Raw genomic sequence first — 57,671 nt, 5'->3', positions numbered from 1 at the left:
AGCCGAAACATTCACCGCAGAAGTGACTAATGTGGTTGAGTCTGAAAATGGCGATAAGAGCATATTTGGCAAAATAGTGGGTGTTGATGGCCGCATGCATAATACCGTTTTAACGGTAGGTAAAGATGCCGTGTATGGTCAATTTACTGCGCCTTCTGGCAATTATGTATTCGAAAGTAAAGGTAAGTACGGATGGATTGCAGCAAAACGCGATTTATATAAAAGCCACATAGAGCATGATGTAACCGCACCAAAACCCAAATCAGATAAAAGCATCGATATATTTGCACCAAAAATTGATGGCTAACCAATAATCAAAATATAAAAAACAACTAAAGCCGCACTATAGGGCAGCTTTAGTGTGTCTGCTTTTTATGAGCTCAACCAAGTTAAAAACAAGTTCCAACCACAACAAGAGTAAGGAAATACAATAATGAAAAAAGTAATCACAACAACCGCACTGGCTGCGGCATTATGTGCAGCAAGTGTTGCACAAGCAGAAACAATCGATATCGGTATTTTATATACCGACCAATCAGCTGCTGCAACTAGCAATATTGACACTAAAATAAATCAACTAATTGCTTTTAGTAATCAGGTATATAGCCAAAATGGCGTTGATATAACACTACGCTTAGCTGGCAAACAAAACTTAGGTGACTACGCAGTAACGCCGTCCGAGGATTGGTTAGATTCGGTTACAAATAGCAGCTACGTAGATGGTTTACGCAGCGATTGGAAAGCCGACATGATTGCCGTATTAGGTACTGGCCAAAGTGCTGGCAATGGGCTTATTTCATGTGGTTTAGCATGGGTTGGCCAAGGCACTAATGGAAATCTATACAGCTCAATGAGCAGCCGTATGTACTCAATCACTGCAATTGATTGTGGTGCAACTACATTTGTACACGAACTTGGTCATAACCAAGGTTTAGCGCACTCACGCAAACAAGGTGACACATCTGGCGGTGTATATGTAGATGGCATGGGTCATGGCGTACAAAACGAGTTTGCAAGTATAATGGCTTACCCGCACGTTTACGGTAGCGCAACTCAGTACGATTACTTCTCTAACCCTGGCTGGAGCGTAAATGGTATTGCATTTGGTATTACAAACCAAGCGTATGCAATTCGCACAGTTACTGCTACAAAAACAAGTATTGCTAACTTCAAATAAGCTGCCCAATAAAAAAGTGGACTAAATAGCCCACTTTAAAGTTTTAACATGTTCTTCCCTTAAGAGCGCCTCGGCGCTCTTTTTTGTAACATTAACAAAAATTAATGTTCTGTCCACCTTATTGATATACATGGTTAAGTACACTTACTCCATCAGCAATAGTTATTATCTAGGAGTTCCCCATGACCAACCAATCAATTAAAAATACAGTAAAACTAATCTCATTAAGTGCTATTACACTTGCGTTAAGCGCATGTGGCAGTAGTTCGTCAAATAACGATAACAATAAGCAAATAACTTCAGCTAACTTACCGAGTGTGATCATTGGACAAGTAACAGGTGTAACGTCGGATTCAATTACTGTAAACGATCACACTATTGCGGCAAGTTCGGCTGAGATAGAAATAGATGGCAATAACGCAACTCTTGCTAACATTAAACAAGGCATGATGGTAGAAGTAGAAACAAATGGTACAAGCGCGACCGAAATAGATTATGACCCTGTATTTAAGGGCCCTATTAATATACAAAATGACCAGGTGAGTATTGCAGGTGTGACGCTTAGTAACTTAAACAGCAGCGACTTTAGTCAAGGGCAATTATTTGAAATAAGTGGCTACAGTCATTCGTTAAACTCACTAACGGTTACCTACCAAGCTCCTATTACTAACAGCCAATCAGAGCTTGAAGTGCAAGGCAGTATTACCAATTTAAACCAGCAGTTGCGCACATTTAATTTAGGTGATTTAGTTATTAACTACCAACAAGCTGATATAGACGGCACACTAAGTAATGGTCAGCTTGTTGAGGTTGAAGGTTTTTATAATAATGCAATATTTACCGCAATCGAGGTTGATGCAGAGCAAAGCCTTAGTTTTATCGATAATATAGACACCGAGCTTGAAGGCGTAATCACCTTTGTAAATAACAATATGAGCTTAATAACATTAAACTCGCAGTGGCAAGTTAGCATTAATGATCAAACTCAATTTGAAGATGGCACCACCGCTAATCTTGTTGTTGGTCAAGTTATTGAGGTAGATGGTGTATGGCAGCAAGCCGATAATAAATTACTTGCTCAAGAAATAGAATTTGAATCAATAAACATCAAACCAAATACAACCAACCAGCAGTTTTCGGTAGCCGGCGTTGTTAGTTACGAGCAAAATATGGCGACAATAAATGGCATTGAATTTACATTTAATAGCCAAACTGTATTTGAGGATGGATTATCGGTTAATACTCTAGATGGGCAGTGGGTTGAGCTTGAAGGCAGTTATAACAATGAGCAAAACACCGTAAGCGAAGTTGAACTAGAGGACGATACAAGTGAGATTAACTTAACCGGTTTAGTGTCGGCAAATCAAAATCAGCAAGCAACGCTTTGGGGCTATATAAGTGAAGATAACTCATTAACGCAATATTTAAATCAAACTGTAGAATTAGAATGCCAATGGGTTGCAAGCAACCAAGTAAGAGCATGCGTTTTAGATGACTAGTAGTAATATAAAGCGCTGATATAAAGAATAAATCATACGACTAAATAAATGTGTTTAGCTCTCTTATTTGGTAGGCTAAACACATTAAAACAAGAGCATACTTACATGAAACATATTTTTTTGAGCGCCTTATTTTTTTGCAGCGGGTTGTGCCATGCAAGCAGTTCTGCAATTTTTGACAAACTTAATAATGCAAACGAGCCATCACCACAAAGTATTTTAAAAAATATAGAAGCCGAATACCTAAATACAGCCGTTATTGTAGAGTTTGAGCTAGAGTTCGAAAAAGGACAAACCACCTACGAGGTAACACTTTTTGAGCAAAAAAATAATCGCTTTATTGAATTGCTAGTTGATGTAAAAGGTAAACTAATTGAGCTTGAATATGCCCCGCCAGAACTTGATGAAGACGACGAAGTTGCAGCCGCTAAATTAATGCGTAAAAAAAATTACCGCATGTATCAACTTGTCCAGTCGTTAGATTCAACACAAACACAATACTTAATAGAAGCTCAGCTTGAGCAAGATATGGGCGTAACTTACATGGTTGCCACGTTTGTATCGTTAAAAGGGCGTCATAAAAAAGCCATTGACCTCGCAACAGGTAAAAACCTACCACTACTGCGTTGGGGCAATTAATGAAATTACTTTTGGTTGAAGACGACAAACAAAACCGCGAGTTTTTATACAAAGCCTTTAGCGAGCTAGGCTACACCGTAGATACCGCACAAGACGGTCAACAAGCATTATTAATTGCCACATGCGAAGAACACGACGCAATTGTGCTAGACCGAATGCTACCAAAGTTAGATGGTTTGCAAGTACTTGCTGCACTTAGAGCAACAGGTAAGACAACACCTGTGCTAATACTCTCGGCGTTAGATAAAGTAGACGACCGAGTTGCAGGCTTGAAAGCAGGTGGCGATGACTACCTTATAAAGCCCTTTGCGTTTTCGGAACTGGCTATTCGTGTAGAGAACATAATTAAGCGCCCTTTTCATAACCAACCACCGCAAACCGCATTAAGTTTAGCAAACCTAAACCTCGATTTTCGTCATCATAAAGCAGACGTAGCTGGGCAAACACTTAACTTACAACCTAAAGAATTTAAACTTTTACATTTTTTACTCGATCATAAAAATAAACTTGTTACGCGCACTTTGTTGTTTGAGTCGGTATGGGAATATAATTTTGATCCTGGCACAAATGTAATAGATGTACACATAGCAAGGTTACGTAAAAAGCTATCATTGCTTGGTGCAAAAGTACAAATAGAAACAATACGAGGCGTTGGCTACCGATTACAAGTAGAGCAAAATAATGATTGTTAACTCCAACCTTTGGCAACAATTTAACCCGCGTTTTAGTTCTGTATGGCGACTTACACTCGCGTTTGCCACCATTACATCGGTTGTTTTAGTGCTATGCGTTGTGCTTATATATCAGCTGTTATTGGGCGAGCAAACACGCCAAGTAGAAAGGCGCTTAAACGCCGAGCAAGTTCGTATTGAAGGGCTTGCTAATGAATTTGATAAAACGTCTTTTTTTCAGCAACTAGCGGTATTTCGCAATGAGGGCGAAATTTTAATATTTTGGCAAAGTGATGACGAGCAATTCCAGCAATTAAGCTTTTTACCCAACGACATTCCAAAGTTGCCAAACACCCTTGAGTTTCCTGTGCTCGACACCCAACGTGGGCAAATTAGGCTACTTACCACCGGTATTGTAAACACCAAACATGGTAATATTGTTATTGCCACAGCCACCGAGCATTTAAGCCGCTTAATTACTGAATTTAAAACCATTGCAACCTGGGCTTGTTTAGTCAGCTTGTTACTTACCTGTGTGTTTGGCTATATTTTTGCGCGCAGGCATTTAAGGCGTGTAAATTATTTTAATAACGTAGTAGAACAAGTTCAAAAAGGCGATTTATCGGCGCGTGTAGTTCACAAACAACAAGGTGATGAGTTTGTAAAACTAGCCAAACATATTAATACCATGCTCGACACCATCGAAGAAAACTTTGCCTTAGTGCAAGGCATTACCGATAACATAGCGCACGATTTAAAAACCCCACTTACTCGATTGCGCTTACAACTAGAGCGCCAAGCAGTGCAACAACCAGAGCTTGGGCTTGAAATAGAACAGCTTGATACCGTATTACATACCTTTGATGCCATGCTTAAATTGACTCGCCTTGAGTACGGGCAATTTCCGTTAAAGTTAGAACCTATAAACTGCCAAACACTTATTAATGACTTAATAGACATATTAGAGCCCAGTGCACAGCAAAATCAGCAACATATAAACGTAATTAATCAGGGGGAGTTAGTACTTCAAGGCGATAAAAACTTACTTTTTCAGGCTTTATTTAACCTATCCGAGAATGCTATTAAATACGCAGGTAATGGAGCAACTATACACATTACGCTTACCAGCAATCATATAAATATTAGCGATAATGGCAAAGGCGTCGAGCCCACACAATTATCACAACTCACTAAGCGTTTTTATAGGGGCGACCCCGCAAGGAAAAAAGAAGGGTTTGGATTAGGTTTAGCCACCGTAAAAGCAATATGCGAGCGCCACCAACTTGTGCTTACTTTAACAAGTGACGAACGCGGCTTTACCAGCACTATAAGTGTAAGTAACTAGTAAGGAGAACTAGTAAGGAGAACTAGCACTGTTAACTAGCGCGGAAACTAATACAGGTAATGAGTATAAATATCTCTCCAGTTAAACATAAAAAAAGCGGCTATTAGCCGCTTTAAATATCACAAAACCGATCGGCTTAATGCACAACGATTTTTTGCTTAATTGCTGGCATTAATGTTTTACCATTGCCATCTACTTTGTTTAACAATTTAAGTCCCATCACTTTTGCAAGTACTGGGTAAATATCAAGGTTATTTACTTCTTTAAGGCTTACACCTTGTTTAAATGCAGGGCCTACAGCAATAAATGATGCCGCCATATCCTCGGTATATGCATAACCGTGAGTCCCTAAATAGGTTGGTTTTTTACCATTGGTAAATACCGCTGGCGCTGTAGTTTGCACCACAATATCGCCTACGCGAGTGCCTTTATTGTAATGATACGCTGCTAATTGCTCGTCAGTTAATACTGTATAACGACCGTTTGATGCATCTCGTAGACGTGCCTTGTAACCTTCAATATCAGGGTTTTCAGTATCAGGCTGAGTATAAATAAGTAAACGTGGGCCAGTATTTTTAACTAAAAAGTTTTCATCTTGAGGCAGTGTGGTTACATCAATGCTTTTATCTGGATCTATACTCGTCATACCATGATCCGACACAATAACTAAGTTTACCTCTTGCTCTAATTTACTTAAGCGAGTTTGTAATTGCCCCATTAATTCATCAAGCTGTTTAACTGCATCACCCGTTTGTGGTGCGTCTGGCCCAAATTCATGGCCCATGCTGTCAACTAGCGAAAAGTAACTCGCAATAAAACGTGGGCGCTGTGCTTTTGGTAAACTTAACCACTGAATAATTTGATCAACACGGCTTTGGTAATCGCTGTATTTAGAATAGTGATAAAAGTAATCTGGTGTCATGCCGTTAAATAATGCATCTGACTCAGGCCAAAAATAAGTAGCCGATTTAAGTCCCTGCATTTTGGCTAAATTCCAAAGCGGAATACCCTTTACCCATGTGCTATCGCCCAATGCTTTGCCCATGCTGTAACAGTCGTTTTTACGCGCTTTATCACAAAAGCTATTATCAACAATGCCATGGTTTACTGGCAGTAAGCCCGTAATAATAGAAATATGGTTAGGAAACGTTTTAGTTGGATAAACAGGTATTAGTTTTTGTGCGCGAACACCGCGCTCGGCCATTGCTTTTAAATTTGGCGCGCCGTGTTTTTCAATATAATCCCAACGCAGGCCATCAATTGATACAAGCACCACAGTTTGCTCTTTTGCAGCAAATGCGCTGTTCATTCCTAACATTAGGCAAATTGATACTGCCTTTAAAATCCACTGTTTCATTATAAACACCTATAAATGCACAACAATTACTCAAAAAATTATTTTAAAGCAAGTTGTTACTTTATGATACAAACTGATAGATTGGGGCTTATTTATCTAACGTTAAATAACGCATAAATTAAATCGTCCCCAGATTAAAACCTTTAATTTTAAAAGAACAACACGCCATGAGTATTTAGCAATATCATCTTTTCCCTTTCATAATCATTGCGCTTTTAGCTCAATAGAAAGAGTTTGTTCACCCGCATCAATTTGATGCCAACGGCGATACGTTTTATAACCCGTAGCTGAGATTTGAATATCATAGCGACTCGCTCTAAGTATCATACCCGAACGATATTTAGGCCCAATGTTCATAATGCGTATGTTCGCATTTGGCACATTTGTGGTAATTGTTAACTTGGTTTTTTGTTCAACCATATATTGCCTATTTTGCTGCTGTTCAGCATCAAGTGAGGTATCGCTATGGCGTAAAATATCAACGTTAGCTAACGCATTGCTCAATGGGGAAAAATGCTGATAAATTTTTAACTTATCTTCAAATGCGAGCCCTAAAGGGTGCAGCACTGGTTGAGCATGCAAAGTCCAACGAATTGCGTAACTAAATACAGGGTTGCTCGACTCCTCTACTTTAGTTAAAAAGTAATTAACTGGGCTCTGCTCATCTTTTGTAAAAGTATTGCTTATAAATATCACCGGTAAAATTAAAATTAATAACGGCATTATCAGTTTTTGTAACATCGTAATCGGGTGTTTTTTATCTGTATTTTTAGGTGGAGCAATAAGGCGCCACAATTTAAGTGGTAGCTTGCTAAAAGTTAAACAGATTAAAAATAACGACAACGACATAGAAATAGGCGGAATAATAACCGAGCGCAGCGCTTGCTTACCATATTGAGCATACTCACCACCATCTACAAACTTGCCCTTTGAACTGTTAAGCATTGCTAAATATTTATCGGTACGCTTTTCGATATTTGGATCGAGCACCTTTTCTTTGAAGCTTTTTTTATTCCAATCAGCGCGTATGTTTTTTACATATAAGTCACCCATACGGTCTGAAATTTTGGCTTGTATTTGTGGGTTTAACTGAAACGCTACCCACGACAAATTTGGTGATAAGCTTAAATTGTGCTTTGCCATCTCACTATTCCATTGTCGGTTAGCCTCTGCTTTTACTTTATTGGCAACTGCTTGGGCAAACTCAGGTCGGTCGTTAATCTTCCAATTATTATTAAGTCTTAATCCCTTTGCTAAAAAGTGTGCTCGCAGCTTTTTAGCTGTTGTGTCATGACCTCGAAAAGCGAATGAGCTATTAATATTAAACTCGTAATCCGTTTCGTTAACAAACATCTGTGTAAATTTAGGGTGCTTTAAAAATAGCATCTGGTAATGATCGGGATCGTCAGTGTACTTATAACGTTTGTTTTTTATGCCACCATCGCCTCCGCTTGCAAGGCTAACGGCCTGTAATGCAGTATAAAAACCACCGGTAAGCACTCCCATCAAAATACTGCTAGTTGCGTTTTCTGCCGCCGAAATATCTTCTACAATTAACCAATAATCGGGGGGAATATAGCCAATTCCTGCTTTTAAAATATCACTACGATAATTTGCGCCAGCTCTTTCGTAACACTTACTAAGGCGATCTTTTTGGCTGCTTTTTTTATATCGGTCTGAACACTTAGCTATTTTTTCATGGTAATTATAGATTTTAGGACCATATTTTTGTGCCCTTGCAGACGCTTTAGCAATATGTGCTTTTTGTGCTTGCTGGTACTTTTCCCAACCTTCATTTACTTGCTGCTCAATTTGTTGCCAATAGCCTTGTTCGCGCTGATCAATTCCGGCTAACGTTTGGTTATATTTTTTACTCCCATTGGCATACATTTTATATTGACCAACTAACTCATTATAAAGTTGACTGTACTGCGTGTAATGTTGGTCAAAATCTTGGTAAGCCTTTTTTTGAACAAAAGAAGCTATAATTTTGCGTTTATCTTGTTCTAGATTGTCAGATAAAGCCGCGTCGCTGTATAACAACCCACCAAACAATGCCAAAAAGGTTAGGTTTTCTGAGCTATGTAACTCATCAGCTTTGTAATCAAGTCCATTAATTTTAATTGAATTAATAGCTAAAGCGTCTCTAAGCGCCGCACTATAAACTGCAAACTGGCGTTGCTCTGCCGAAGAGGGCTCTATTAATGTTTTTTCTATTACATACTTTTGACCATAAAACACCACCGGCCATACTAAGCATATTAAGGCTATTAGCGAAATAATGCCTCGCCCTACTTTAGCCACCATCGCCTTTGGTAAAAAGTCAGCCAATAGCAATGCAACTCCAACTCCCGATACAGCGCGCCCGTATATTTCTAGGTGCTCTAAATCCTCTGCTGAGGGAGAACCCTGCCCGACTAAAGACACTAACTGGGCATTAAAAATAGCCTCTGGTAATAAATACAAGGTAGCTAATAGCAGCATTAAAAAATGCCACCATGATGGTTTAGTGGTTACTTTCATTATGAGTCGTCTTATTGTTATTTTTTACGAAGTTCAAGTTCAACTACAGGGTCAGTTTTTTACGAAGTTCAAGTTCAACTACAGGGTCAGTCTCAAGACTAAACTCTTCATCAGCCTCTCGTTTACCTATTTCAAGGTTTGGCGCATTTGAAATGTGTAACGCTTTTTTTGTATGCGAAACCGGTGTAAGCGACTTTAAATGCCCACCTGTGGAAGGGTACAACTGATTCTGTTGATAAGTAGATAACTCATCTAAACGCGTTAAATCTAAATCATCGGGCATACTTGCTATACGCTTAGCAAAAGCGTTATTACCTTGGTATGGTTTAACCGCTGGCAAGCCAAACACAGAACAAAAGCCATATACCGTGTCATCTATTATTACAGAATTAGGGCGTAACATACTTGATTGCGCTAATAAGCTGCGTTCGTGGTAGTCGTGCCCATTAATAGAATAAGTGGCAATATTAATTCCACGCGCCTTGGCTCTGGGCAATAATTGGGCTGCACTTTGTTTATAATGACGAATATCTAACACGTAGCCAAAATTGCGTTTTAACTTTTTAGTTAACGTATCTAACTTTAGCGGTCTATCAAAACGTGTTTCGCGATGACGACGATTACCATACGACTGTATACTTTCTAATTGCTCTTTATTGCGCTCATAAATAGGATCGCTCCCTGCCCCGCGCTTTAAATCGGCAGCCAGCTTATTCATAGACACCTTTGAAGGAGATTGAATAAACATCATATACACATCGGGATTTATTTCACGTAGGCGCGTTAAATTACGCATTTCTAAGCTGCTAAAAAAATAATTGTTTGCCCCAACATATTTATACGCCATGTAGTCGAGCATTTTTAAATCATCGACAGATGCCCGCGATTTAATTTCAATATTTAGCTTTTGATGCGATTTACGATAACGCGAAAACGTACTCGCCAACGCTTTAAAAGACGGTGGCATATCTGCGGTTAACAACCCCGTGTTTTGATCGCGATGACGTAAAGCCCCCCATTCTTTAGTGTAACGAATCGACTCTATTTTACGCCGTTTGTTATCAACAGTACCGGTTTCTCGCCCTGTGTGAGCATCATGATGCACAACCCACACATCGTCACGGGTAATGCGTACGTCAATTTCTATCACATCAAAATTATTATCGAGAGAATCAATAACCGCCTTGAGTGAGTTTTCAGGAAAGCGAATAGCCCCCCGATGACTTTGTAAATTAAACTCACTGCATTGACGCGCATTTAAATAATTAATATTACCTAATTGAGTTTGATAAAAGCCACGAGCAGCCAGTGCATCAGCTCGCGCACTAAGTTCTTGCTGCGCTGCAACAGATAGATTATTGTTTAAAGTATTTTCAGGTGTGCTATTACACGCTGATAATGCGCAGGTTAAAATACAGACTGATAATATATAAAAATGGGATAGTGGACGCATCATGCTTATTAAGCCAAACGGCTTTAACTCCCTGAAAAAGAAATGATTTCAATAGTCCCTTAAGGCTATATGAATATGCGGTTAATATAAAGTAAAAACAACAATAAAACGAACAAGTTTAATTTACACACTTTAGATTAAATTAAGCATTTAAGCGGGTTTAAAAGGACAAAGATGACCATAAATTTTAGTAAAAAAATAACGCCAGCGCGTATGTACCGCACCACAGCAAACTTACAAATGGCGCTAGAAAGCGATCGTGGTCGAATAATAAATAGCGCAGCTATTCGTCGTTTACAGCAAAAAACACAAGTGTTTCCGCTTGAACGCAACGCGGCTGTACGCTCTCGCCTTACCCATTCGCTTGAAGTTCAACAAGTTGGTCGTTTTATAGTGCAACGTATTTTTGCTAATTTAAGCTACGAGCAACAAAAAGATTACGGCTTAACCGAGCTAGAGCGCCCGCTAGAAAGCCTAGTAGAAATGGCCTGCTTAATGCACGACATAGGCAACCCACCGTTTGGGCATTTTGGCGAAGCGGCTATTAACCACTGGTTTAATAACAACCTAGCAAGCGTAACACCCGAGCGCTGTAAAGAGCCAAACACCGGTATAGGTGTTGTTTTTAAACACCTTGCACTTGATATTTGTAACTTTGAAGGCAACGCTCAAGGCATACGTATAATTCATTCTTTGCAAACGCTTAATTTAACCTACAGCCAAAGCGCCGGTATTTTAAAATACACTCGCCCTGCGGGGCTTGATACAAAAGACATACCGCAAAATAAAAACTACTTAATGAAAAAAGTAGGTTACTACTACAGCGAAAAAAACTTTGTTGAAGCGCTACAAAAAGAGCTCACTATTGAGCCTTACTGCCGCCATCCTGCAAGTTACATAATGGAAGCCGCCGACGACATTTCGTATTGCCTAGCCGACATAGAAGACGCCGTAGAAAAAGACATAATAAGCACTGAGTTGCTGTGCGAAAAACTTAAAAGTAGTTACAAAAAAGTATTAATAAATCTGTTAATCGACGACGCTCAACACCAAAATTTTGTAGACAAAGCCGTAGACTACGCACTAGAGCGTGCACAAGCACAACCCTATAATTTTAATAGTGAATTTTTTATATACTTGCGGGTTGCATTGCTACATCCGCTAGTAAATCACGCCGCAAAACGCTTTATCGAAAATATAGAATCTATTTATCATGGCGATTTTAACCAAGCGCTTTTAGAAGATAGAAGCCATCTACATGCAGTAACTAAAACACTAAAGCAGGTAGCGCTTGAGCATGTATTTTCAAACAAAGAAGTCGAAAAATTAGAGCTACAAGGGTATCGCATAATTAATGGTTTGCTCGATTGCTATAAACCATTACTGCTACTAAACAAGGATGACTTTAAGCGTGCACTAAATGGCGATTCACGTTTATTAATAGAGTCGCGACTTGTTAAAAAGCTCTCTAAAAAGCACTTAAATAGTTACCAACACGCAATAGATGCGATGCAAGAAGAGCCCGATCACTTTGCGGCATACGAGTTTTATTATCGTTGTAGATTAATCCAAGATTATATAAGCGGTATGACCGACCAATTTGCTTACGATGAATATCGCAGCCTTATGGTTATTGATTAGTTGTATTACTCTGGATAATTTTTAATTTTGCGCTTAAAATCAAACTATTAATATTTAAGCGCGCATAACTTCATGATATCAAAACTAATTAGATTTACCCTTTGCTTTGCCTTATTTTATAGTGCGCAAAGTGCTGCATACAACGAAGCTATGTGCATTTTAATTAAACAAGAAATGCAGCAAAATAGTAATAAGAAAGCGAGTCAAAAATATCGTAAAGCTGCGCGTGATTACAAAAATAACTGTAATAAGCCAAAAGAAATTCAAGCACAACCTAAGCCCCAAATAATAGAGCCTGAGCCGACTATTATTACTCAGCCACAACCTAAAATTGTTGAACCTGCCCCTGTAATTAAACCTACTGAAGAAGCTGTTAAAGAAAGCATCAACGAGCAAACCCTTAATTTAACTAATGATCAAAAACAACAAATAAACGATCAGCTAAATACCAACAGTAACGAAATAGTAATTGATGCAGAGCCAACAAAAGCAGCACCCGAGCAAGTAGTTACAGAGCAAAAAAACGAAGCTGTGATAGAGCAAGTAAAACCGGCAACGCCAGAGCAAAGCGTTCAACCTGCGTCTGAAAAGCCTGTACCTTTAAAATCAGCACCTGTGTTAACTAAACCAGTGCCTGTAATTGCGCCGCAACCTGTAGCACAAAGCCCAAGCTCGTTACTTTTACCCACTTTAATACTTGTTATAGTGGTACTTATTGGCGCTATGGTAGTCGTGCGCTTGCGCCGTGCAAAACAAAGCAAAGCGATGGCAGAACCGACTATAGCGGCTCCACCTGAAGTTAAATCAGAAAAAATTGCTACGCCAGCTAAACCTGAAATTAAAGCAACAAAGCCTGCACAAACAACAAAAGAGCCAGAGATTGAGCCTGTCGTCATTAACGAAGCAACTCAAAATAATAAAGCAGTTGAGAGCAGCGTAGCGACAAATGAAGAGTCAGTGGAACCTACTAACACAGCGCAAAATACTGATATTGAACATACAACAACGCAGATCTCAGATGAACAAAATAACGTAGTTACTCCATCGCAAACAAGTGAAATTGAGTCTGCACAAATGGAGCCAGCAGATACTTTAGAGCAAACAAGTACCGCTACGTTTAACGAAGTAAAACAAAAACCTGAACCTAATACCGCCGAGTTTGAAGCCGCCGCTAAAACAACCTTAGAGCGCATTAAAAATGCCAGCAGCTTTAATGAGCCAGAGGTACGCGACTTTGACCCAGATGCAAAGCCAGTAAAAAAACAACGTAAGCACTATACAGCGCAAGTAACGGGGCCTGCGCCAATAGAAGCCGAACATAACACTGTAGAGCCGGTTATTACTACTCCTGAGCCAGTAACAGCGAGTGAGCCGGTTATAGATTTACACGCTCCAGAGCAAATATCTGACGCTCAATCGACTACGTATACAACCGAGCAAGACTTTAAAGAACCAGAGGTGCGTACATTTAACCCAGATGCACCATTACCTGGTGAAAAGCCGATGCCTAAAAAAGAAGACGCGATACCTGAGCAAGCACAAACAACACCGCTAGTTGATGAGCCAGTAATTGAGCCTAAAAAAGCAGACAGTAACAATCCATTTGCTAACTTATCGTTAGACTCAAGCTGGGATCCTGACTCGGCTGAAAAGCCCAAAATAGAAGAGAAAAAACGCGCGCCTAAATCGCAAGCATTAATAGATGCAGAAGAACGCGCTAAAAACATGCAAACCAAATAGTAAGTTTTAAAGTAGCGCCTCATATTTGAGGCGCTGTTTTTCACCGTATTACTTATACTCTTATCCCATCCTAAAATGCGCCTTAGTAATTAGAAGCTTCACTCCTCGCGCAAACAAGCTCAGCGCCTAGTGCAATATTCAAGCTTGAGAGTCTTTTGTGAGCCTACAACTTGTTGACGCGATGGGTGCAGAGCATACATTTACCTGGTGGTATTTTTAGACTAGAGTTTACGGCTACGTTATACGTAGCCTTAAATTAAGCTAACTTGGTCAACATGCCCTAATTAAAAGTCCTAGTTAACAGCTCTAGCGGTACGTTTATTTTTAAGCTTTAACCCGCCAATTAATAGCAGTGGCCCTATAAACATAGCAAGTCCATACACGCCACCGGTAACCGCGTATTCTGGTTTATTCAAAAAGCTAATAGCAATTAAAATAGCTAACGATGCATTTTGAATTCCAACCTCAATTGAAAGCGTCAGCGAATCAGTTAAATTTAATTTTGAACACTTAGCTATTAACCAACCAACAACCATTGAACCAATATTAAGTGCTATGCACGCCAAAAATACATCGTTAAATGAGCTAACTAATAAATCGCGCTCTTTTATTACTAGTGCGGCAATCATCATAAGCATAAAAAACAACGAGAAGCGTCTAAAAAACGGCTCTGCTTTAATGGCAAAATCACTTTTAAAGTGACGTAACCAAATGCCTATAGCAACTGGCACTAAGGTAATAAAAAATAGCCCTAATGAAGTAGTTAAAATAGAGAAAGTAGCATCGTCTGCTGGGGCAAACTGACTCATAGCAAAGCCAATAATAAACGGTGTGGTTATTATACTAATTGCGGTAGAGGCAGCGGTTAAACTTACCGAAAGCGCTAAATTAGCTTTAGCAAGCTGGCTTACTACATTTGACATAGTACCGCCTGGGCAGGCAGCTAATATCATTAAACCAATAGCGATAGGCGTTGGTAGGTTAAGTAAATAACACAGCCCTAATGCTAATAAAGGCATTGCTACAAGTTGGCCTATTAAACCCATAACAATGGCAAGCGGGTTTTTAAATAGACGAGTAAAATCGTTTGTTGTGAGCCCAAGACCCATACCAAACATAATAAGTGCAAGAGCGAGCGGAAGTATTACTTCAGTTAATATAGATGCATTCAAATTAGACAGCCTCGTTTGTTATTGTTTTTAATTGGAGTGTTAATTTTTAAGTTAACTGTAACGCCCCTTTACAATAAATCCTAATGCTAGAGGCATTACTTATTTAAAATAGTCGCAATGCGTTTACCCAGTTCTGGAAGTACATCTTGCTCAAACCATGGATTCTTTTTAAGCCATATATTATTACGCGGACTGGGATGTGGAAGCACTAAATAATTTGGCCAATACTCACGCCACGATTTTACTAACTCCGTAAGTGGCATTTTTTTAGTCTCCGGTAAATGATACGCCTGCGCGTATTTACCTAATACTATTGTCAGCTCAATATTTGGTAGTGCAGCCAATAATTGCTCGCGCCATGCTGGGGCACATTCTTTTCTCGGTGGTAAATCACCCGACTTACCCCTACCCGGGTAGCAAAAGCCCATAGGTAAAATTGCTATATTATTAGCATCGTAAAATTCGTCCCTTGTTAGCCCAAGCCATTCTCGTAGGCGGTTTCCGCTTGCATCGTTAAACGGCACGCCTGTTTCGTGAACTTTTATACCCGGTGCTTGGCCCGCGATTAAAATACGTGCGTTTGGGTTAAATTGTATTACAGGTCGAGCCCCTAAAGGTAAATGAGGATCACAGATCACGCATTTACTAACTTGGTCTATTAATTGGTGACTATTCATGTTTATTTGGCCTTAAATGCTTAACTTTTATCCTAAATGGCCATTTAGGATAAATGAGTTGGTAAAAAATCGGTTTATTTTATCTAAAATGGCGATTAGTTAGTAAAATCCTGATCTTTAAGTCTAAATGCCCTACAGCCCTTATTGTACCTAGTGTTCTTTCGCCCATACCGCAAATTCGTTACCACTTGGTTCTGTAAAGTGAAACCGACAACCGCCAGGAAACTCAAAAATAGGTTTTAATATTACTCCGCCAAATGTCTCTACTTTTTTAAAGGTTGCGTGTATGTCGTCGCTATAAAAAATAAGTAATGCTGCCCCATGCTGAGTTAGTGATTTTAATGGAGCCTGAAAAATCCCACCATCTAACCCCTGCCCACTAAACGCCGTGTATTCTGGGCCGTAGTCAGTAAACTGCCAATTAAATACATGACTAAAAAAGGCCTTAGTTGCGGGTAAGTCGCATGCAGGAAACTCTACGTAATTTAGTTTTTCGTGATCGCTCATCGTTATTTCACTCTTTATTTTTACTCAGTTTATTAACCTTAAGCTTTACATGCAGCCTGTGCAATATCATTAAACAATAACAGATCAGTATTTTACTAAGTAACCTGAACTCTGGATAATAAATCTATCTCGAGCAGCTATTTTCAGCGCTAGAGAAAATAAATTTAAATATCACCATAATTCAATACGTATAAAACCTGTTAACTAAGGTTCAGGTTAAGTAAGAAGGATAATTTACTAAAAGTTAGTCGCCGTAAATGAGAATAGCTATCTTTTGTATTTGTAACATATATAATAGCGCCTTTGTTTTATCCTCAGCTTTAAATAAAGGGATTAATTAACTATGCAGGCACCTTTGCACAGTGCGCCATTCGATAAGGTTAACGTAATTGCGCTTATAGTAAAAAGCGTAAGCAGTTATCGAGTTTTGGTATTTTTACGTTTTTTTATTGCCATAATTGGTGGCTATGCCTTTACCTCTGCAAGTACTGCGTTATTAAGTTTTGTATTGCCAATAGCTAAGCAAGACGCTGTACTGTTTAGTGTTTCAATCAGCATTTTAATTTATGCCGTAGTATTTATTTATGCCTTTAGCGTTAAATCATTAAGAAAAGTGTGGATCAGTATTTTACTAAGTACAGGTGCGTTTATCGGATTGCTTGTATTACTAAAGGGTTGGGTATGAAAGATAGCTTTTTTAGATCGATGACTTGGTTACACACTTGGGTAGGGTTACTCGTTTGTTGGTTATTATATTTAATATTTTTTGCAGGGACTCTTAGCTTTTTTAGAGACGAAATAACGTTGTGGAATCAACCAGCCATTCATAATGTGCAAGCCCAAACACAGCGTATAGAAGCGCAAAAACAACAAATAATTACAGGGTTTGATTACTTAGCTAACCATGGAGCTAGCTCACCAAACTGGCGTATTACTCTGTCTGAGCCGCGTACTCCCTATTTAATTTATGGTTATGCAAAGCCAAAAGAACCTGGCCAGCGCCGCAGTCAGTTTCAAAACACACAGCTAAATCCTAATACCATGCAAGAGCTTGAGCCCTTTGTAGATACTAAAGGCGGTAACTTTTTTTATCGTTTGCATTTTGACCTACACTATATGGATGCAATAACAGCACGCTGGATTGTATGTTTTGCTAGCTTGTTTATGCTGATTGCTATTATATCGGGTGTGGTTATTCATAAGCGTATTTTTAAAGATATGTTTAGTTTTAGACGTAATAAAGGTAGCCGTACATGGTTAGATGCCCACAATTTAAGCTCTGTGCTTGCCCTGCCTTTTCATTTAATGATTACTTACACGGGCATGATTACCCTCATATTTATGTTGTTTCCCTATCCTGCTCAAACAATTTACGATAATGGCATGCGTGGCTTTTTTAACGATGTAACCCCTCGCAACACCATAACCGATAAAGCCCAAGGCGAATCGTCAATGGTGCCGATTCAAAGCATTTTGGATCAGGTTTATACTAAGTGGCCTCATGCAGATATTACTCGCGTACAAGTTAACCAACCAAATATGGCTGCTTCAACAATTACCGTATTGGTAAGCGCAGGTAAAGCACTACGTGACCAAGCACCACGCTTAATATTTAGTGGTGCTACAGGGCAAATGGTCGCTAAAACTGATGACGAACTAACTAGCAGCAAAGCGCTTTACGAGTCGCTTAATTCAATGCATACGGGGCGTTTAGCTACGTGGTTGTTGCGCTGGTTATACGTATTAGGCGGTATTGCAGGCTGTGTAATGATTGGCTCTGGCTGTATTATGTGGGCTAAGCGAATTCGCGAGCGAACTAAAAATAACGTTAAACCTTCGTTTGGTTTAAAACTAGTTGAAGGGTTAAACCTAGCCACTATTATGGGACTTCCACTGGCAACGTGTGCATTTTTTATTGCTAACAGACTACTTAGCCCAACTACCGCAGAGCGCGCCGATAAAGAAATACTCGCGTTCTTTTTAACATGGCTAGCAGTTGCTCTTTTAGCACTTATAAAGCGCGACACACTGCAATGGCGAGTTATGGCAGCTATAAATGCTGTTGCATGTTTAAGCGTACCGGTTATTAATGCACTTACAACTAACGGTAATATAGTTAGCTATTTGATGCACAAACAGTGGGCTTTATTTACTTTTGATGCACTGTTTTTGTTATTTAGTATATTATTTTTTATACAAACCGAAAAATTACGTACTGCTAAAAACAACTCAAAAATAATCAGCCCTAGTCAATCTAATAACCTTAAAAGGCAAAAACCATGATTGATTTACTTGGGTTCAGCCTATGCCTGCTCAGTTTTAACTGTTTTGCGCTGGCTAAGTATAATCATTTTAAAGATGTATTTAAAAAACGCCCTACAGAATCCCAACGTAAAAAGCTGCTATTAGCAGCTTGGATCAGTATTTTACTAAGCTTGGTGCTTTGTATAGTTACTCAAGGTGGATATGGAACATTACTATTTTGCGGTTTTATGAGCCTAAGTGTCTTAATTATAATGGTTTTTTATAATTTTTTAGTAGGCTACGTAAAGTGGTTTAGTGTTTTAAATAGCGTGTTAGTTGTACTAAGTGGGTTGTTTTTAGCGTTAAACTAGCCTTAGTTAGTAAAAACGTGATCCGTTATTTTCCCATATATTAGGAAAAAAAATGGCAAGCTATATAGCTTGCCAACAATAGGGGATATTCAGTGTTTCTAATACTTGCTGTCTCACGGCAAGTACACACAATATAACCATAATATATTTAAGTTACTTTACAGTTAAATTACTCTTTTATTACTACTTTAAAAACGTATATAACTAACTGTAAACCCCCTTTACATAGTCTCTTGGTTTACCCAAATTATTTTATCGGTAGCAAAGCCCAACTCTTTAGCTTTAGTTAAAAAGTGTTCTTTAAGCTCTTTGCTAACCGTTGGTGTACGCGATAAAAACCACAAGTAATCTTTGTTGTAACTGGTTATAAATGCATATTGATAATCGGGTTGGTCAAGTTCAAAAATCACGTAAGCGCCATAAAATGGACCAAAAAACGAGACTTTAAAATGTCCGGTGTCGGTGCCCTCAACAAACTTGGCCAAGCCTTCGGCGTCATCCCATTTTTTATCATCCGTTAAATACCCTTTGTTAAGGACCTTTACTGTGCCGTCGTCGTTAATTGAATAAGTAGCGGTAACTTGCTCCATACCTTCTTCGAATGAGTGATTGAGCCGCGCTATTTCAAACCATTTGCCTTTATATTTTTGTATATCAAAGTTTTTAACGGGTGTTATTCCCTCAGGAGGGCTGGTGCAAGCACTAAGAAAAAATAGCCCTGTAATAAGTAAACCGTATTTAATAGCCTTCATGTAAGCTCCTTTTTAAATTACATAAATAGTACGTATTATCTAAATATAGATGGATATAAAGTTTGCTAGCCGATTAAAAAATTTTGCTATAGGATCATATTAATTCTAAAGCAATAAAAATGACCATAGCATGAAAATTTGGGTAGATGCAGACGCGTGTCCTGTTGTTATAAAAGAAATACTTTTTAGAGCTGCAGAGCGTATGAAAATCGAGACTATTTTAGTGGCTAATCACGCAATGCGTATTCCGCCGTCAAAATACATAAGCCGCGTTCAAGTATCGTCGGGGTTTGATGTAGCCGACGACGAAATAGTAAAACGTATTGAAAAAGGCGATTTAGTTATTACTGGCGATATTCCGCTAGCAAGTGAAGTAATTGATAACGGCGGGCAAGCACTCAACCCGCGTGGCGAGCTTTATACCACCGAGAATATCCGCTCAATACTTAACGTGCGCGACTTTATGGATACCATGCGCTCAAGTGGCGTAGAAATGAGTGGTGGGCCACCGCCACTTAGCCAAACCGATCGCCAAAACTTTGCAAATAACCTCGACCGTATTTTAGCGCAAAACAAGGCTAACTAACTTGAATACCCAATTAGTTGGCTTAGGTGATACGCAATTTAGCGTGGCGGTATACGTAGCAAAAGCGCCGCCAATGCCGTTTTTTGAAACACTCGAATGCCTAGAACCGGTTATAAATGAGCAAATAAATACCATAAACCAGCACTGTGGTAATGGTTGGCGTAAGGTGTTTAACGTGTACGCAAAAGTGCTATTTGCCCTGCCAAGTGAGCATTATTCATTTGCTAAACAAGCCCCTACTTGGCAACAATATCGCGATGAGTATTTACTGCAAAAAAATAGTAAAACCGCCCTGCTATTTAGCGCGCCCAACATTACTATTACGTGTGCAAATAAAGCTACTAGCAATAAAAACCAGCTACATATAATTGCTGGGCGTACGCATGCTAAAAACTTATTACAACAAGGTGAGTTACATGCACAATTTGATTGGCTCGACGACGAGTTTGCAATAGACACTAGTAACAACATAATTGTGTGCCCATATTTTGATTACAGGCAGCTAAGTAATATAAAAATAGCGAGATTAAGCGAACTAGTCGCGCAGCTAAAAATGACTAAATAACCTGAACTCTGGATAATAAATCTATCTCAAGCAGCTATTTTCAGCGCTAACTGCGTTGAATTTACTTGCAATAGGCCAGCTATTGACGCGTAAATTCGCCTTGCTTTCACTGAAAATCTCTGGCTAGAGAAAATAAATTTAAATATCAAAATAATTTAATATGTTAGTAAATATCTTAACCAGAGTTCAGGTTAAATAACACATTGTAGGGAACGACCATGGCCGGAATTTTAGAGTTAAACGAATTATTAAAATCAATGCAGCCAGCGCTTAAGCAAGGCGAGTATATTTTTTGTTGCTTAGCAGGCTCACTTGCCGATTATGTTCATTTAGAGCCACTTGCCACTTATGTTGAAGAGGAAGGGCTAACCCTTATTTTAAAAGCTGAAACCGCCGATAAAGCAGGTATTACTTACGAGGGTAAATATAATTTAATTACTCTTAATGTACATTCAAGCTTAGAGTCCGTTGGGCTAACTGCTGCAGTATCTGCAAAGCTCACTGAGCATAATATAAGTGCTAATGTGGTAGCTGCGTTTTATCACGACCATATTTTTGTACAAACAGATAAAGCACAAGCTGCAATGAAAGCGCTTGGAGAGATTGGTTAGGATTGCTGGCACAGCAATGATCTGAGTGATGTGGATATTAGAGCGTCGGGTGGCGCTTCGCTTAACCGACCTACGTATAAAATAAAAGCGTGGTGTAGAGAGGTTTATATATAAACACCGAGTTTGTTCACTCGGTGTTTTTATTGGTGCTAAATAGCGGGTGCTTGTTTAGCTTGTAAAACTTAAACTACATATCCGCTAAAACCTAGAGCTTTAAAATACAGCTTCGGAATGCCAAATTTGCACTCATTTAGCAGTTCGCTAAAGCGCATTCTATCAAGCGGGTAAAACTCATTTTCTAAGTCGTGCCCTGTTTGTGTTTTACCTGTTTCGGTTAAACCCAATTGCGCGCACGTTGTAAGCTGGGCTTCGCGCTCAAATGAAGTTTCAGGGCGCATTAAATCTGCAATATAAAGGTTTGCGTCTTTTTTAAGGCTTCCTTTAATCGCTTTTAATAACTCTTTTTTATCGCCGTTATCTTGTACAAAATGCATTACCAATAAACATAAAACGGCATCGGCTTTAACCGATAATTTATCAACTGGGCCATTATGAATATTAACGCGGCTTACTATGCCTTGCTCATCAAATTGCTGCTTCGCGATAGCAAGCATATCGGCTGATGTATCTTGCGCGGTAAATTGCCATGTAGGGTTTAGTGCAGCCAGTGCAAGCACTTCTTTGCCTGTGCCTGCCCCTACTACTAAAATATGCGCATTATCGCTTAGCGTTGTTTTTAGCTGCGCGTTAGTGAGCTGATGTAATAATTCATAACCAGGAACTAAACGGGTTATACGGCTATCGTATTGTGTTGCTTGCTCGCCTGTAAACGTTGGCATTGTATCTCCTTGTTTTCAGTAATGTTACTTATAAAACTTCAACTGTGGAATATCCACCTGGCTTTTTGGCTACATGCACTTGAGTGGCTACACGCTCGCTCATTTGTGTTACGTGCGATATAACGCCTACTTTTCTGCCTTGTGCTTGCAAAGAATCCAAAGCGTCCATTGCAATGCTTAGGGTTTCGCTGTCTAACGTACCAAACCCTTCGTCAATAAACAAAGAATTGATTTGTACTTTGTTTGACGAAAGCGATGCTAAACCAAGTGCAAGCGCGAGCGATACTAAAAATGACTCACCGCCCGAGAGTGTATTAACAGAGCGTTGCTCGTCGGCCATGTCGCGGTCGATAATCGCAATGTCGAGCGTTTGCGCTATGGCGGTTAATTCGTAGCGTTTGTTGAGTGTTTTTAAATGGCTGTTGGCATAGTGCAGTAATATTTTTAACGTTTGTGTTTGCGCTAAGTTACGCATGGTTTTACCCGTTGCATCACCCAATACTTTATTAAGCAAGTGCCATTGTTCAACCTGCGTTTTAAGCGTAGTTAACTCAGCTTGTTTGCCTTCAAGCGCTTTCGCATTTTGGTTATGTTGCTCAATAGCGGTATTAGTTGCTAGTAATGAATTTTGCAGCTGCGTTTGTTGCTCGTTTAAGCTGCTTAGTTGCGTACTTAAAGCCTCTGCACTTTGCGTTGGTTTATCGCTACTGTTGTGTTTTTCAAGCGTAAGTTGCTGCTGTTTTAATGCGGCGTTTGCATCTGTTACCGCTTGAGTTAACTGCTCGTGCTGAGTTAAATGCGCTTTAATAGTCTCGCTACTAAGCGTTAGTAAAATTTTGACCTGTTCGTGCGTTGCATTGCTGTATTGCGCTTTAAAGTCAGTAAACCACTGGTTATAACGTGCCTCAAGCGTTGCTAGCTCTTGGCTGTTTTCAAGTAAGCGTTGCTCTACATTTTTAAGCGTTATAGCGTGCTCATCTCGTTGTTTTATCGCGTCGTCATATGCTTTTTGACTAGCTTGAACCTGCGATTGCATTTGCTCTTGCGCACTTGTAAGTTTTGCTTGGTAGTCGTCTGCACTTATTTGCTCGTTATTAAATAAAGCTAAGCGCTCACTTTGCGTAGCGTTTAATAGCGCTTTAGCTTTTACAAACTCTTCATTAAGTACTTTTAACGATTGCTCGTTGTTACTTAAAAGCGGGGTAAGCTGCTTTATTTGTTCATTAGCCGTGTCTTGACGTTTTTGGCTTTGCTCAAGCTGCGTTTGAGTTTGCTGGTACTGCGTAACCTGCTCGTTCAGCTCGCTAAGTTCAAGCGTATTGGCTTGTAGTTGCTGCCAAAAATCACTGTTTTCAAATTGATTATTGAGCGTTGTACCAAGCTCGTTAATTTGCGCACTTAGTTCGCTATGCTTACTCGTTAACTGGTTTTGCTGATGTGTAAACTCAAGGTGTTTATTACTAAGTTGCTGCTGTACTTGCTGCTCTGCTTTAAGTGCTGCTAGTAGCTCATTTACTTTAGTTTGCAGTGTACGCTGGCGTTTTTGCTGCTCAAAGTATTGCGCTTTTTGCTCCGTTAACTGCTTATAAGTTACTTCAAGCTGATCAGGCGTTAAGTCGTTAAGCTCTGTGCGTGCGCCTTGCATGGTATTTTTAATGTCGAGCTGTTTAGCTTTTGCTGTTTGTATTATTTGCTCAAGTTGTCCGTGTTCAGCAGTTAATACGGCATGTTGAGTTTGGTGCTTATGCAGCTCGCTTTGTGCATGGTCAAATTGCTTTTTAGCTATATTAAAAGCATTTTCAAAATCAGTAATTAAGTTATTTAATTGCTGATTTTGATTTACCGCATACGGGTGCTCCGTTGCGCCGCACACTAAACAAGGCTCATTAGGGCGAAGCTCTGTGCGTAAATGTTCTACGTTTTCGCTAGCTCTTAAACGCGCTTGGTTAAGTGCGTACTCGCTGCCTTTAAGCGCTTGCTCGCTGGTTATTAAATGCTGATTAAGTAAAGCATGGGCTTGCTGGCTTTCATTTAACTGCTGATTAAGTACTTGTTGGCGTTGAGTGCTTTGTTTTAGTTCTGCGTTAAATTGCCCGTAACGCTCGCGCTGCTCTTTTAAGTAATCAATACTTTTTAACTGCGCGTCGCAGTGCTCTGCATTAAACTCATTAAGCTGAGTATTTAATGCCTGTAAAGTTGATTGCTCACCACTAAGTGCCACCTCGCACTGCTGCACTTTATTACTTTGCGCATTTAAAAGATCGCTCTGACTTGCAAGCTCCCTATTAAGAGTTTGGCTTTGTGCAAGGTTTGCGGTTAATTGCTGCTGTGCATTTAAGTAAGTATTAAAGCTTTGCTGATAGTAGTTCCAGTCTTTTGCTAAAACATGCAGCTGTGCATGCTCATTAAGCCATTGCTGGCTTTTAGTTGATTCGGTATTAGCGAGTTCAAGCTCGCTATTGCTTTGTTTAAGCTGCTGTGTGAACTCATCAAACTGAGATTGCTCTTTGGTTATTTGCGACTCAGTACCTTTTACAGCTTGAGTTTGCAAGGCAATATTGCTGTCGAGCTCTCGCGCTTTAGCTATAACGGGCGCTGCATTTTGTTTTTGCTCATTGGCGTTATTAAGCAGCTTGGTATGCTTAGTAAGCGCGGTATTACGCTCGTTAATTACCGCTAAATGATCAACACTTTTAAGCGATGTTATTTGCTGATCCAAAGCCGTATTTTGATCGGTTAACAAATTAAAACGGCTGCGGTTATCTTTTATTTCAAGCGCCTGCTTGGCTTGTTTTGCCTGCTCGCTTTGTGAGGTAATACTTTCAAGCGCTGAGCTTGCTTGTTGCTGGGTTTGCTGTGCTTGCAGTAAGTTTTGCTCAAGTACTGTAGCTTGCTGATACCAGTTAAGTGCTTTTTCGGTTTTGGATAGCTCTTTTTTAGTGTGTTCGGTTTGCGCTTTTAAATCGGTTAACTTGGTTTGTTGTAGCTCAAGTTCTTCTGGTGCTAGCAAAGTATAGCTTTGAAGGCCTGCTTTAAGCGCTTCAAGCTTTGCTACTTGCTCTTTATGACGTTCAAAAATACGCACGCCAATACGGCTAAATTTATCGGTACCTGTTAAGCACTCTAAAAGTTGCGCTCGCTCATCGCCAGTGGCTTTTAAAAACGCAGCAAACTCATGTTGTGCTAAAAGTACGGCACGGGAGAACTGCTCAAAGTTAAGCCCTATTTTACTCTCGACTTCTTTTATTGTGTGGCTTTTGTCAGCTATAAGGGTTTCGTCTGGCAGGGTTACTAAAGTGTGCTCTGCTACTTTAAGTTTGCCTGTTACTTTTTTATGGGTTCGTGCAATTGTATAGCGCGCACGATAAAGCTGTTTATCTTGTCCTAAAAAGTCGACCTCGGCGTAGCCTTCCCATGTACCTCTGCGTAGCAAGTTTCGTGCATCATTAAGCTTAATGCTGTCGCCGTTAAACTCAATTAAGTTACCTTTATCACCGCGCAGCCTCGCTGTTTTTGTATAAAGGGCTAAACAAATGGCATCTAAAAAAGTACTTTTACCAGCGCCAGTATCGCCTGTGATGGCAAATAGACCTGCGTCTTTTAATGGGGCTTTAGTAAAATCTATTTCAGCGTCAACTATTGAGGCTAAATTATGAATACGAACAGCGGTTATTTTCATAGTTGTTCTTGCTCCGTTAGCTCGTTTATCACGTCACTTAAAAGTGCTTTTAGCTCATCGGGTACGCTTTGCCCTGCCATGTCTTTATCGTTTGCGAACGCTTGTTCTAATAGGTTTAGTGGGTTGAGCATTTCAACTTCGCTTAAATCTTCAAATACGGTGTTGTCGTCATTTTGCGCTGATTGCTCACGTACACGTTCAATACCACAAAATTTAATATGCTTGCCTTCAAGTGCTTGTTCTATTTGTTCTCTGAAGGTGGTGTCGGTATCACTTGATTTAAGCTTTACACGTAAATAAGGCGCTATTGTATTTTGTGCAGTGTCGAGCGCTTTAATTTGCTCGCATAGTTCGCTTAATGGTACACACTCCCCTTTTGGTAAAATAATTACATCGGCAGAGCGCGGAATGTAAAGGGGGTTTACAGTTGTACTAATATGTTGTTTTTCATCAGTAATAAACTCAACAACATTTACTTGGTGCGTGTAGTTACGTTCTGAAAACGACATAGGGATAGGTGTGCCGCTGTAGCGAATAACATCACTTTTAGCGACTTGTTGCGCTTTGTGTAAATGCCCAAGGGCAACGTAGTTGGCTTGTTTACCAAATACATTGGCTGAAATAGACTCTTCACCACCTATTACTAAGTTACGCTCAGAATCACTTGAGATATCCCCGCCTTTTGCGTGTAAATGCCCCATAACTATTAATGGTGAGTTTTGCTCATTCTCATTAAGAGCTTGCTTTAGTGCAAGCTCGTAAGCTTTTGAAACGCCTTGAGCATAACTAGGGCCGCTTTCGGTTTGGCTAAGTAAACTTACATCACTTGCGCGTAAAAATGGCATAGCGACGATTACAGCGCGTTTACCATTGGTATTTATGGTAATAACAGTTTCGTCGGGTGTTGCGACATCAAAGCGCCCTACTACGTGAGTATCAAACTGTGCAAGTAATGGCTGAGCTGCCAAAATACGATTTGCAGAGTCGTGGTTACCCGCAATAATCACTACGTGTAATAATGGGCATGCTTTTTTGGCGTCTTTAATAAATTGATAAAGCTGATTTTCGGCGCTAGCACTTGGAGTCGCTGTATGATAAATGTCGCCAGCAACTAAAAGTAAGTCTATTTTTTGTTCAACAAGAGTGGCTAATAACCATGTAAAAAAAGCTTGATGTTCAACACGGCGATCGTGTTCGTAAAATTGTTGGCCAAGGTGCCAATCTGAGGTGTGGAGGACTTTCATGTCGCGCTCTTAATAAAACCGTAAGAGCGCCAATATACCCAAGGCTGTTAAAGATGCAAGCCTAAGGCATGCATTACGTTAGGTTAAACTGTACCAAGCTGAAAAAACAACCGGTAATGCTAAAAGTGCCATTAATAATGGAATTTTTAACGTTTTAGTTTGTTTTGCGTGTAGCGCCTTTAATGCATTAGTTTCGTTGCACGCTGCTACTTTATCGATATAAAAATAACCCGAATCGAGATACTGCTTACAGTTATTCTCACTTGCTGGAATCGCAATTAGTTCTTGTTGTTTTTTTAGGATGTAAAAATCCATAAGCCCACCGCATTTCTTGCTAGTAATCGATATTAATTTGAGGATAAATGTGACGAATTTATTTGCCTCAAATAAAAAGGTTGGCGATTTTAAATATAAACAGCACTAAAGATCAACCTAAAATTACACTATTTGTCATTTATCGTACAAATAGCGAATATTAATGAAGTTCGGCAATATTTGAGCCAATTATTTACTCGTTTCACTGTGTTTTTGTTCAGTAGAAAGGGCTTTTAGGCCATTTTACTTGTTGCGAATTAGTAATACTTATACGTAGGATTAATGGTTTACCTGGTAATGCCAAAGCAATACTTTTTTAGCAATATATATAAAATGAATGATATTTTTTTAAGTTCTGGAACTTTGTATTTAACCGATCAAAACCATTATTAAAACCCAATTTTGTAAACCCCCTTTACAGTTTTTATCTATTCGTATTTTGTTACAAAATAATTGTATTTTTCAATCTAAAAAACTAAGTGAACATCACCCTAAAAATACGGTACTTGGTCGCTAATTTATTGAAGCTAACTGGTATATTTGTCAAAGTACGCTCACAAAATTATATTAGGACTAAAAATGAAAAAAATAGGTCTTACGCTAAGTGCTTTTGTATTGCCGTTCGCAATATCTAGTGCAGCTATGGCGTCTTCGGTTGAGCAAACAAAAGGTTCTTTTGTTGATAAATTTCGTCAATTAGACGAAGCACTTCCTACACCCAATGTATATCGTAGTGCCGCTGGCGAACCAGGTGAAAAATACTGGCAGCAACGTGTAAATTACAATATTGATGTGAAGCTAGATGAAAAAAAGCACCGCATTACCGGTAGCCAAAGCATTGAATATAAAAATAACTCACCACATACGCTTAAATATTTATGGTTACAGTTAGATCAAAATATTTTTAAAAGTGACTCTATTGCCGAAACAACTAAAACATTTAAAAGCACTTTAGAAAGCCTACCAGCTCAAAAGCCCGCTAAATTAAGTTTAGGCGAATTACGTCGTCAGCAATTTATGAGCGACAACGAACTGGGTTATACAATCAGTGGCGTAAAAGATGAAGATGGTAAAGAGCTACGCGTAACTGTAGTTGATACCTTAATGCGCATCGATTTAAACGAGCCGTTAAAACCAGGTAAAGAAGTCGAATTTAGCATGAACTTTGCCTTCAACATTGTTGAAGAAGATGCAGTGGGTGCACGTTCTGGTTACGAGCACTTTGAAGAAGACGGCAACGACATATTCTTAATTGCTCAGTGGTTTCCTCGTTTAGCGGCTTATACCGATTACGAAGCATGGACAAACAAGCCGTTTTTAGGCTCTGGTGAGTTTACGCTTGAGTTTGGTGATTACGATGTTGAGATTACTGTTCCGGCAGATCACATTGTATCGGCAACAGGTAAACTTGATAACGCGAGCAAAGTACTTACAAGTACTCAGCGCAAACGTTTAAAGCAAGCCGAAACATCTAAGCGTCCTGTGTTTATTGTTAACGCAGAAGAAGCGCTAGAAAACGAAAAAGAAGGCACCGACAAAACTAAAACGTGGCACTTTAAAGCGCAAAACGTACGTGACTTTGCTTGGGCGTCGTCTCGTAAGTTTATGTGGGATGCAAAGGGTTATCAGCAAGGTGGTGACGTTCAGCCTTTAGTTATGGCAATGTCGTTCTTCCCTAAAGAAGGTGGTGACTTATGGGAGAAGTACTCAACTGAAGCGGTAGTACACACAATGGAAGTGTACTCTAAGTATTCTTTTGACTACCCATACCCAACTGCGCAATCGGTAAATGGCCCTGTTGGCGGTATGGAATACCCAATGATTACCTTTAACGGCCCACGTACTAAGTTACAAGATGATGGTACACGTACTTATTCTCAAGCTGAAAAGCGCTTTTTACTTGGCGTAGTTATTCATGAAGTGGGTCATATTTACTTTCCAATGATTGTTAACTCAGATGAGCGCCAATGGACGTGGATGGATGAAGGCTTAAATAGCTTTTTAGATGGCGTTGCTGGTCGTGAATGGGATCCTACTATTCCTTGGGGTGTTGAGCCTCGCGATATAGTGAGCTACATGAAGTCTGAAAACCAAGTACCTGTTATGACTCAGTCAGACAGTGTATTACGCTTAGGCCCTAATGCTTATACTAAACCTGCAGCAGCCCTTAATATTTTACGTGAAGTAATTTTAGGCCGTGACTTATTCGACTTTGCATTTAAAGAGTATGCTCAGCGCTGGAAATACAAGCGCCCTACTCCAGCTGATTTTTTCCGTACAATGGAAGAAGCCTCTGGTGTTGATTTAGATTGGTTTTGGCGTGGCTGGTTTTACACCACAGACCATGTAGATATCTCTTTAGATAAAGTATATCAACTACGTTTAGACACTAAAAACCCTGATATTGATTACAGCCGTTTACGTGATATTGAAGCAGACAAACCTACTTCATTATTTGTTGAGCGTAACCGCGCACAAGGTAAAAAAACATGGGTTGAGAAAAACTCTGATGTTACCGATTTTTATGACGAAAACGACCGTTTTACTGTAACCAATAAAGAACGTAATTCGTACAATAAGTTTTTAAAAGGCTTAGAGCCGTGGGAGCGTAAAACGCTTGAGCGTGCTTTAGAAGAAGATAAAAACTATTACGTTATGGAATTTTCAAACCTTGGTGGTTTGGTAATGCCTATTTTATTAGAGCTAACATATGAAGATGGCACTAAAGAAGAGCGCTATATTCCTGCTGAAATTTGGCGTCGTAATTATAAAAACGTTCAAAAGCTGATTGTTACCGATAAAAACAAACCGCTTGTATCAGTTACTGTTGACCCAGGCTGGGAAACAGCTGACGTAGATGTTGAAAACAATAACTACCCTCGTCGTATTATTCCTTCACGTATTGAAGTGTTTAAAAAGGAAAAGAGTAAAGCTAAAGTAAGTCGCGATATCATGCAAGATATTAAAACTGAGCTTAAAACTGATGAGAAGAAAGACGAAAAGGATGACGGTGAGGAGCAGCAATAATGCGCTTTTTGCTTATTATTGTTTGCCTTTTAGTTGCTGCGCCAAGTATGGCGCATCAACTAAAGTCGTCAGTTACAACCGTGCTTTTTAATAAACGAACGCATAATGTTGAATTAATGCATCGCTTTTATTTACATGATACCGAACACGCCGTAGGAACATTGTTTAAAGGCAAAATTGATATTATTAGTAATAAAGCCGACCAACAACGTTTTGCTAAGTATGTTGAATCGCATGTTGCTCTACAAACGTTAAGTGGCGAACCTTTACCACTTAGCTTTGTTGGGGCACAAGTTGATGGTAAGTTTTTTTGGGTTTACCAAGAAGCACCAATTCCTGAAAATATTGAAGGAATTAAAATGAGTAATGGCGCACTTCGTGATTTATGGCCATCTCAGGTAAATATGGTAAACGTTGAGGGCAAAGGTAAGATTAAAACTTTAAACTTTGCTCAAGATGATACTTGGCTCGAAGCCCGCTTTGAGCAAAATTAATATTTAAAACTTCCCCAACCGACGCGCACAGCAGTTGTTTATGTGCGCGTTTTCTTCATACGTTTAAACTGCGTTCATGTTTGATCTGTTATTTGTAAATTTACGTAAAATTTGTGAGTTCAATTTGTATATTTACTTTTTTTTGCGCATGATATATCAAGCACTTAAATTACTTTGTTATCAATAGATTGATAATGGTGCGTATTAATATTTAAATATAGTTAGTTTCATTTATCCCTTTGTATTTACCGGCCTAGGGCATAAGCAGTAGAGAATTTTATGTTTAAATTTCATTTAGTAATAACTAAATTCAGGGAATGATATGACTACTCAGGTTGAGGCAATTTTTGGAGTGATTTTTGATTTAGATGGAACATTGGTTTCATCAGAATTAGATTTTGCATTAATAAAGGCCCAAATAGGTTGCCCTTGCGAGCAGGACTTACTTGATTACATTGCTCAGTTGCCCTCACCGTATATGCGTGAAGAGGCAATGAATATAGTTCACCAACACGAATTAATAGATGCACAACATGCCAGTATATTACCTGGTGTGAGTGAAGCTATTCATGCTTTAAAGTCTAAAAATATTCCGATGGCGATTGTTACTCGCAATTTTGATAAAGCAGCGGCAATTAAATTACAAAATAATCCACTCCCTATCAGCACAGTTTTAACGCGAAGCGATGCCCCAGCAAAGCCAGATCCCAGCGCTTTAAATGCCATTGCAACACTTTGGAACATTAACGCAAGAAATTTACTTTATGTAGGCGATTACCTTTACGACATTCAAGCTGCGCACAATGCAAATATGCGCGCGTGTTTATACGCTCCAGAGTCAACGCCTGCTTATGCCGATCAGGCAGATTACGTTTTACATGACTTTGTTGAATTAGTGACATTAGTTGAGAGTTATTCTGAAAAAATAGAGTTATGTTAAATAGGGTGCTATTAAATTTATTTAAGAATAAGTGCTATGTTATTTAAATTACAAAATAACGTTTGTTCCTAGCCCAATACGTTTTGAATTGGTAAAATACCGCAAAACGTAACGTATTCATTAGGGGCACAAAATGGGCAGAGCATTTGTAGTTCGTCAAAGTTCTATGATCAAAACAGCCAATGCAAAAACAAAAGTAAACTCAAAGTATGGTAAAGAGATTTACGTTGCAGCAAAAAGTGGCGATCCCGATCCCGAAGTAAATCAAACACTACGCCGTCTAATCGAAAAAGCTAAAAAAGACCAAGTACCAGCGCACGTTATCGATAAAGCAATTGAAAAAGCAGCCGGTGGTGCAGGGGAAGATTACTCTGTTGCCCGTTACGAAGGCTATGGCCCAGGTAATTGCATGGTTATTGTTGACTGTTTAACTGACAATCCGAACCGTACAATTAAAGATGTACGTTTGCCATTTACTAAAACAGACTCAAAAATTGGTACTCCTGGCTGTGTAGCACATATGTTTGATCATTATGCGGTACTTGGCTTTGCGGGTGATGACGACGAAATAGTATTAGAAGCATTAATGATGGCTGATGTTGATGTTAGCGATGTTGAAGCCGAGGACGGTAAAATATCGGTATTTGCACCGCCAACAGAATACTTTAAAGCTAAAACAGCCCTTGAAGACGCATTTGAAGGCATTAACTTTGAAGTAGACGAAATTACGTTTATTCCTCAAGTTAATATTGAAATTGAAGACGAAGAAGTTATTGCTAACTTTGATAAATTTATAAATATGCTTGAAGATTGTGACGATGTACAAAATATTTATCACAATGCTATTGTAAAAAATTAGATTTAATTAGCTAAAAGATTTAAAAAGCGTGTTTTGTGTATGCAAAACACGCTTTTTTACGTTTGAATAAATGTTAGATATTCATGTGTATTATCTATATACCTTTAAAATGCCTTAAAAGTGATGTTATTCTAATTTTAGGCGATAAAAAACCAGCTTAAAAGCTGGTTTAGCACTTAATCTGAACTTTGCTTAAGCGGTTAAAGCGTATTCGTTTTTTGTGCTTTATATTTTATACGGTAGCTATGTAGTAGTGGTTCAGTGTAACCACTAGGTTGTGTTACACCCTCCAAAACCAGTGCAAGTGCAGCTTGAAACGCAATGCTGTTATTAAGGGTTTCTTCGTTTATTGCCATGGGTGTATACGCAGTGTCGTGCTCGTTTTGACCATCAACTACTTTGGCCATTTTAGCCATTGTTGATTTTATTTGCGCCTGTGAACACACGCCATTTAGCAACCAATTAGCCATATGCTGGCTTGAAATACGCAGTGTTGCTCTATCTTCCATTAGCCCGATATGGTTAATGTCGGGTACTTTTGAGCAACCAACGCCTTGATCAATCCAACGTACAACGTAACCTAAAATACCTTGTGCGTTGTTTTCTAGCTCACTTTGAATATCTTCTTTTGAAAGCGTTTTAGCATCTGTCATTAGCGGCGGTGTAAGCAGGTCATTAAGGCTCGCAATAGCACGTTTAGCTATACTTTGCTGCTCGGTAAATACGTTTATATCGTGATAATGCATTGCATGCAGAGTAGCGGCTGTAGGGGAGGGCACCCATGCTGTATTAGCGCCTGATTTAGGGTGAGCTTGTTTTTGCTCCATCATTAATGCCATTTTATCTGGCATTGGCCACATGCCTTTACCTATTTGTGCTTTATGACTTAAGCCACAAGCAAGGCCAATATCGACGTTGCGATCCTCATAAGCTTGTATCCATGATTGCTGCTTAATCTGTGCTTTTGGAAGCACAACGCCCGCTTGCATAGAGGTATGAATTTCATCGCCTGTGCGGTCTAAAAATCCAGTATTTATAAATACAACACGCTCTTTAGCTGCATAAATACAGGCTTTTAGGTTTACAGAAGTACGGCGTTCTTCATCCATAATACCCATTTTAAGCGTGTTTTTAGGTAAGCTTAGCGCTTCCTCTACTAAGCTAAATAAAGTGTTAGTAAACGCTACCTCTTCAGGGCCATGCATTTTTGGTTTTACTATATTAATACTTTGCGCGCTTGAGTTTTTTATACCTGTTTTTTTATTTAGGTCGTGCAGGGCAGCGGTAGCAGTAAACATCGCATCCATAATGCCTTCAAATACCGGTTGATTGTACACATCGGTAATAGCTGGGTTCGTCATTAAATGGCCAACGTTTCTAACAAACATCATGCTACGGCCTTTTAAAGTAACTGTGCCGCCATCGAGTGCGGTGTATGTTTTATCACTTTGCAGAGTGCGCTCTACGGTTTTATCGCCTTTTTTAAACGATTCAACTAGGTTACCTTGCATCAAACCAAGCCAATTTTTATAAACTTGTACTTTATCTTCTGCATCTACCGCAGCTACAGAATCTTCACAATCCATAATGGTTGTAAGAGCGGCCTCTAACACTACATCTTTTAAGCCTGCTTTATCTGCTTGGCCAATAATGTGGTGGTGATCTATATGTAGCTCTATGTGTAAATCATTGTTTTTTAATAACACTACGGTTGGGTTTTGTGCTTCACCTTGATAACCAATAATCTGAGATGGGTCAGCTAATGTGGTTTGAGAGCTATCACGTAACGTAATTAAAAGTGCGCCATCTACTACTGAATAATTAGTGCTTTCTATATGCGAGCCATTAGTTAACGGCAATGCTTTATCTAAAAACTGGCGAGCGTAGGCCATTACCTTAAAACCACGAACAGGATTGTAGGTATTGCCTTTTTCGGCTCCATCGTCTTCGCTTAACACATCTGTACCGTATAAAGCGTCGTATAACGAACCCCAACGTGCGTTAGCGGCATTAAGTGCAAAGCGTGCGTTACTTACAGGCACAACCAACTGAGGGCCTGCTGTAAGGGCTACTTCGGGTTCTACATTTTTGGTTTCAATTTCAAAGTTGGCAGGCTCTTTAACTAAATAGCCAATATCTTGCAAAAAGGCATGGTACTTAACGCTATCCCACGTTTTATTAGCAAGATGGTAGTCATCTATTTGCTGTTGAAGCAATTCTCGCTTTTCAAGCAGTGCCTTATTTGTAGGGGTAAGTGTTTGAACTATATGTGCAAAGCTTTGCCAAAATTGATGCTCACTTAAGTGAGTGCCTGGTAGTAATTGATTTTTAACAAAATCAGCGAGTTGTGTGTCTACGCTGAGTCCTGAATGTGTGAGAGTGTGGGACATAATTGCCTTCCTTAAACGGTCGCGATGTTGTTGTGTGCTTGTGCGTTAAGGCAACAATAACTCAAAAAGGCAATGTTGAGTGCTTTTTAGCCATTCACAAAATGTATAGCCACAATAACAACTATAAATTTACTAAATCTAGAAAAGGAGCCTAATGTTGAATCAAGCGAAAAGGAGCACACACTCCTAGCCACTCTCACAACATTAAAATAATTTACACACTCGTTCGAAGGATTTTATTATGACAACATATCAACGCGAAACAGACACACTCTCTACTCTTTGCCAATCACAAGGCAGCGCATGGAAAGCTATTAACCCTGAATACGCAAGCCGTATGCGTTTACAAAACCGTTTTCGTACAGGGATTGAAATTGCGCAATACACAGCAGACGTTATGCGTGAAGATATGGCTGCATATGACGCCGACACAAGCCTGTACACCCAATCTTTAGGGTGTTGGCATGGCTTTACTGCCCAACAAATGATGATGGCTATTAAGCGCCATCAAAAAACAACTAAACGCAGCTATGTATACTTAAGTGGCTGGATGGTTGCAGCACTTCGCTCTGCATTTGGTCCGCTGCCTGATCAAAGCATGCACGAAAAAACATCGGTACCTGCATTAATTGAAGAAATTTACACATTTTTAAAGCAAGCTGATGCACGTGAACTAGACCACTTGTTTAACGACCTAGATGCAGCAAAAGCGAATGGCGGCGATGTTCAAGCTGTTATTGATAAAATAGACAACTTTGAAACTCATGTTGTGCCAATTATTGCTGATATTGACGCAGGTTTTGGTAACGAAGAAGCAACTTACTTACTGGCTAAAAAAATGATTGAAGCCGGTGCGTGTGCCATTCAAATAGAAAACCAAGTATCTGACGCTAAACAATGTGGTCACCAAGCGGGTAAAGTGACCGTTCCACACGAAGACTTTTTAGCAAAGATTAACGCAGTACGTTACGCCTTTTTAGAACTTGGTATTGATAACGGTATTATTGTGGCACGTACAGATTCATTAGGTGCCAGCCTTACTCAAAAAGTACCTGTGTCGCAAACACCAGGTGACTTAGCAAGCCAATACAATGCATTTTTAGAAACGACGCCAATTAACGGTGTCGATGACTTAAATGAAGGCGACACGGCAATGAAAATTAATGGCCAGTTATGTAAACCAACTCGCCTAGATAACGGTTTATTTCAATTCCGCGAAGGCACTGAAAAAGACCGCGTAGTACTAGATTGTATTACGAGCTTGCAGTCGGGCGCTGATTTACTGTGGATTGAAACAGAAAAACCACATGTTAAGCAAATCGCTGAACTGGTAAATCGTGTAAAAGAACACGTACCAAATGCAAAACTGGTATACAACAACTCGCCTTCGTTTAACTGGACGCTTAAGTTTCGTGAGCAAGTGTATCAAGAGTGGGAAGAAGCAGGCCGTGACCTTAGTGCTTACCCAAGTATTACTGATAATAAAGGCCTTATGGCACCAGAAATGGATGCAACAGAACTTGCGCAAGCAGCCGATTTACTAGTGCAAAACTTCCAGCGCGATGGCGCACGTGAAGCCGGTATTTTCCATCATTTAATAACCTTGCCGACGTACCATACAGCTGCGCTAAGCACTGATATCTTATCAGAAGGTTACTTTGGCGATATGGGTATGCTGGCTTATGTACGTGATGTACAACGCCAAGAAATTCGCCGCGAGCAAGCTTCTGTTAAGCACCAAGACCTAGCAGGGTCTAACATGGGCGATACGCACAAAGAATACTTCTCTGGTGATAACGCGCTAAAAGCCGGTGGTGAAGATAACACCATGAACCAGTTTTAATTCCTAACTAGATAGTGTTACTCAAGGGCCAATAGGCCCTTTTTTATTGTTTTAAATAAAGTTAGAACATTGAAGCATAATTACAGATCAGACTTTAACTAACCTAATCATGTTGGATCACGATTTAACTACCTGAGTAAATTTACAGATCAGAGTTTAACTAACCTTTCATAAAACGACCTTTTTTAGGTGATTTTGCTGTAAATAGCGTTTACAGCAACTAAAAAAAGCGGATAAGTGACTGACTTTTGCTTTAATAGACAAACAGAGGAAATTTATAAACCGATTTTTTACTAACTTCTCGTTGCTATAAAACAAAATTTTACTAACTGAGAGGGTATAAACAGTGACTCAAACCGATATTTTACCAACTCAAGTTACAAAAAAGGCTATAAACCGAAATTTTACTAACTGAAGCTTTAGCTAAGTCCGATATTTAACTGTCACAGAAGTGTAAAGGGGGTTTACAGTTTGAATACTATAGCGGTAAATATAAAAGCCACTTATTTGAAGTGGCTTTTATTTGAACTATAAATTTTATACATAGAGTTTAGGGTCTGTTAATCTTTCAAGGTTAAATTTGCAGCAGCCTGTTTGGTATTCGGGCGAGGCAGAGCCTACATAGTGTGGTTATTTACCATAAGTAGGTGATGGCAAGCATAAATGACACTCGCTGCTATTTAGGTTTGACTTGGTGATGAAACCCTTTTGTTACCCAGTATTTTACTTATTCTTACAAGGATACAGCCATTAGAGTAATGCGGGCCGTATGAGGTGACTTGGTTACACATTTCACGCCGTGATTAAATAGCCTTTAAATTGAAATCATTTAACTCCGAAAGCTCACATACCTTATTAACTAAGAGGCTAAACTAATTTTATAGAACATTAAAGCAATCATAATAAAAACTACAAGTTGCGAATGAAAACTGTTAGTATTTTTGTTTTCAAACTAAATTTAACATCAATGAAACTCTCATCTATTTTATTTATTACGTTTGTTACTTTACTTGCTAAAAATTATGTACATGCAAGTTCGCAGCCTCTTAATCCACAGCGAATAGTGGTTGCAGGGGGCTCAATAACAGAAGTTATTTACGCCCTTGGTGAACAACAACGCATTGTTGGCGTTGATAGCACCAGTGTTTATCCAGCCGCTGCAACTCAGAAGCCACAAATTGGCTATGTTCGCAAAATAAGCGTTGAAGGTGTGTTGTCATTAAATCCAGATCTTATCCTCGCTGAATCAGATATAGGTCCTAAAAAAATGGTTGAGCAATTAAAGCTCACTGGCGCTAATTTGGTTATCTTGCATGAAAACGACAACTTTTGGCGTATTGAAAACAAAATAGAGCAAATAGCCAAACAATTAAATGTTGTGAGTAAGGGCGATATGCTCGCACAATCTTTGCAAGCGGACCGCAAGGCCTTGTCATATATTTTAGAGCAAACAAGTACTAAACCTAAAGTTTTGGTTATCCGCAGTAGTCAACTTATGGTTGCAGGGGCAGAGACGACTGCTGATGAGTTGGTAACTATTGCAGGTGGAGTGAATATGATGGCTCAAACAGTGGTTAATTGGCAGACGATTTCAAGCGAGGCTGCATTGGCACTAAATCCTGATGTGATTATTAGTATGGGAATTGGCGCCAATGATCAGCAACCAAGCGCTGAAATATTATCTGTTTTTAAATATTCAAATGCGATAAAAAATGGGCGTATTTACAATTTTGATGCGCTCTATTTGTTAAGTATGGGGCCTAGAACGCCTCAAGCGGCCGTAGAACTAGCGCATGCATTTTATCCTAAAACACGCTTGCCAGATGGCTATCAATATAGATTTTTAAAATTAGCTGAAAACAGCACAAAACAACAGGACGAGCGATAGTTATGCTGGCGTTAGGAAATAGGTTATTAGCGCAACAACGGATACGGGTTTTATCTATTCCTGTTTTGTTTATTATTTGTATATTGGTATTTTTTATTGCTCTAAGTCAGGGAGGGGTTGTGATAACGCTGCGCGAGACGATGCTTATGCTAACCCAGCCGGTAGATGATCAGCTTAAACACGCTATAATTTGGCAGATCCGCCTTCCTCGTATTCTACTTTCGATGGTTGTTGGAGCTGGTTTAGCAACCTGCGGTGCTGCAATGCAAGCTTTATTTAGAAATCCATTAGCAGATCCTGGTTTGATTGGCATTGCCAGTGGTGCAGCGTTAGGTGCAGTAGCAACTATTGTATTAGGAACAAGCTTGTTTGCTAATTTTAGCGACAACTTAGGCTACTATGCGGTGCCTGTAGGGGCATTTTTGAGTTGTATTGCGGTATGTATGTTTATCTATCGGTTGGGCGCGCAAAATGGGCGTTTTACTATTGTTAGCCTACTACTGGCAGGGATTGCCGTAAATGCGATTGTAAACGCTATTATCGGTATCTTAACACTGGTAAGTAATGAGCAACAATTACGTGATTTAACATTTTGGAGCATGGGCTCTTTGGCGGGGAATCACCTTGCGATGATAATGCCAACACTCGGTATTATTATTGGTTGTTGTATTGGTTTATTACGTTTATCTAAACCTCTTAACGTGTATTTATTAGGAGAGGCTCAAGCGAAGCATGTCGGCATTAATGTGACTAAATTGAAAAAGCAGGTTTTTATATATACGGCACTTTGCACTGCAGCAGCCGTAGCAATTACGGGCGTTATTGGTTTTGTTGGCTTAATAGTGCCGCATATTATGCGCTTAATATTAGGCCCTGATCACCGTTATTTATTACCAGCTTGTATGTTAGGGGGAGCATTAATGCTTAGCCTTGCTGATTTATTTGCCCGTACCATAATGCTACCAGCAGAAGTGCCCATTGGTCTAATAACCAGTGCTATTGGCGGTCCATTCTTTTTGATTATGCTGCTAAAAACTTACCAAGGAGCAAAGTGAACTATGTTAATTGGCAACCAGCTTAGCGTAAAAATTAAACATAAAACGTTGCTGGATAATATTGATTTTTATGTAAAACCACATGAAATTGTAGTTATCATTGGTCCCAATGGCGCAGGTAAATCATCATTAATGAAAGCATTATCAGGAGATTTGCCGTTAAGTGGCGGAACGGTAAATATTAATCAACGAGAGTTAAATGAGTATAGTTTGCTAGAGCTTGCTAAATTAAGGGCGGTATTAACCCAGAGCTACGAGTTAGATTTTCCTTTTACCGTTAATGAAGTTGTTGATATGGCGCATTTTAGTCATCAAGAACAGTGCACGCAGGCTACTTTGAAACAGTGCTCTAATGATGCAATGAAAGCCGTAGGGATTACTCACCTAGCACAGCAATGCTTTACTCAGCTTTCTGGTGGTGAAAAGCAACGTACTCAATTAGCTCGTGTATTGTGCCAATTACAGCCAAGTTTAACTCAGCAAAAAAATGCTTATTTATTAATTGATGAACCAACTGCTAGCTTAGATTTATATCATCAATATGAAGTCATGAACCAAGCCGTTACAACGGCAAAACAAGGCGCGGGAGTTGTTGCTGTTCTTCATGATTTATCACTTGCTGCGAGCTTTGCAGATCGAATTTACATGCTTGATAAAGGAAAAGTTGTTGCTCATGGCTCGCCTGAAGAAGTACTAACACAGCGCCATTTAAGTAATGTTTATAATATTAATGCAAAGCTGCAAACAGATATTGAAGATGTACTTCCTCACATTATGGTGGCGGAAAAAACACTCACAAATATATGATTTTAAGTTGTATCGATTACATATTATTGAGTGTTTTTATAAAGGGGTAACTAGGGCGTGTTGAATTTTGGTGGTTGAATTTGCAGAGGCCTGTTTGGTTCACTGCCCATAAATAGGCGATAACGCAGCATAAAGACCAAACATGCGCTTCCCTTTGAGGGACGATTAACTCTTTGTTGCCTTGTTATCGACACGATTTTCTTACCTCAAAATAGATCACTTAATTAAGCTAATTGGTATTACCGCAATGAGAGTGGACAAGTGTAGCTACATCTTGTAATTCAATATTTTCAGGTATCGCTATCTCTTTGGTTGATGCCTGCAGCCATGTTGCAGCATCATCAAGTGATTTAAATACGGCTCCAGGTATACCAAAGGCTTTTTGAACGCTCATATTCTGCAATTTTTGATATTGCTCCTCAGGAACAACGATAAGCATCGCTTGAACAAGTTGTAGCATTTTCTCTGCCGCACCATTTTTAAGCCATTCTTGTGTTGCAGGACCCGCCCCTTTAGGGTGTTGTAAGGATGCTTCATCTGTATAAACACGCACTACAATAAATGCTTCAGCTCTATCAAACCAACGATCCCATGATATTAAAGAGTCTAAGTGCATTGCTAGCGTGCACTCCCCCTTTGCTACTGTTACAGCTAATGGCCAGAGGCTGCTATCGTATTTAATTGTTGTCATACTTAATAACCTTTGTTATTGATTTTATAGATTTTTCCACGGCAAATGATTTAGCTTTGCCGTGGAAAAATCTGATTGATTAGAATGTATACTGTATGCCCGCACTAATAGTTCTTGGTTGGGTCAATACTGCTGTATCAAAGTTAGTATCAGGTTCATTGCTATCAGCAGGTGCTGTACCTGGATACAATGCAACAGGAGCATCTTCATCAAAAATATTACGTACTGAAAGATACACTTTAGCTTGCTCAGAGATAACGTAGTTCAAACTTGTATCAAAGGTCGCAAAAGCGTCTGTTTTACCGCCTTCATCGTTTGAAATACTGGTATACCAGCCATCAGTGTACTGGCCACTAACGTTAACAACCCAATTATTTGATTGCCATGTGGTCCCTAATTTCATAGAAGCAGAAGGAACCGTAAGTAATGAGTTCCCTTCTAGGCCTGAGTTTGGATAATCAGTGATCTCAGAATCTAACAGTGCAAAACCACCATAAAGATTGAACTGATCATTAATCTGCCAATCGGCATTAAATTCAAAACCAATAGTAGTTACTTCGTCTGCATTTCTAACTACATAAGCTTCATCACGTGAGTTTTCAGGTGTTAAATCAAAAGGTAGTTGCATGTCTGTATATTGCGAATAAAACAGGTTTTGAGATGTGCTTATACTGTTATTAGCCCATTGCTGACGACCATAGATTTCTAAAGAGTTTACGTACTCTTCATCATATTCATAGTTAACAATTGGTGCGCCAAAGGAAATGCCGCCGCCGCCTGCATTATACCCGCGAGATAATTGTAAACCGACAATATGCGTATCACTTACTTGGTAGCTGAGCCCAAGCTTAGGTAATAAGGCACTGTAGTCGTTATCAGATTCTATTTTTGCAATCGCTCTATCAGGATCACCGCCTTCACGTTTGCGGTTTTCTTTTTCGTAGCGTAAACCTGCCGTTAGCTCAAATTTGTCACTAAATGGGAGGGCACCCTCAGAGTAAATTGCAAAATTATCTGAATCATCAGTAAAGCTTTGTTTTACAATGAATTGGATCCAATCATCTTGTTTTGAAGTGTAGTAGCGACTACCAATAACCCATTGTTCGCCGTTATCACCTTGATAGCGTAGACGAGGTTCTATCACAAACCCTTTGTTATCAATATTCGCTTTAGAACCATCTGGCGTAGATTTACGTTCAAAATTAAAGTCTGTTGCTGAAGCCGTTACCTCTAACTGTAGTTGTTGAGTTAATGATGCGCTGTATTCAATGCCTAAGCTTTTAGTATGCGTAACATGAACGGGTTGTTGCGGAAAGTTAGAACGACGCTGATCAAATGGATAATCAATGATTTCACTATTTGGACCACTGTATTTGTTATCGGTTAGTGTGACAACAACGCGTGTACCGTATTTGTCATCGCCCTCATAAAGTAATTTCCCTCTAATTGCACGGCCTTCCATGTCAGCTGGGTCTTTAACACCAGGGTAAGATTCATAATCAACAGATGAACTACGTTCAAATTGATCTGCTGCAATTCGTAAGGAAAACTGCTCAGAAAGAGGTTGATTATAAATAGCTGAAAATCGTTTTTGGTCTAAATTCCCGCCTTCAGCACGAATTGTGAACTCTTGTTCAAACGTCGGATCTTGTGTTTCTACGCGTATTGTACCTGCTATTGCATTACGCCCAGCTAAAGTACTTTGTGGCCCTCTGAGAACTTCAATTTGTTCAAGGTCCCAAATACCTAAATCGCCAAAAACTATTTCGTTATAAGTAGCTGAACGACCATCAATTTGCCAGTTTAAGCGTGCTCTGCTGCCTGCAAAAAATGCATTCGCGTTTTCTGCGGCTCCAGTACCATCAATACCCCTTACTGTTGGAGCTTTACCAGTACCAGTGACCATTGTGATGTTTGGAATTTCGCTTAGTACGTCTCTTACTGTTCTTAATTCGGGGCGGCTTTCAAGTTCTTTACTATCGAAAACAACAACGCTATTACCACTTTGTAGTAGACTTCTTGATAATAACTCTCCAGTAACTTCAATAACGGTCATTTGATCCACTGCGTCATTGTTATCAGTATTAGCTAAAGCTATAGTAGATGTAAGTGCTGCGAGGGGGATTAAAACATCCTTAAATTTCACAGGTATTCCCTTCTGTAAATGATAATGATAATGATAATGATAATGATAATTGCTTTCAATGCTATATTCAATTGTATTAAAATACAACACTAAAGTTAATTAATGTTGTATTTTTAACTTAATTGTTAATCAGTAGAGAGGTGGTTTGGCTGTTATTTCAATCTAGGGCGATTTAATCGCGGCGTGAGGTTTGTAACCTAGTGGGCTTGGTAACGGCTCCTGCGTTACCCTACTGGCAGCGCATATTTGGCATTTATTCAACGTTATCGCCTATTTATGGGGAATAACCACACTACATAAGCTCAGCCTTGCCTAAATACCAAGCATGCGGCTGAAAATTTAACCTCGAAAGATAAACAGGTCCTAGACAAATTTTTTATCTATTTGTTTCAAATAAAAATTTTAACGACGTATAGTGCAATTTAATTCGTTAAATTGCTCAAAGGTTTATGCAGGTTGGTATAACTAGGAATTTTTGAATTCGCACTCTGTGAGCACTACATTTTTGTCACATTGGTAAAATACGGTTAAGTAAGTGTCTTTAGGCACTTGCGGTGAAAGTGCTTGGGTTATTTTAAATTGCAGTTGTTGTTCATTAAAGGCAATGAGCGTAGCCGCTTCAAAGCCAAAAAATTGTTTCACACTTGCGTACAAAGCTTTAAAAATACTTTCTTTTGCTGAGAAGATAATGGTTAACGGGTGTGATACCTGCTCTGCGAACAATCTAAACTGAGGATAATCATTAGGGTGCAAAATTTGTTCTTGTAGCTCTCGCTCTTGTTTTGCGCTCATTAGCTGTTCGATATCAATACCAATGCCAGCGATATCTGTGCGCTGAGAGGCCATTGCCATTGCAATCCCTTGAGTATGGGTAATACTAGCGATAACTTTATCAGGCCATATCGGCGCGCGATCATTGCCAGAAAGAATATCAAAAGAGGAAATACCGAGTGCGTTTAGTACTTTTTTCGCACAAAATCGGCCAGCCAAATACTCGGCCTTTCGTTTTGTGACTGCTTTTTGAAGTTGCAGCGGTGAAAAAATCTGATAACTCGAAAAGTCACTATCAATAAAGTGGTTACTATCAAATTTACAACAAAAAGTGCTGTGGCTAAGGTAGGGTGTAAACTGAGTATAAGGGGAAAGTTCCATATGCTATTTGCATTTTTCCTAGAATTAAGAGTAGCGCTTTAATGGTACGTTAAAAATATAATAAATAAAGTAAAGTTTATGACCTGTGCTGAGCTTAAGCTCATTGCGTAATGTACAATATGAATGATTAATTAACCTGAGCTCTGGATAATAAATCTATATCGAGCAGCTATTTTCAGCGCTAACTGCGTTGAATTTACTTGCAATAGGCCCGCTATTGACGCGTAAATTCGTCTTTTTTTCACTGAGAATCTCTGGCTAGAGAAAATAAAGTTAAATATCACCATGGTTCAATACGTAGTAAATCTCTTAACCAGAGCCAGGTTACTTAGTTTTTGAGTGTTTAACGAGTTTGGCACAGAGCTTTGATCTCCTGAATAAGGGCAATGCTTGCTTCGTTATCGCTATGCACACATAAACTATCAGCATGTAAAGGTAATACCTTTCCCGATTGAGTTATTACACAGCCTGTAGTTAACAATTGTTTTACTTGCGCAATCAGTGCCGATTTATTATGCACGCTACCAGGAATATTCCGCGATACTAACAGTCCTGCATCGGTATATTGACGGTCCGCGAAGGCTTCTAAAATTAATGTTAATTGGTATGTTTTGGCAAGTTGCTGATGGCTTTGTGCTTTAGCCGTTGCAAGTAGCATGAGCTTTAATGGGGTTGGGTAGATGGCAATGGCATGCATGACAGTGTTTAATATTGTTTCATCAGCCATCATGTCGTTATAAAGCGCACCATGTGGCTTTACGTAGCTAAGTGTTAATCCCTGCACTTTTGCCATACCTTCAACCGCTGCAATTTGATAATGCAGGCAGTTTGTAAGCTCTTTTTCGCTAAGATTCATTGAGCGTCTACCAAAGCCTTGCCTATCGGGGTAACTTGGGTGAGCACCAATTTGAACATTATGCTGTTTGGCAAGTAGCAGCGCATTTGCCATTACGTCGGCGTCACCTGCATGGAATCCACAGGCAATGTTAGCCATATCAATATGTGGCATTACATCATCGTCTAGCCCCATTTTCCACGCGCCAAAACTTTCGCCTAAATCACAATTAAGTTTCATATTAGTGCGCCTTTTGCGATTTTATTGTAACAGGCAGTACGCCGTTAGCAGGCGCTTCACCAAGTAACACTTTTGCAAGGGCGGTAAAAGCAGGCCCAGATACAATATCGTTTTTATCTACATCAATATTATATGCGTAAGATGCAAGTACAGCATTTGCATAATTACCAAATTTAGCAATGTCGTAAGGGGCTCTTAAGCTTATAAACACAGTGTTTTTATTACTCTGCTTTGCCATATTTAATAATGACTCAAGTGCTTTTGGTTGCTCTGCATTATTAAGTGCAAAATTAGGATCGTCTTTTAAATCATCCATACCGCCAATTTCGACCGCACTTTGATTAGGCGTTGCATTGCCGGCTATAACTACATCAGCAGCGTGTATTTGTGTTTTTGCGAGTGCAGGGTCGAACCCTTGTAAGCTACTACAGCTATAGGTGAATTTTTGCAGGCTGGTAGCTTCAATTGCTTGCTGCATTGCCATACATTTACGCGTGTCGGGCATAATAATATGAACATTACTTCCTGCTTTTAAATTAAGCGGCAAAGTACTGTTATTATTTTTAACTTGCGTTATTGCCTCTACAGCAAGTTGCGCTTCTATTTCACGATGTGCTGCACTGCCAACAACCTGCTTAGCTTCAGTAAGCGCGGTAATAGGGTCAAAATTAGTGCTTAATCTAAATTTATTTTTAAGAGAAATTATACGCATCGCAGATTGTGCTATTTCTTGCTCATCAAGTTGGCTTGATTTAACCGCTGCAACAAGCTCTTTAATAAGGGCATCGAGCTTGTTTAAATCATCCGGTGTTCTTATTTCAACGGGCATTAGGGCAATGTCAGCCCCAGCCGCAAACGTATTTATTACCGCTTGAGTTGGTGTGAAAAAGTTACTAATGCCAGCCATATCAAGTGCATCGGTTACTACAACACCTTGGTAATTAAGCTCACCACGTAAAATGTCAGTAATGATTGCGCGCGACATTGTTGCCGGTTTTATCATAGTTTTGCCATCAATACTTACAAACGTTGTGCTATCGAGCGCTGGGTACTGAATGTGCGCCGTCATGATCATGCCAGGGTTTTGCTTGGCGATAATGTGTTTAAACGGTGCTAGGTCTTGCTCGTAAATAACTTCTTTTGCATGGTTTACTTTAGGCAAACCTGTATGGCTATCTACATTTGTATCGCCGTGGCCCGGGAAGTGCTTTAACGAGGTAATAACACCGTTGTTCTCAAATCCTGCTACCTGTGCGGCGCCTAACTTACTCACTAATGCAGGGTTTTCACCAAACGAGCGTACATTAATAACAGGGTTATCGGGGTTCATGTTTACATCAACCGTAGGCGCGTAGTTTACATTGATACCCAGCGAGTTTAGTTCTTTAGCTATAACAGTTGCTGTTTTTGTCGCAAAGCTTATACCGTGTTTTTTGTAGGTTGCGCCAATCGACATATTACCGGTAAATGATGTAGCAACATCGCGTGGTAACCGTGCTACACGTCCACCTTCTTGATCTATAGATATAAATAGAGGCAGCTTACTACTGGACTTACTTGCAGCTGTTTGCAATTGGCTATTAAGCGTAATGGTTTGTTCTATTGATTGAGTGTTTTCAGAAAATAAAATAACCCCACCAATATTATACTTTGTCACTATGTTTGCTAACTCACTTGGCAAACTAGTCATTGGCGTTCGGCATTGTTTACTCGCACCTTGCTCACAGTAGTAGCGAAAGTCGAGTATTAACTTTTGACCAAGCTGCTGTTCAAGAGAAAGTGTTGATTTAGCGAAAGAAGATTGTAATGGCATTAAACACCCAGATAAAAAAACGATAGACGATACAGCATACTTATTTAGCAAAACGCTCTCCAAAGCAAAGGTTTAGTCGTACTTATGTTATGCAAATATTTGTTTAGCTTAACTACTTTTGTAAACAACCGCAAAAGCGATTGTTATAAAGGCTACAACATAAAAGCATTTAGTTAAGTCAGCTGACTTAACTAATAAACACTTAAACGGGTATAATACTTAACTTCGTATAATACGCGCTGAATTTTAGTGCTTTGGGATGCAGCTTTGCTATATAAATTACTACCCGCTTCAAATTTAAGATTTCTTATATTGCTACTCGCATTCTCTGCAGCACTGAGCACATTGGTAGGGAGTTTTTATTCTACCTATCAGGTTCAAAAAGAGCAGTTAACATCATATACGCTAAAAAGTAATTTAGCCTATGCACAAAAATTAGCCTCCGCAACTGATAACTTTTTAAAGTCTGCGCTTCAGCAGCTTGAATACTCAGCTAAAATTATTGAGCAATCACCAAATAACTCCAAATTATTAAACGATGAAGCCATTCGTTTAAATCATCAAACGGATAGCTTTAACTCTGTTGTGATTAATTTACATGGTGTAGTTGCAGCGACGTCGCCTTACTTTGAAAGTTTAATAGGCCAACAAATACAGTCTCCAGGAGCAATAGAAGCACTAAAAGAAAAACGCCCATTAATTAGTGAGCCTTATTTATCGGCAGCTGATAATTTAATTGTTTTTATTTCGCACCCGCTATTTGATTCTGAAGATAAGTATTTAGGTTATATTGGGGGCTCTCTTTATTTAAAAGAGAAAAATATTTTAAATGAGCTTTTAGAACAACATTACTACAAAGGTGGTTCGTACCTTTATGTTGTTAGCTCAAATAAGCGCATTTTATATCACCCAGAACCTGCCAGAATCGGCAACGTTATTGCTAACAATGCTGTGATTGACGCTGTTATAGATGGCGAAATAGGCACTTCAACGGTTATTAATAGCTTAAATAAGCCGATGCTCGCAGGCTACGCACCCATTACTTTATCTAAATGGGGAATAGTGGCGCAAAGACCATTAGAATCAACGCTCTCTTCGCTAGATACATTAACTATTGAAGTCATTGAACAAACAATACCTATGGCATTAGTCACATTTATTTTTATTGGTTTATTCGCACACTTTATAGCAAGGCCGCTAAAGCGATTAGCCGATAACGCAAATACACTCGATGATCCAAAAAGCTTAGAAAAACTTAAAAGCGTGAAGTCGTGGTATTTTGAAAGTCAAAAACTGAAGTTAGCGATGTTAAGAGAGGTTACTTTATTACAAGCACAAATAGGTGTGCTACGCCATGACTCACAAACAGATCCCTTAACAGATACGCATAACAGAAGAAGCTTAAACGGCCTACTTAACCAGCTTATGCTAAAGCAAACCCCGTTCGCTATATTAGAAATTGATATCGACTTTTTTAAGCGTGTTAACGATACTTTTGGGCATGACAAAGGCGACGAAACTTTAGTTTCGCTAACAAATATAATTAAAAAACTATCAAGAAGAGACGACATAGTATCAAGAATCGGCGGTGAAGAATTTGTTCTTGTGCTACCAAATGAAAACAGCCAAAGTGCCTATAAAATAGCAGAGCGTTTACGTAAAACAGTAGAATCGACAGAAATAAACACCATTGGAAAAATCACTATTTCTATAGGTATTGCGACCTGGCCTGAGCATAGTACTGATATTGCCCAAGTATATAAATGTGCCGATAAGGCGCTATATCATGCTAAAGAGCATGGTCGTAACCGATGCGTAGTGGCCGATATTAGCTAACCACAGCTTTGTTAAGTAATACTCTTTATTACCTTAAATTGATAAATACTTTACACAGAGTGCATGAGTTTATTAAGCCAGCCATCTGCTTTTGATGGCTTGTAAATCATTTCTATGCCTTTGCTATAGTGACTGTTAACCCCCTTTACAGTTATTTTGTAAGCCCTAAATCGTCAATCACAAAGTTAGGTAAATACGCTAATCCCAAAGCAATTTCACTACTAAACTAACCTTTTAAAATCCGTTATATGTTGAAAAGCTAATGACAAATAAAACACAAAAAATGCATTTTCATTAGTAAAACTAACGCAGCAGCAAGGCTTGGTAATTCATAAAATACAAAGTAAACCAAGCTATGACTCGTTAAGATTAGAGCCGCTTACTAAGGGGGAGTATAACGGGGAATTAGAATGCGACAGCGCAATAAATACAACGCTTGCAAGTAAGCTAACGGCATGTTTTAAAAACGCCCCTAGCTATTTAGAAAACCAATACTTTGCGATTAATTAATTTATAAATAACGGCGATTTTGGCTTTAAAAGTGCTGTTTATATAAAGTGTTAATGGGCATTAAGTATGTAGAAGTGTACCTGAATATACTCACCATTAAGTAATTTGACTTGAGTAAATATGTGGCAGGTAAACGCTGCATACCCATGCAGCGTTTATTGCCATTTGTTTAGCCCTAATTAAAACTGATAGCTTACCCTTGCTGAAAAGTTACGCCCAGATTGGGTGTATTGGCTAAAATCAGCACTTTGCGATTGACCTGCAATCAACTCAAAAGGTACATATTCTTTATCGAGCAAGTTAAGTACACCTACATTTAGCTGCCACGCTTGCCATTCGTAGTGTGCGTATAAATCAACAACCATGCCCTTTCGTAGTTTTATCATCGTTTGCATCAAGTACTACATCCGATTGCGATTTAGCTAAACGCAACGCAGCGGTCCAGTTAATATTACCCAGCTCTGTACTTAACAATATTGAGCCATTTAACGGGCTAATACTGGTAAGTGGCTGATCGGTTTCTTTATTCTCACCATCAACGTAGGCTACGTTTGCCTCAAGTAGTATATTTTCAGCGACATACATGGCAATTCCTGCTTCTACACCGCTTATTTGTGTTTCGCTAATATTTTGATATTGATACAAAGTTTTGTTTACATTAGGAATGTACGTTGGCTCAACACCTACTACGGCGGTTTCAATAAAATCATCGAATGCTGCATAAAAAGCACTTAAATTTACGCTAATATCGCTGCTGGCGTATCTTAGCCCAAGCTCAAACGAATCACTGCTTTCAGGGTCTAAATCGGCGTTTGGTAATATTTGATAAAACGGCTCAACGCCGTGGCTTTGATAGGCTTGGTCGTGTGGTGGTATTTTAAAGCCTCGTACGTATTGCCCGTACCACGATAAGTTATCATCCACTTGGTATATAACACCTAGCTTAGGCGAAAAAGCAGACTCGGTAATATCGTCAAGCTGCGCATCAGCGTATAGCTCATCATTTTTAGCTTCAAGGGTGTAGTAATCATATCGCACGCCCGCAATAACCGACCATGCACTGTTTTTAAACGAAATACTGTCTTGTACATAAGCGCCAATTAAAGAGGTATCAGCTCCGGGAAATGCTTTTTGTTTTTGATCTGAAAAATCAACGGTGCCATCGGCTAAAATACGTGTTTTAAAACGAGGGCGGGTGGTGTCGTATAAGTCGATATCAACTCCATATACCACTTCATGATCGGTGGTTTCTCCTTTAAGCCCTTTATTAAATACCGCTTTTAAACCTAAAATATTTTGCTCAAAGCGATAATCGTTATAATCGGTGTAGGTGCTTGCGCCACTAATCGCGTCACTTTGCTGCTCGTAACTACTATAAGACACTTGCCCGTACCATTTATCAAACGCAGCTGTAGCTACTTCTGAATGATAATCTAGCGCCAGTGACCAACTAGTGTCGTCTTCCTCGGTTTCTTGAACCGTGGGGGTTATTACTTGCTCAGTCGTTTGATTAAAATAATCAAGGGTGTATTTAAGTGTGCGTTTTTCATCAAGCTGTTGCTCAAATTTAACTAATAAAGCGTCCGACTTTGCATCATAACCGGGTAAGTTTTCGTCGTAGTTTTGTACTTCTTCGCTGTCGCGATGGCTATAAACTGCGCTTACTGCAAAGTCGCCTAAGTCTTTTGCACCGGTAATATCAGCAGCAATTTGGTTACTTTGACCTTGATACCCCAGTGCTATTTTTACATAGCTACTGTTATCTTTTAGGTAATCGCTTGGATCTTTAGTGGTTATAACCACAATGCCACCGAGTGCGTCAGAGCCATATAAAGACGATGCAGCACCTTTGGCTACTTCTACTTGTTTTACGCCTGCTACATCAAAGTAATTGCGGCCAACTAAATAGCCCCCTCCGCCTGCATAACCATCGTTGGTGCGTCGGCCATCTTTTATAAATACAACACGGTTACCACCAACACCACGTACAGTAAGTGTTTGCGCGCCTGCACCACTGCCTGTGGTTGCAATGCTTGAATCGTATTTAAACATGGTTTGTAAATCTACAGCTAGCTGGCGCTCTATATCTTGCTCGGTAATAACAGTTACTGAGCCTGTTACATCTTTAAGCTTTTGTTCAAAACGCGAGCCACTCACAACAATATGATCGTCAATTATGTTTTCGGCAAATGCAGTGCCCGATCCGAGTAATAAGGTTGCTATAGCAGTAAATTTAAATGCAGAGGGCTTCATTTTAACTCCAAATGATAATAGTTATTATTTATGGCGAGGATGTTACAACTAAGTCAAATTAAGATCAATTAATTATGATAATCATTTTCATTTAGATTTAGCTAGTTATAATAGCCGAAAAATAAAAGCCGGAGTTTGTAATGAAATACCTATTTATATTGTTTGCTTTAGTCGCTCAACCTGCACTTGCACAGGAGCGCGTTATTAGTGCTGGCGGCACCCTTACAGAAATAATTTATGCGCTGGGCAAACAAAGTACCCTTGTAGCGGTTGATCAATCTAGTATGTACCCACAGCAAGCTACGCAATTACCACAAGTGGGTTATTACCGTGATTTAGCGGCAGAAGGCGTGCTTTCTATGCGCCCAACCACCTTATTAGCGCTTGAAGGCGCAGGGCGAAGCCAAGCACTTAAACAAATTGAGGCAACTGGGGTTAAACTAATTCATTATAAAAAGCCCACCTCAGTTAATGAGCTACTTGAGCTAATTAAACGCCTTGGTACCAATTTAAACGCCAAGCAAAAAGCGCAATCACTTATTACGCACATTACAGACTCATTACCTGAAAAAGCAAAAGCGCAGACACACAGCGCGCTATTTTTACTCTCAGCTAATGAGCGCGGGCTTGTTGCCGCAGGGCAAGAAACCGTCCCTAATTTATTATTTAGCTATGCGGGCATTACTAATATAGGCGCTACACATTCAGGCTTTAAAGTAATTAATACCGAAGTACTTGCTGTAAATCAGCCTGACTTTTTAGTTGCGCCAAGGCATGTTGTACAAAGCATTGGCGGCAAGCAGGCTTTTTGTAAGCAACCGAACCTACGCTTATTAAAAGCTGCGCAAAGCTGTAACTTACTTGTTATGGATAGCCTGCTTTCGCTTGGCATGTCGCCACGTATTGCCACAGCAATTAATGAGCTTAACGAGTATAAAACCCGCTTATGAACACCCTAACATTGAGCCGCTTTGTGCCTATAACACTTAGCCAAACTCATAAATGGATGCTATTAGCCTCTGTTTGTATTTTTGCTTTGGCGCTACTAAGCATAGGATACGGCCCTGCAGGATGGGATTGGCGTTTAGCTATTGCTTGGCTTGCGCCCGAGTACTTTAATCAGTTTGATGCACTGCAAATTAATGTAGTAATGCAAATACGTTTGCCGCGTTTTGTGCTTGCTGTATTAGTAGGGTTGGTACTTGCCCAAACAGGCGCGTCAACCCAAGCGTTGTGCCGTAACCCATTGGCAGACCCATCTATTATTGGCATTAGTGCAGGTGCGGCAATGGTTGCAGTCGCGTTTATTGCACTTAGCGCGCAGTTTAATTTTAACGCTCAGTTGTATTTACCTTATGCGTCGTTTTTAGGGGCGCTTGGTGTTACCTCGCTGGTATATTTTATTGCCAAGCAGCAGGGGCAAATTAATATCACCACACTTATATTGGTGGGGGTTGCTATTAACGCGTTAGCATTCGCTGTTATTGGGCTACTGAGTTTTTTTGCCGACGATAGCGCGCTACGATTAATAAATTATTGGACCATGGGCTCATTAGGCGGAGCAAGCTGGAGCACGATTATTCAAGCTGCGCCGTTACTATTTATCAGCCTAATTGGCCTGTGGCGGTTAAAAAACCCCATGAACTTACTCCTTATTGGCGAGTCACAAGCTCAGTACCTAGGAGTAGACACTAATAAGCTTAAATTGTATGTCATTATACTCGTTGCATTAGGGGTAGGTGCGGTTGTAGCGCTTACCGGTTTAATAGGGTTTGTTGGCTTGGTAGTACCGCATATTGCCCGCTTAATGGTAGGGCCGCATTTACGTAATATGCTGCCGCTTTGTATGCTAATTGGCGTGGTGGTATTGCTACTTTCTGACTGGTTAGCACGCATTGTTATAATGCCAGCAGAGCTACCCATTGGCATTATTACCGCGCTATTGGGCGCGCCATTGTTTATTTATTTAATAGTTAAAAATAAGCGAGGTTGGTCATGATCACGTTTAATAACTTAAGCGTTGGCTTTGATAATCATAACGTTTTAAACACCATTAGCGGCAGTGCTAAAGCAGGGCAGCTTGTCGCACTACTTGGTGAAAATGGCGCGGGTAAATCAACCTTACTGCATACCTTAGCAGGAATGCATTCCTTTACAGGCAGTGTACTTTTTAATACAAAGCCTTTAGCCTCACACGCTAAAAAACGCCTTGCAACACAGCGCGCAGTCATGATGCAAGCAAACCACGTAGGGTTTGATTTTACTGTATTTGAGCTTATTGCAATGGGCCGCTACCCGTATGTAGAGTCATTAAAAATGCAAAGCGAAAAAGTACATAAATACGCCGCTATTATGGATTTAAGCCATTACTTAACTCGCCGCGTAAGTGCGCTTTCGGGCGGAGAGCAACAACGTGTTCATATGGCGCGTACCTTAGCGCAGCTTAATGCCTTTACACAATCGGCAGAGCCTAAACTAATGCTGCTCGACGAGCCTACATCAGCACTTGATATGCGCCACCAACATGCACTGCTCAGCTGCGTTAAAACCTTTGTAGAGCAGGGCAACAGCGCCATTATTGCAATACACGATCTAAATTTAGCCAGCCTTTATGCAACCGATGCTATTTTATTGCACAACAAAAAAGTGCTGCAAAGTGGGCCTATAAACACCGTATTAACTGAACAAAACTTACAACAAATGTACGCCATGAAACTGCACGTAAATCCTCATCCTTATAACGATGCACCCATGGTTTTTTCCCAACGTCAGGAGTTTTTATGAGAGAGCAAGCATTAAACGATGCACGCACCTTGGTTTACAAAACCAATGCGGGTGTCATGTCGACTATTTCTAATAATTTACGCGGCTACCCGTTTGGCTCAGTAACCCCCTATATGTGCGACGAACAAGGCCGTGTTTACTTTTTTATTAGCGATATAGCCCAGCACACTAAAAATCTAAAGCACGACTCACGTATGAGCCTTACCGTATTTGACGCCACCGACAGTGGCGATCAAAACGAGCACGGCCGCATAACGCTCGTAGGTGATGGCTCTGTTGTGCCAAGTGAGCAAGCAGACACTTTACTCAACAATTATATTGCCTTATACCCCGAAGCCGCCAGCTATCGCAACGCGCACGACTTTCAATTATGGCAATTAGACGTAATACGCGTGCGTTACATTGGTGGCTTTGGCAAAATATTTTGGCTTGAACAAAACGAATGGCAAGACGAGGCAAAGAGTTGGGACGAAAGCCAGCAGCAAAGCATGATTAATCACATGAACGACGATCATCAAGATGCTATGTCGCTCATATTAATGCAGCACTATAACGTAGCTGATAACACCCCAATAATGAGCGGCTTATTACCCACAGGCTTTTATATACAAAGCCAAAAGCGTAACTACTTTATTAACTTTAAAACCCAGTGCAACAGCCCGTTAGAGGTACGTAAAGCGCTGGTTGAGCTAACCAACCAAGCTCGAAGTAACTAAAATAAATACATGACGACATAGTTAACCTGAGCTCTGGTTAAGAGATTCACTAACTATGTCGTTATTTTATAAGCAAGCTGTTTGCTCGCTTCGCTTGCCTAAAGCTTTAAAAGCCGCTTGTTGATGTTCTTTTTGTACATAGCGAGGAGGCAAAGGGTTAACCTGTAATTGGTATCCACTTTGATTAGCTTGCACATTCACTACCGGCGATATCCAAACAACATTTAACTCCGGCGCTAAACGCTTAATAACGCGCGCTATACCTTCGCCATTTTTTACATGAAAATCGCCCGCTATATGCATTACCTGCGTATCTTTATAATTATTTAAATAGTTAACGATAGACTCCCCCATGGTTTCATCCCATGTAACTTGCGCAGCATAATAGTTTTCATTTTGACTGGGTGAGCCGTGGTGCATTGACGCCATAAAGCGTTGTTTATAGTCACTGGGGGACGTATCAATAGTGGCTGCAATATAGCTTTGCTGTGTTTCATCAAGCTTATTTAGGTAACTTATGCCTTGCCTGCCAATACACGTAACAATATTTTTTGGCGCATTTGCAGCGATTACATCGCTATTGTTCGCTTTTGCCAGCTGTACCAGCGCACGATAATCGCTTTTGTAATTAGACCACGCTTGGGTGTTATCAATTAAGTATTGCTCACCGATTTCACTCTTAACGTACTGGTTTAAAGTAAGCTGATCGGCGCGGCTAAATTGTTCAAGCGACAGTGCTGTGCGTTTGTTACCTACACTTAATTGCTCAAATAACTCAGCCTGAAATAAATGCACGCCCGGATGTGTATGCCATTCACCCACTAAAACCACATCGGCATTTAGTAGCTTGGGCTCTAATAATACAGAGCTAACAGGCTTTGCTTGTGCATTATAAAGTGCTGAGTAATAAAGCGATGAGCTTTTATCAGGCACCGTGGCTGTTGTGCTACAACCACTCAAACCCGTAACTAACGCCAGAGTTAACATAGACTTATTCATACACACCTTTAAAACCCTTTAATGCAAATAATTATCAATATCATATACTTGTAATACCTATTAAGCCAGCCAAACTGCTGCTTACTTACATAATCAAGGAAATGAGCGAAACGCGCATTTATATGCCTTAACTTTGCTTGTAAATATTAAATAGCTTTTGATAGCAATGCCTTAGGTAATTTGTTAAAACTGTATAAAGTAGAAACATGAGCGTGACATCGGCAGAAGTATGCTCGATTCGCGGCCTATAAAATTGTTAGATGTTAAATGGAGTTCTATGAAGCATCCACTTTTTAGTGAAAACATGGAAGATGGTTTTAGCCTATTCTTACTAAAATGTTCAGAATCAAGAAGCTGTCTCTTATTTGGTACCTCAGCTCTTTTGTTATTTATATTTGCAAGTCAAAATACCAGTTTTATGAGTTTCCTTAATGAACACTGGTTTGGTAACATTCTTAAGATTTTATGTGTAATTGGAGCTTTATTAAGTTGGTTTTCAGCACAAGCACATTCATATAAAAATGGACACTTTAAACTAGTAGCTTCCATATTCTTACTTTGGCCCATTATCTATATATACTTGTTTTATATACAGTTAACTAAAAAACCTAACGTAAATATCAAATGAAAAAATTATAGTTGGCTGTTTTTTGTTCCTAAAACCATTTTGGTCAACTATATTTTTCCGCTTATGTAAGCGTTGAGGCTGTAGAATTACTCTTTTTAGGAACGTATCCAACTATTTTTTTGTTGGTTGCTTTTTAACCTTGAATCCATCTGTTCGCT

Annotated in this window: 47 protein-coding genes (1 of these 47 running past the window's edge); 27 read left to right on the top strand and 20 right to left on the bottom strand. The window is 39.6% G+C overall.

Translation table 11 applies throughout. The annotated features are described in order from the left end of the window. The 6 genes from GQR54_RS10195 to GQR54_RS10170 form a co-directional block, all read left to right on the top strand. A protein-coding gene (locus GQR54_RS10195; protein ID WP_166377536.1) for a hypothetical protein crosses the window boundary here: on the top strand, window positions 1–307 show its 3' end. 398 nt of this gene lie to the left of the window's left edge; 307 of the gene's 705 nt are visible here — the last part of the coding sequence; its start codon lies beyond the left edge, outside the window; it ends in the stop codon at window positions 305–307. 126 nt (window positions 308–433) lie between these two features. Next, window positions 434–1,177 carry a zinc-dependent metalloprotease family protein gene (locus GQR54_RS10190; RefSeq protein WP_024592420.1) on the top strand — a complete coding sequence of 248 codons (744 nt, stop codon included), beginning with the start codon at window positions 434–436 and terminating at the stop codon, window positions 1,175–1,177. A 182-nt stretch (window positions 1,178–1,359) separates the two neighbouring features. Next, entirely contained in the window at window positions 1,360–2,676 is a 1,317-nt protein-coding gene (locus GQR54_RS10185; protein WP_166377535.1) for a DUF5666 domain-containing protein, read from the top strand. A 105-nt stretch (window positions 2,677–2,781) separates the two neighbouring features. Then, complete coding sequence (locus GQR54_RS10180) at window positions 2,782–3,315, top strand: PepSY domain-containing protein (RefSeq protein ID WP_166377534.1); 534 nt, start codon at window positions 2,782–2,784, stop codon at window positions 3,313–3,315. Next, a complete protein-coding gene (locus GQR54_RS10175; protein ID WP_166377533.1) occupies window positions 3,315–4,007 on the top strand; it encodes a response regulator transcription factor in 693 nt (230 codons plus the stop codon). The genes GQR54_RS10180 and GQR54_RS10175 overlap by 1 nt, the downstream gene beginning before the upstream one ends. Further along, window positions 3,997–5,331 carry an ATP-binding protein gene (locus GQR54_RS10170; RefSeq protein WP_166377532.1) on the top strand — a complete coding sequence of 445 codons (1,335 nt, stop codon included), beginning with the start codon at window positions 3,997–3,999 and terminating at the stop codon, window positions 5,329–5,331. The genes GQR54_RS10175 and GQR54_RS10170 overlap by 11 nt, the downstream gene beginning before the upstream one ends. 136 nt (window positions 5,332–5,467) lie before the next feature. Here GQR54_RS10170 and GQR54_RS10165 read toward each other — a convergent pair whose 3' ends face one another. The 3 genes from GQR54_RS10165 to GQR54_RS10155 all read right to left on the bottom strand — a co-directional run bounded on the left by GQR54_RS10165 (window position 5,468) and on the right by GQR54_RS10155 (window position 10,667). Continuing rightward, window positions 5,468–6,688: an ectonucleotide pyrophosphatase/phosphodiesterase gene (locus GQR54_RS10165; RefSeq protein WP_166377531.1), complete on the bottom strand. Its 1,221-nt coding sequence runs from the start codon at window positions 6,686–6,688 to the stop codon at window positions 5,468–5,470. A gap of 204 nt (window positions 6,689–6,892) precedes the next feature. Beyond that, window positions 6,893–9,211: a carboxypeptidase-like regulatory domain-containing protein gene (locus GQR54_RS10160; protein WP_166377530.1), complete on the bottom strand. Its 2,319-nt coding sequence runs from the start codon at window positions 9,209–9,211 to the stop codon at window positions 6,893–6,895. Window positions 9,212–9,254: 43 nt separating this feature from the next. Next, the gene (locus tag GQR54_RS10155) at window positions 9,255–10,667 is read right to left on the bottom strand and encodes a glycerophosphodiester phosphodiesterase family protein (protein WP_166377529.1); all 1,413 of its coding nucleotides are present in this window, start codon (window positions 10,665–10,667) and stop codon (window positions 9,255–9,257) included. A 171-nt stretch (window positions 10,668–10,838) separates the two neighbouring features. Here GQR54_RS10155 and dgt point away from each other — a divergent pair, with 171 nt between their 5' ends. After that, the gene (dgt, locus tag GQR54_RS10150; protein WP_166377528.1) at window positions 10,839–12,305 is read left to right on the top strand and encodes a dGTPase; all 1,467 of its coding nucleotides are present in this window, start codon (window positions 10,839–10,841) and stop codon (window positions 12,303–12,305) included. Window positions 12,306–12,377: 72 nt separating this feature from the next. Further along, complete coding sequence (locus tag GQR54_RS10145; RefSeq protein WP_166377527.1) at window positions 12,378–14,045, top strand: cell surface protein; 1,668 nt, start codon at window positions 12,378–12,380, stop codon at window positions 14,043–14,045. Between the two features lie 293 nt (window positions 14,046–14,338). Here GQR54_RS10145 and GQR54_RS10140 read toward each other — a convergent pair whose 3' ends face one another. From GQR54_RS10140 to GQR54_RS10130, 3 genes are all read right to left on the bottom strand, one after another. Further along, the gene (locus GQR54_RS10140) at window positions 14,339–15,217 is read right to left on the bottom strand and encodes a bile acid:sodium symporter family protein (protein ID WP_166377526.1); all 879 of its coding nucleotides are present in this window, start codon (window positions 15,215–15,217) and stop codon (window positions 14,339–14,341) included. A gap of 95 nt (window positions 15,218–15,312) precedes the next feature. After that, the gene (locus tag GQR54_RS10135; protein WP_024591552.1) at window positions 15,313–15,894 is read right to left on the bottom strand and encodes a uracil-DNA glycosylase family protein; all 582 of its coding nucleotides are present in this window, start codon (window positions 15,892–15,894) and stop codon (window positions 15,313–15,315) included. 150 nt (window positions 15,895–16,044) lie between these two features. Further along, complete coding sequence (locus tag GQR54_RS10130) at window positions 16,045–16,401, bottom strand: VOC family protein (RefSeq protein WP_007583589.1); 357 nt, start codon at window positions 16,399–16,401, stop codon at window positions 16,045–16,047. 343 nt (window positions 16,402–16,744) lie between these two features. On the opposite strand from GQR54_RS10130, the gene GQR54_RS10125 reads away from it, so the two are divergent. The 3 genes from GQR54_RS10125 to GQR54_RS10115 are packed head-to-tail and all read left to right on the top strand — an operon-like array spanning window position 16,745 to window position 19,016. Further along, the gene (locus GQR54_RS10125; RefSeq protein WP_007583591.1) at window positions 16,745–17,086 is read left to right on the top strand and encodes a hypothetical protein; all 342 of its coding nucleotides are present in this window, start codon (window positions 16,745–16,747) and stop codon (window positions 17,084–17,086) included. Continuing rightward, window positions 17,083–18,684, top strand: coding sequence for a PepSY-associated TM helix domain-containing protein (locus tag GQR54_RS10120; RefSeq protein WP_166377525.1), 1,602 nt, complete (start codon window positions 17,083–17,085; stop codon window positions 18,682–18,684). Before GQR54_RS10125 ends, GQR54_RS10120 begins: the two co-directional genes overlap by 4 nt. Further along, entirely contained in the window at window positions 18,681–19,016 is a 336-nt protein-coding gene (locus GQR54_RS10115; RefSeq protein ID WP_007583595.1) for a DUF3325 domain-containing protein, read from the top strand. The genes GQR54_RS10120 and GQR54_RS10115 overlap by 4 nt, the downstream gene beginning before the upstream one ends. A gap of 221 nt (window positions 19,017–19,237) precedes the next feature. On the opposite strand, the gene GQR54_RS10110 is transcribed toward GQR54_RS10115, so the two are convergent. Continuing rightward, window positions 19,238–19,768, bottom strand: a complete 531-nt coding sequence (locus tag GQR54_RS10110) for a lipocalin family protein (RefSeq protein WP_166377524.1) — start codon at window positions 19,766–19,768, stop codon at window positions 19,238–19,240. Between the two features lie 130 nt (window positions 19,769–19,898). Here GQR54_RS10110 and GQR54_RS10105 point away from each other — a divergent pair, with 130 nt between their 5' ends. The 3 genes from GQR54_RS10105 (at window position 19,899) to GQR54_RS10095 (ending at window position 21,530) form a co-directional block, all read left to right on the top strand. Then, window positions 19,899–20,354, top strand: coding sequence for a YaiI/YqxD family protein (locus GQR54_RS10105; protein WP_007376692.1), 456 nt, complete (start codon window positions 19,899–19,901; stop codon window positions 20,352–20,354). Between the two features lies 1 nt (window position 20,355). Beyond that, window positions 20,356–20,919: a hypothetical protein gene (locus GQR54_RS10100; RefSeq protein WP_166377523.1), complete on the top strand. Its 564-nt coding sequence runs from the start codon at window positions 20,356–20,358 to the stop codon at window positions 20,917–20,919. Window positions 20,920–21,137: 218 nt separating this feature from the next. After that, window positions 21,138–21,530 (top strand): ACT domain-containing protein, encoded by a 393-nt coding sequence (locus GQR54_RS10095; protein ID WP_166377522.1) that lies wholly within the window; start codon window positions 21,138–21,140, stop codon window positions 21,528–21,530. Between the two features lie 182 nt (window positions 21,531–21,712). Here the strand turns inward: GQR54_RS10095 and GQR54_RS10090 are convergent, their stop codons facing one another. The 4 genes from GQR54_RS10090 to GQR54_RS10075 all read right to left on the bottom strand — a co-directional run bounded on the left by GQR54_RS10090 (window position 21,713) and on the right by GQR54_RS10075 (window position 27,607). After that, a complete protein-coding gene (locus GQR54_RS10090; protein ID WP_166377521.1) occupies window positions 21,713–22,369 on the bottom strand; it encodes a class I SAM-dependent methyltransferase in 657 nt (218 codons plus the stop codon). 28 nt (window positions 22,370–22,397) lie between these two features. Next, complete coding sequence (locus tag GQR54_RS10085; protein WP_166377520.1) at window positions 22,398–26,048, bottom strand: SbcC/MukB-like Walker B domain-containing protein; 3,651 nt, start codon at window positions 26,046–26,048, stop codon at window positions 22,398–22,400. Next, window positions 26,045–27,292 (bottom strand): exonuclease SbcCD subunit D C-terminal domain-containing protein, encoded by a 1,248-nt coding sequence (locus GQR54_RS10080; RefSeq protein WP_166377519.1) that lies wholly within the window; start codon window positions 27,290–27,292, stop codon window positions 26,045–26,047. The genes GQR54_RS10085 and GQR54_RS10080 overlap by 4 nt, the downstream gene beginning before the upstream one ends. Before the next feature lie 78 nt (window positions 27,293–27,370). Next, on the bottom strand, window positions 27,371–27,607 hold the full coding sequence (locus GQR54_RS10075; RefSeq protein WP_002959190.1) for a hypothetical protein: 237 nt from the start codon (window positions 27,605–27,607) through the stop codon (window positions 27,371–27,373). A 579-nt stretch (window positions 27,608–28,186) separates the two neighbouring features. On the opposite strand from GQR54_RS10075, the gene GQR54_RS10070 reads away from it, so the two are divergent. The 4 genes from GQR54_RS10070 (at window position 28,187) to GQR54_RS10055 (ending at window position 32,927) form a co-directional block, all read left to right on the top strand. Next, complete coding sequence (locus GQR54_RS10070; RefSeq protein ID WP_166377518.1) at window positions 28,187–30,634, top strand: M1 family metallopeptidase; 2,448 nt, start codon at window positions 28,187–28,189, stop codon at window positions 30,632–30,634. Continuing rightward, window positions 30,634–31,128, top strand: a complete 495-nt coding sequence (locus GQR54_RS10065; RefSeq protein ID WP_024609288.1) for a DUF6702 family protein — start codon at window positions 30,634–30,636, stop codon at window positions 31,126–31,128. Before GQR54_RS10070 ends, GQR54_RS10065 begins: the two co-directional genes overlap by 1 nt. Window positions 31,129–31,450: 322 nt before the next feature. Beyond that, window positions 31,451–32,068 carry an HAD family hydrolase gene (locus tag GQR54_RS10060; protein WP_007583617.1) on the top strand — a complete coding sequence of 206 codons (618 nt, stop codon included), beginning with the start codon at window positions 31,451–31,453 and terminating at the stop codon, window positions 32,066–32,068. 133 nt (window positions 32,069–32,201) lie between these two features. Beyond that, on the top strand, window positions 32,202–32,927 hold the full coding sequence (locus GQR54_RS10055; protein ID WP_024591562.1) for a YebC/PmpR family DNA-binding transcriptional regulator: 726 nt from the start codon (window positions 32,202–32,204) through the stop codon (window positions 32,925–32,927). Between the two features lie 200 nt (window positions 32,928–33,127). On the opposite strand, the gene GQR54_RS10050 is transcribed toward GQR54_RS10055, so the two are convergent. After that, entirely contained in the window at window positions 33,128–35,317 is a 2,190-nt protein-coding gene (locus GQR54_RS10050; protein WP_166377517.1) for a malate synthase G, read from the bottom strand. Window positions 35,318–35,558: 241 nt separating this feature from the next. Between GQR54_RS10050 and GQR54_RS10045 the strand changes: the two genes are divergently transcribed. From GQR54_RS10045 to GQR54_RS10030, 4 genes are all read left to right on the top strand, one after another. Continuing rightward, window positions 35,559–37,160, top strand: coding sequence for an isocitrate lyase (locus GQR54_RS10045; RefSeq protein WP_010552885.1), 1,602 nt, complete (start codon window positions 35,559–35,561; stop codon window positions 37,158–37,160). Between the two features lie 967 nt (window positions 37,161–38,127). Continuing rightward, window positions 38,128–39,048 carry an ABC transporter substrate-binding protein gene (locus tag GQR54_RS10040; protein ID WP_231609306.1) on the top strand — a complete coding sequence of 307 codons (921 nt, stop codon included), beginning with the start codon at window positions 38,128–38,130 and terminating at the stop codon, window positions 39,046–39,048. Window positions 39,049–39,050: 2 nt separating this feature from the next. Then, complete coding sequence (locus tag GQR54_RS10035; RefSeq protein ID WP_033023434.1) at window positions 39,051–40,103, top strand: iron ABC transporter permease; 1,053 nt, start codon at window positions 39,051–39,053, stop codon at window positions 40,101–40,103. Window positions 40,104–40,106: 3 nt separating this feature from the next. Continuing rightward, a complete protein-coding gene (locus GQR54_RS10030) occupies window positions 40,107–40,910 on the top strand; it encodes a heme ABC transporter ATP-binding protein (RefSeq protein ID WP_008139336.1) in 804 nt (267 codons plus the stop codon). Between the two features lie 229 nt (window positions 40,911–41,139). Here the strand turns inward: GQR54_RS10030 and GQR54_RS10025 are convergent, their stop codons facing one another. The 5 genes from GQR54_RS10025 to GQR54_RS10005 all read right to left on the bottom strand — a co-directional run bounded on the left by GQR54_RS10025 (window position 41,140) and on the right by GQR54_RS10005 (window position 47,787). Continuing rightward, on the bottom strand, window positions 41,140–41,601 hold the full coding sequence (locus GQR54_RS10025; protein WP_166377515.1) for a hypothetical protein: 462 nt from the start codon (window positions 41,599–41,601) through the stop codon (window positions 41,140–41,142). 79 nt (window positions 41,602–41,680) lie between these two features. Next, window positions 41,681–43,747, bottom strand: a complete 2,067-nt coding sequence (locus tag GQR54_RS10020) for a TonB-dependent receptor (protein ID WP_166377514.1) — start codon at window positions 43,745–43,747, stop codon at window positions 41,681–41,683. A gap of 465 nt (window positions 43,748–44,212) precedes the next feature. Continuing rightward, window positions 44,213–44,899 (bottom strand): 4'-phosphopantetheinyl transferase superfamily protein, encoded by a 687-nt coding sequence (locus GQR54_RS10015; RefSeq protein ID WP_166377513.1) that lies wholly within the window; start codon window positions 44,897–44,899, stop codon window positions 44,213–44,215. 343 nt (window positions 44,900–45,242) lie between these two features. Further along, on the bottom strand, window positions 45,243–45,974 hold the full coding sequence (locus tag GQR54_RS10010) for a 5-oxoprolinase subunit PxpA (protein ID WP_166377512.1): 732 nt from the start codon (window positions 45,972–45,974) through the stop codon (window positions 45,243–45,245). A gap of 1 nt (window position 45,975) precedes the next feature. Further along, complete coding sequence (locus tag GQR54_RS10005) at window positions 45,976–47,787, bottom strand: glycoside hydrolase family 3 protein (RefSeq protein WP_166377511.1); 1,812 nt, start codon at window positions 47,785–47,787, stop codon at window positions 45,976–45,978. A 312-nt stretch (window positions 47,788–48,099) separates the two neighbouring features. On the opposite strand from GQR54_RS10005, the gene GQR54_RS10000 reads away from it, so the two are divergent. Next, the gene (locus tag GQR54_RS10000; protein ID WP_166377510.1) at window positions 48,100–49,623 is read left to right on the top strand and encodes a sensor domain-containing diguanylate cyclase; all 1,524 of its coding nucleotides are present in this window, start codon (window positions 48,100–48,102) and stop codon (window positions 49,621–49,623) included. Window positions 49,624–50,312: 689 nt separating this feature from the next. Here GQR54_RS10000 and GQR54_RS19720 read toward each other — a convergent pair. Then, window positions 50,313–50,498, bottom strand: coding sequence for a TonB-dependent receptor (locus GQR54_RS19720; protein WP_277344603.1), 186 nt, complete (start codon window positions 50,496–50,498; stop codon window positions 50,313–50,315). Beyond that, window positions 50,488–52,386, bottom strand: coding sequence for a TonB-dependent receptor (locus GQR54_RS09995; RefSeq protein WP_277344602.1), 1,899 nt, complete (start codon window positions 52,384–52,386; stop codon window positions 50,488–50,490). Before GQR54_RS09995 ends, GQR54_RS19720 begins: the two co-directional genes overlap by 11 nt. A gap of 140 nt (window positions 52,387–52,526) precedes the next feature. On the opposite strand from GQR54_RS09995, the gene GQR54_RS09990 reads away from it, so the two are divergent. Genes GQR54_RS09990 through GQR54_RS09975 form a run of 4 tightly spaced genes read left to right on the top strand, consistent with a single transcriptional unit; the run spans window position 52,527 to window position 55,886 of the window. Further along, window positions 52,527–53,336: an ABC transporter substrate-binding protein gene (locus GQR54_RS09990; RefSeq protein ID WP_166377509.1), complete on the top strand. Its 810-nt coding sequence runs from the start codon at window positions 52,527–52,529 to the stop codon at window positions 53,334–53,336. After that, entirely contained in the window at window positions 53,333–54,385 is a 1,053-nt protein-coding gene (locus tag GQR54_RS09985; protein WP_166377508.1) for an iron ABC transporter permease, read from the top strand. Before GQR54_RS09990 ends, GQR54_RS09985 begins: the two co-directional genes overlap by 4 nt. After that, complete coding sequence (locus tag GQR54_RS09980; RefSeq protein WP_166377507.1) at window positions 54,382–55,170, top strand: heme ABC transporter ATP-binding protein; 789 nt, start codon at window positions 54,382–54,384, stop codon at window positions 55,168–55,170. Before GQR54_RS09985 ends, GQR54_RS09980 begins: the two co-directional genes overlap by 4 nt. Then, window positions 55,167–55,886 (top strand): DUF2470 domain-containing protein, encoded by a 720-nt coding sequence (locus GQR54_RS09975; protein WP_166377506.1) that lies wholly within the window; start codon window positions 55,167–55,169, stop codon window positions 55,884–55,886. The genes GQR54_RS09980 and GQR54_RS09975 overlap by 4 nt, the downstream gene beginning before the upstream one ends. 66 nt (window positions 55,887–55,952) lie before the next feature. Here GQR54_RS09975 and GQR54_RS09970 read toward each other — a convergent pair whose 3' ends face one another. Continuing rightward, entirely contained in the window at window positions 55,953–56,885 is a 933-nt protein-coding gene (locus GQR54_RS09970; RefSeq protein WP_166377505.1) for a ChaN family lipoprotein, read from the bottom strand. Between the last annotated feature and the right edge of the window lie 786 nt (window positions 56,886–57,671).

The organism is Pseudoalteromonas sp. Z9A4 (assembly GCF_011378845.1).
Classification (GTDB): Bacteria; Pseudomonadota; Gammaproteobacteria; order Enterobacterales; family Alteromonadaceae; genus Pseudoalteromonas; species Pseudoalteromonas arctica.
The sequence above is the reverse complement of the archived record's forward strand: the minus strand, read 5'-3'. Positions and strand labels throughout refer to the sequence as shown.

What these genes read in the sequence shown, in the direction of transcription:
- GQR54_RS10090 (WP_166377521.1), bottom strand. Translation starts at nt 22,369, where the DNA reads ATGCCAACGTTTACAGGCGAGCAAGCAACACAATACGATAGCCGTATA.
- GQR54_RS10110 (WP_166377524.1), bottom strand. Translation starts at nt 19,768, where the DNA reads ATGAAGGCTATTAAATACGGTTTACTTATTACAGGGCTATTTTTTCTT.
- GQR54_RS10095 (WP_166377522.1), top strand. Translation starts at nt 21,138, where the DNA reads ATGGCCGGAATTTTAGAGTTAAACGAATTATTAAAATCAATGCAGCCA.
- GQR54_RS10015 (WP_166377513.1), bottom strand. Translation starts at nt 44,899, where the DNA reads ATGGAACTTTCCCCTTATACTCAGTTTACACCCTACCTTAGCCACAGC.
- GQR54_RS10075 (WP_002959190.1), bottom strand. Translation starts at nt 27,607, where the DNA reads ATGGATTTTTACATCCTAAAAAAACAACAAGAACTAATTGCGATTCCA.
- GQR54_RS10165 (WP_166377531.1), bottom strand. Translation starts at nt 6,688, where the DNA reads ATGAAACAGTGGATTTTAAAGGCAGTATCAATTTGCCTAATGTTAGGA.
- GQR54_RS09990 (WP_166377509.1), top strand. Translation starts at nt 52,527, where the DNA reads ATGAAATACCTATTTATATTGTTTGCTTTAGTCGCTCAACCTGCACTT.
- GQR54_RS10010 (WP_166377512.1), bottom strand. Translation starts at nt 45,974, where the DNA reads ATGAAACTTAATTGTGATTTAGGCGAAAGTTTTGGCGCGTGGAAAATG.
- GQR54_RS09995 (WP_277344602.1), bottom strand. Translation starts at nt 52,386, where the DNA reads ATGAAGCCCTCTGCATTTAAATTTACTGCTATAGCAACCTTATTACTC.
- GQR54_RS10175 (WP_166377533.1), top strand. Translation starts at nt 3,315, where the DNA reads ATGAAATTACTTTTGGTTGAAGACGACAAACAAAACCGCGAGTTTTTA.
- GQR54_RS10170 (WP_166377532.1), top strand. Translation starts at nt 3,997, where the DNA reads ATGATTGTTAACTCCAACCTTTGGCAACAATTTAACCCGCGTTTTAGT.
- GQR54_RS10120 (WP_166377525.1), top strand. Translation starts at nt 17,083, where the DNA reads ATGAAAGATAGCTTTTTTAGATCGATGACTTGGTTACACACTTGGGTA.
- GQR54_RS10055 (WP_024591562.1), top strand. Translation starts at nt 32,202, where the DNA reads ATGGGCAGAGCATTTGTAGTTCGTCAAAGTTCTATGATCAAAACAGCC.
- GQR54_RS10050 (WP_166377517.1), bottom strand. Translation starts at nt 35,317, where the DNA reads ATGTCCCACACTCTCACACATTCAGGACTCAGCGTAGACACACAACTC.
- GQR54_RS10145 (WP_166377527.1), top strand. Translation starts at nt 12,378, where the DNA reads ATGATATCAAAACTAATTAGATTTACCCTTTGCTTTGCCTTATTTTAT.
- GQR54_RS10035 (WP_033023434.1), top strand. Translation starts at nt 39,051, where the DNA reads ATGCTGGCGTTAGGAAATAGGTTATTAGCGCAACAACGGATACGGGTT.
- GQR54_RS10185 (WP_166377535.1), top strand. Translation starts at nt 1,360, where the DNA reads ATGACCAACCAATCAATTAAAAATACAGTAAAACTAATCTCATTAAGT.
- GQR54_RS09985 (WP_166377508.1), top strand. Translation starts at nt 53,333, where the DNA reads ATGAACACCCTAACATTGAGCCGCTTTGTGCCTATAACACTTAGCCAA.
- GQR54_RS09975 (WP_166377506.1), top strand. Translation starts at nt 55,167, where the DNA reads ATGAGAGAGCAAGCATTAAACGATGCACGCACCTTGGTTTACAAAACC.
- GQR54_RS10130 (WP_007583589.1), bottom strand. Translation starts at nt 16,401, where the DNA reads ATGAGCGATCACGAAAAACTAAATTACGTAGAGTTTCCTGCATGCGAC.
- GQR54_RS10155 (WP_166377529.1), bottom strand. Translation starts at nt 10,667, where the DNA reads ATGATGCGTCCACTATCCCATTTTTATATATTATCAGTCTGTATTTTA.
- GQR54_RS10070 (WP_166377518.1), top strand. Translation starts at nt 28,187, where the DNA reads ATGAAAAAAATAGGTCTTACGCTAAGTGCTTTTGTATTGCCGTTCGCA.
- GQR54_RS10040 (WP_231609306.1), top strand. Translation starts at nt 38,128, where the DNA reads ATGAAACTCTCATCTATTTTATTTATTACGTTTGTTACTTTACTTGCT.
- GQR54_RS09980 (WP_166377507.1), top strand. Translation starts at nt 54,382, where the DNA reads ATGATCACGTTTAATAACTTAAGCGTTGGCTTTGATAATCATAACGTT.
- dgt (WP_166377528.1), top strand. Translation starts at nt 10,839, where the DNA reads ATGACCATAAATTTTAGTAAAAAAATAACGCCAGCGCGTATGTACCGC.
- GQR54_RS10060 (WP_007583617.1), top strand. Translation starts at nt 31,451, where the DNA reads ATGACTACTCAGGTTGAGGCAATTTTTGGAGTGATTTTTGATTTAGAT.
- GQR54_RS10135 (WP_024591552.1), bottom strand. Translation starts at nt 15,894, where the DNA reads ATGAATAGTCACCAATTAATAGACCAAGTTAGTAAATGCGTGATCTGT.
- GQR54_RS10125 (WP_007583591.1), top strand. Translation starts at nt 16,745, where the DNA reads ATGCAGGCACCTTTGCACAGTGCGCCATTCGATAAGGTTAACGTAATT.
- GQR54_RS10105 (WP_007376692.1), top strand. Translation starts at nt 19,899, where the DNA reads ATGAAAATTTGGGTAGATGCAGACGCGTGTCCTGTTGTTATAAAAGAA.
- GQR54_RS19720 (WP_277344603.1), bottom strand. Translation starts at nt 50,498, where the DNA reads ATGGTTGTTGATTTATACGCACACTACGAATGGCAAGCGTGGCAGCTA.
- GQR54_RS09970 (WP_166377505.1), bottom strand. Translation starts at nt 56,885, where the DNA reads ATGAATAAGTCTATGTTAACTCTGGCGTTAGTTACGGGTTTGAGTGGT.
- GQR54_RS10180 (WP_166377534.1), top strand. Translation starts at nt 2,782, where the DNA reads ATGAAACATATTTTTTTGAGCGCCTTATTTTTTTGCAGCGGGTTGTGC.
- GQR54_RS10190 (WP_024592420.1), top strand. Translation starts at nt 434, where the DNA reads ATGAAAAAAGTAATCACAACAACCGCACTGGCTGCGGCATTATGTGCA.
- GQR54_RS10005 (WP_166377511.1), bottom strand. Translation starts at nt 47,787, where the DNA reads ATGCCATTACAATCTTCTTTCGCTAAATCAACACTTTCTCTTGAACAG.
- GQR54_RS10085 (WP_166377520.1), bottom strand. Translation starts at nt 26,048, where the DNA reads ATGAAAATAACCGCTGTTCGTATTCATAATTTAGCCTCAATAGTTGAC.
- GQR54_RS10160 (WP_166377530.1), bottom strand. Translation starts at nt 9,211, where the DNA reads ATGAAAGTAACCACTAAACCATCATGGTGGCATTTTTTAATGCTGCTA.
- GQR54_RS10080 (WP_166377519.1), bottom strand. Translation starts at nt 27,292, where the DNA reads ATGAAAGTCCTCCACACCTCAGATTGGCACCTTGGCCAACAATTTTAC.
- GQR54_RS10045 (WP_010552885.1), top strand. Translation starts at nt 35,559, where the DNA reads ATGACAACATATCAACGCGAAACAGACACACTCTCTACTCTTTGCCAA.
- GQR54_RS10065 (WP_024609288.1), top strand. Translation starts at nt 30,634, where the DNA reads ATGCGCTTTTTGCTTATTATTGTTTGCCTTTTAGTTGCTGCGCCAAGT.
- GQR54_RS10030 (WP_008139336.1), top strand. Translation starts at nt 40,107, where the DNA reads ATGTTAATTGGCAACCAGCTTAGCGTAAAAATTAAACATAAAACGTTG.
- GQR54_RS10025 (WP_166377515.1), bottom strand. Translation starts at nt 41,601, where the DNA reads ATGACAACAATTAAATACGATAGCAGCCTCTGGCCATTAGCTGTAACA.
- GQR54_RS10115 (WP_007583595.1), top strand. Translation starts at nt 18,681, where the DNA reads ATGATTGATTTACTTGGGTTCAGCCTATGCCTGCTCAGTTTTAACTGT.